The organism is Achromobacter sp., assembly GCF_032113835.1.
Classification (GTDB): Bacteria; Pseudomonadota; Gammaproteobacteria; order Burkholderiales; family Burkholderiaceae_B; genus Achromobacter.
Genome location: NZ_DAMCTG010000010.1, coordinates 25750 through 83420 on the forward strand (window position 1 = coordinate 25750; position 57671 = coordinate 83420).

The 57671-nt window shown below is 66.1% G+C and carries 50 protein-coding genes and 2 tRNA genes (1 of these 52 running past the window's edge); 11 read left to right on the forward strand and 41 right to left on the reverse strand.

Features of this window, described 5'->3' with window-relative positions:
* Positions 1–120: 120 nt before the first annotated feature.
* The 3 genes from prmC to hemA form a co-directional block, all read right to left on the reverse strand.
* Entirely contained in the window at positions 121–954 is an 834-nt protein-coding gene (prmC, locus tag RT697_RS06195; protein ID WP_313697475.1) for a peptide chain release factor N(5)-glutamine methyltransferase, read from the reverse strand.
* Between the two features lie 10 nt (positions 955–964).
* Positions 965–2047 (reverse strand): peptide chain release factor 1, encoded by a 1083-nt coding sequence (gene prfA, locus RT697_RS06200; RefSeq protein WP_312438229.1) that lies wholly within the window; start codon positions 2045–2047, stop codon positions 965–967.
* An 85-nt stretch (positions 2048–2132) separates the two neighbouring features.
* The gene (gene hemA / locus RT697_RS06205) at positions 2133–3407 is read right to left on the reverse strand and encodes a glutamyl-tRNA reductase (protein ID WP_056559840.1); all 1275 of its coding nucleotides are present in this window, start codon (positions 3405–3407) and stop codon (positions 2133–2135) included.
* A 334-nt stretch (positions 3408–3741) separates the two neighbouring features.
* Between hemA and RT697_RS06210 the strand changes: the two genes are divergently transcribed.
* The 3 genes from RT697_RS06210 (at position 3742) to RT697_RS06220 (ending at position 4629) form a co-directional block, all read left to right on the forward strand.
* Positions 3742–3817 (forward strand) — tRNA-Phe (locus tag RT697_RS06210).
* 213 nt (positions 3818–4030) lie between these two features.
* Positions 4031–4106 (forward strand) — tRNA-Phe (locus RT697_RS06215).
* Positions 4107–4266: 160 nt separating this feature from the next.
* Positions 4267–4629, forward strand: a complete 363-nt coding sequence (locus RT697_RS06220) for a 50S ribosome-binding protein YggL (protein ID WP_313697476.1) — start codon at positions 4267–4269, stop codon at positions 4627–4629.
* Positions 4630–4727: 98 nt separating this feature from the next.
* Here RT697_RS06220 and RT697_RS06225 read toward each other — a convergent pair whose 3' ends face one another.
* The gene (locus RT697_RS06225) at positions 4728–5411 is read right to left on the reverse strand and encodes a hypothetical protein (protein ID WP_313697478.1); all 684 of its coding nucleotides are present in this window, start codon (positions 5409–5411) and stop codon (positions 4728–4730) included.
* A complete protein-coding gene (locus tag RT697_RS06230; RefSeq protein WP_313697480.1) occupies positions 5398–5946 on the reverse strand; it encodes a hypothetical protein in 549 nt (182 codons plus the stop codon). The genes RT697_RS06225 and RT697_RS06230 overlap by 14 nt, the downstream gene beginning before the upstream one ends.
* Before the next feature lie 234 nt (positions 5947–6180).
* Between RT697_RS06230 and RT697_RS06235 the strand changes: the two genes are divergently transcribed.
* A complete protein-coding gene (locus RT697_RS06235; protein WP_313697482.1) occupies positions 6181–8682 on the forward strand; it encodes a mechanosensitive ion channel domain-containing protein in 2502 nt (833 codons plus the stop codon).
* Between the two features lie 54 nt (positions 8683–8736).
* On the opposite strand, the gene RT697_RS06240 is transcribed toward RT697_RS06235, so the two are convergent.
* A complete protein-coding gene (locus RT697_RS06240; protein WP_313697484.1) occupies positions 8737–9207 on the reverse strand; it encodes an Lrp/AsnC family transcriptional regulator in 471 nt (156 codons plus the stop codon).
* A gap of 216 nt (positions 9208–9423) precedes the next feature.
* Between RT697_RS06240 and RT697_RS06245 the strand changes: the two genes are divergently transcribed.
* Positions 9424–10068: a LysE family translocator gene (locus RT697_RS06245; RefSeq protein ID WP_082578768.1), complete on the forward strand. Its 645-nt coding sequence runs from the start codon at positions 9424–9426 to the stop codon at positions 10066–10068.
* 61 nt (positions 10069–10129) lie between these two features.
* Positions 10130–11035: an EamA family transporter gene (locus RT697_RS06250; RefSeq protein ID WP_313697487.1), complete on the forward strand. Its 906-nt coding sequence runs from the start codon at positions 10130–10132 to the stop codon at positions 11033–11035.
* Between the two features lie 148 nt (positions 11036–11183).
* On the opposite strand, the gene RT697_RS06255 is transcribed toward RT697_RS06250, so the two are convergent.
* The 13 genes from RT697_RS06255 to RT697_RS06315 all read right to left on the reverse strand — a co-directional run bounded on the left by RT697_RS06255 (position 11184) and on the right by RT697_RS06315 (position 26614).
* Complete coding sequence (locus tag RT697_RS06255; RefSeq protein WP_313697488.1) at positions 11184–11759, reverse strand: hypothetical protein; 576 nt, start codon at positions 11757–11759, stop codon at positions 11184–11186.
* 227 nt (positions 11760–11986) lie between these two features.
* Positions 11987–12958: a tripartite tricarboxylate transporter substrate binding protein gene (locus RT697_RS06260; protein ID WP_313697489.1), complete on the reverse strand. Its 972-nt coding sequence runs from the start codon at positions 12956–12958 to the stop codon at positions 11987–11989.
* A 43-nt stretch (positions 12959–13001) separates the two neighbouring features.
* Complete coding sequence (gene otnI, locus RT697_RS06265) at positions 13002–13787, reverse strand: 2-oxo-tetronate isomerase (protein ID WP_313697491.1); 786 nt, start codon at positions 13785–13787, stop codon at positions 13002–13004.
* Between the two features lie 81 nt (positions 13788–13868).
* Entirely contained in the window at positions 13869–15887 is a 2019-nt protein-coding gene (locus tag RT697_RS06270; RefSeq protein ID WP_313697558.1) for a TonB-dependent receptor domain-containing protein, read from the reverse strand.
* Between the two features lie 219 nt (positions 15888–16106).
* On the reverse strand, positions 16107–17156 hold the full coding sequence (locus RT697_RS06275; protein WP_313697493.1) for an ABC transporter substrate-binding protein: 1050 nt from the start codon (positions 17154–17156) through the stop codon (positions 16107–16109).
* A 90-nt stretch (positions 17157–17246) separates the two neighbouring features.
* The gene (locus RT697_RS06280) at positions 17247–18230 is read right to left on the reverse strand and encodes a GTP-binding protein (protein WP_313697495.1); all 984 of its coding nucleotides are present in this window, start codon (positions 18228–18230) and stop codon (positions 17247–17249) included.
* Positions 18230–19885: an amidohydrolase family protein gene (locus RT697_RS06285; RefSeq protein WP_313697497.1), complete on the reverse strand. Its 1656-nt coding sequence runs from the start codon at positions 19883–19885 to the stop codon at positions 18230–18232. Before RT697_RS06285 ends, RT697_RS06280 begins: the two co-directional genes overlap by 1 nt.
* 5 nt (positions 19886–19890) lie before the next feature.
* A complete protein-coding gene (locus RT697_RS06290) occupies positions 19891–21138 on the reverse strand; it encodes a metal-dependent hydrolase family protein (RefSeq protein ID WP_105241001.1) in 1248 nt (415 codons plus the stop codon).
* A gap of 24 nt (positions 21139–21162) precedes the next feature.
* Complete coding sequence (locus RT697_RS06295; RefSeq protein WP_312437411.1) at positions 21163–22044, reverse strand: ABC transporter permease; 882 nt, start codon at positions 22042–22044, stop codon at positions 21163–21165.
* 8 nt (positions 22045–22052) lie between these two features.
* A complete protein-coding gene (locus RT697_RS06300; RefSeq protein WP_313697499.1) occupies positions 22053–23099 on the reverse strand; it encodes an ABC transporter ATP-binding protein in 1047 nt (348 codons plus the stop codon).
* Between the two features lie 3 nt (positions 23100–23102).
* Positions 23103–23912 carry an ABC transporter permease gene (locus tag RT697_RS06305; protein WP_175122125.1) on the reverse strand — a complete coding sequence of 270 codons (810 nt, stop codon included), beginning with the start codon at positions 23910–23912 and terminating at the stop codon, positions 23103–23105.
* Between the two features lie 277 nt (positions 23913–24189).
* Positions 24190–25284, reverse strand: coding sequence for a M14 family metallopeptidase (locus tag RT697_RS06310; RefSeq protein ID WP_313697501.1), 1095 nt, complete (start codon positions 25282–25284; stop codon positions 24190–24192).
* A gap of 1 nt (position 25285) precedes the next feature.
* Positions 25286–26614: an MFS transporter gene (locus tag RT697_RS06315; protein ID WP_313697503.1), complete on the reverse strand. Its 1329-nt coding sequence runs from the start codon at positions 26612–26614 to the stop codon at positions 25286–25288.
* A gap of 169 nt (positions 26615–26783) precedes the next feature.
* Here RT697_RS06315 and RT697_RS06320 point away from each other — a divergent pair, with 169 nt between their 5' ends.
* Together RT697_RS06320 and RT697_RS06325 are read left to right on the forward strand one after the other, a co-directional pair.
* A complete protein-coding gene (locus RT697_RS06320) occupies positions 26784–27692 on the forward strand; it encodes a LysR substrate-binding domain-containing protein (RefSeq protein WP_313697504.1) in 909 nt (302 codons plus the stop codon).
* 92 nt (positions 27693–27784) lie between these two features.
* Positions 27785–28492, forward strand: a complete 708-nt coding sequence (locus tag RT697_RS06325; protein WP_313697505.1) for a FadR/GntR family transcriptional regulator — start codon at positions 27785–27787, stop codon at positions 28490–28492.
* Between the two features lie 33 nt (positions 28493–28525).
* Here RT697_RS06325 and otnK read toward each other — a convergent pair whose 3' ends face one another.
* From otnK to RT697_RS06370, 9 genes are all read right to left on the reverse strand, one after another.
* Positions 28526–29779 (reverse strand): 3-oxo-tetronate kinase, encoded by a 1254-nt coding sequence (otnK, locus tag RT697_RS06330; protein WP_313697507.1) that lies wholly within the window; start codon positions 29777–29779, stop codon positions 28526–28528.
* On the reverse strand, positions 29776–30684 hold the full coding sequence (ltnD, locus tag RT697_RS06335) for an L-threonate dehydrogenase (RefSeq protein ID WP_313697509.1): 909 nt from the start codon (positions 30682–30684) through the stop codon (positions 29776–29778). Before ltnD ends, otnK begins: the two co-directional genes overlap by 4 nt.
* A gap of 46 nt (positions 30685–30730) precedes the next feature.
* A complete protein-coding gene (denD, locus tag RT697_RS06340; RefSeq protein ID WP_313697511.1) occupies positions 30731–31705 on the reverse strand; it encodes a D-erythronate dehydrogenase in 975 nt (324 codons plus the stop codon).
* Positions 31706–31715: 10 nt separating this feature from the next.
* Positions 31716–32501 carry a 2-oxo-tetronate isomerase gene (gene otnI / locus RT697_RS06345; RefSeq protein WP_313697513.1) on the reverse strand — a complete coding sequence of 262 codons (786 nt, stop codon included), beginning with the start codon at positions 32499–32501 and terminating at the stop codon, positions 31716–31718.
* A gap of 39 nt (positions 32502–32540) precedes the next feature.
* The gene (locus RT697_RS06350; protein ID WP_409517406.1) at positions 32541–33863 is read right to left on the reverse strand and encodes an MFS transporter; all 1323 of its coding nucleotides are present in this window, start codon (positions 33861–33863) and stop codon (positions 32541–32543) included.
* 83 nt (positions 33864–33946) lie between these two features.
* Complete coding sequence (locus RT697_RS06355) at positions 33947–34585, reverse strand: aldolase (RefSeq protein ID WP_313697516.1); 639 nt, start codon at positions 34583–34585, stop codon at positions 33947–33949.
* Between the two features lie 162 nt (positions 34586–34747).
* The gene (locus tag RT697_RS06360) at positions 34748–35374 is read right to left on the reverse strand and encodes an HAD family hydrolase (protein WP_313697517.1); all 627 of its coding nucleotides are present in this window, start codon (positions 35372–35374) and stop codon (positions 34748–34750) included.
* A 297-nt stretch (positions 35375–35671) separates the two neighbouring features.
* The gene (locus RT697_RS06365; RefSeq protein ID WP_313697519.1) at positions 35672–36097 is read right to left on the reverse strand and encodes a carboxymuconolactone decarboxylase family protein; all 426 of its coding nucleotides are present in this window, start codon (positions 36095–36097) and stop codon (positions 35672–35674) included.
* A 119-nt stretch (positions 36098–36216) separates the two neighbouring features.
* Positions 36217–36663, reverse strand: coding sequence for a hypothetical protein (locus tag RT697_RS06370; protein WP_313697521.1), 447 nt, complete (start codon positions 36661–36663; stop codon positions 36217–36219).
* A gap of 168 nt (positions 36664–36831) precedes the next feature.
* On the opposite strand from RT697_RS06370, the gene RT697_RS06375 reads away from it, so the two are divergent.
* The gene (locus tag RT697_RS06375; protein WP_313697523.1) at positions 36832–38988 is read left to right on the forward strand and encodes a TonB-dependent siderophore receptor; all 2157 of its coding nucleotides are present in this window, start codon (positions 36832–36834) and stop codon (positions 38986–38988) included.
* A gap of 56 nt (positions 38989–39044) precedes the next feature.
* Here the strand turns inward: RT697_RS06375 and RT697_RS06380 are convergent, their stop codons facing one another.
* From RT697_RS06380 to RT697_RS06395, 4 genes are all read right to left on the reverse strand, one after another.
* Complete coding sequence (locus RT697_RS06380) at positions 39045–39566, reverse strand: sigma-70 family RNA polymerase sigma factor (RefSeq protein ID WP_313697524.1); 522 nt, start codon at positions 39564–39566, stop codon at positions 39045–39047.
* Positions 39567–39587: 21 nt separating this feature from the next.
* Entirely contained in the window at positions 39588–41990 is a 2403-nt protein-coding gene (locus RT697_RS06385) for a TonB-dependent siderophore receptor (protein WP_313697525.1), read from the reverse strand.
* 119 nt (positions 41991–42109) lie between these two features.
* Positions 42110–43108, reverse strand: a complete 999-nt coding sequence (locus tag RT697_RS06390) for a FecR domain-containing protein (protein ID WP_313697527.1) — start codon at positions 43106–43108, stop codon at positions 42110–42112.
* Entirely contained in the window at positions 43105–43620 is a 516-nt protein-coding gene (locus RT697_RS06395) for a sigma-70 family RNA polymerase sigma factor (protein ID WP_313697529.1), read from the reverse strand. The genes RT697_RS06390 and RT697_RS06395 overlap by 4 nt, the downstream gene beginning before the upstream one ends.
* Before the next feature lie 138 nt (positions 43621–43758).
* Between RT697_RS06395 and RT697_RS06400 the strand changes: the two genes are divergently transcribed.
* Positions 43759–44142 carry a SecDF P1 head subdomain-containing protein gene (locus RT697_RS06400; protein ID WP_313697531.1) on the forward strand — a complete coding sequence of 128 codons (384 nt, stop codon included), beginning with the start codon at positions 43759–43761 and terminating at the stop codon, positions 44140–44142.
* 174 nt (positions 44143–44316) lie between these two features.
* Positions 44317–46410, forward strand: coding sequence for a PhoX family phosphatase (locus tag RT697_RS06405; protein WP_313697532.1), 2094 nt, complete (start codon positions 44317–44319; stop codon positions 46408–46410).
* Positions 46411–46484: 74 nt separating this feature from the next.
* Here the strand turns inward: RT697_RS06405 and RT697_RS06410 are convergent, their stop codons facing one another.
* The 9 genes from RT697_RS06410 to RT697_RS06450 all read right to left on the reverse strand — a co-directional run.
* A complete protein-coding gene (locus tag RT697_RS06410) occupies positions 46485–47441 on the reverse strand; it encodes a glycosyltransferase family 9 protein (protein ID WP_313697534.1) in 957 nt (318 codons plus the stop codon).
* Positions 47442–47538: 97 nt separating this feature from the next.
* Positions 47539–48747: a polysaccharide lyase family 1 protein gene (locus RT697_RS06415; RefSeq protein WP_313697535.1), complete on the reverse strand. Its 1209-nt coding sequence runs from the start codon at positions 48745–48747 to the stop codon at positions 47539–47541.
* A 20-nt stretch (positions 48748–48767) separates the two neighbouring features.
* Positions 48768–50693, reverse strand: coding sequence for a tetratricopeptide repeat protein (locus RT697_RS06420; RefSeq protein ID WP_313697537.1), 1926 nt, complete (start codon positions 50691–50693; stop codon positions 48768–48770).
* A complete protein-coding gene (locus RT697_RS06425; protein ID WP_313697560.1) occupies positions 50686–51717 on the reverse strand; it encodes a sugar ABC transporter in 1032 nt (343 codons plus the stop codon). Before RT697_RS06425 ends, RT697_RS06420 begins: the two co-directional genes overlap by 8 nt.
* Positions 51718–51838: 121 nt before the next feature.
* Positions 51839–52555 carry an ATPase gene (locus tag RT697_RS06430; protein ID WP_313697538.1) on the reverse strand — a complete coding sequence of 239 codons (717 nt, stop codon included), beginning with the start codon at positions 52553–52555 and terminating at the stop codon, positions 51839–51841.
* A gap of 9 nt (positions 52556–52564) precedes the next feature.
* A complete protein-coding gene (locus tag RT697_RS06435) occupies positions 52565–53902 on the reverse strand; it encodes an ABC transporter permease (protein ID WP_313697539.1) in 1338 nt (445 codons plus the stop codon).
* 7 nt (positions 53903–53909) lie between these two features.
* On the reverse strand, positions 53910–55067 hold the full coding sequence (locus tag RT697_RS06440; protein ID WP_313697540.1) for a polysaccharide biosynthesis/export family protein: 1158 nt from the start codon (positions 55065–55067) through the stop codon (positions 53910–53912).
* A 43-nt stretch (positions 55068–55110) separates the two neighbouring features.
* Positions 55111–57168, reverse strand: coding sequence for a glycosyltransferase (locus tag RT697_RS06445; protein WP_313697542.1), 2058 nt, complete (start codon positions 57166–57168; stop codon positions 55111–55113).
* Positions 57165–57671: the final stretch of a hypothetical protein gene (locus RT697_RS06450; protein WP_313697543.1), read on the reverse strand. Its footprint extends 1971 nt past the window's final position; 507 of the gene's 2478 nt are visible here — the last part of the coding sequence; its start codon lies beyond the right edge, outside the window; its stop codon occupies positions 57165–57167. The genes RT697_RS06445 and RT697_RS06450 overlap by 4 nt, the downstream gene beginning before the upstream one ends.

Here is a 57671-nt window from a genome sequence, read left to right on the forward strand (position 1 = left end):
TGTCAGACACCCGGCACCGGCTGCCGGCAAAGATGTCAGACACCCGGCACCGGCTGACTGCCCAGGTGTCTGACACCCCGATGAGATGCCCGACGCCTGGAACCAACGCATCGCGGGGTGTCAGACACCTGCGACCAGCAAACGCCCGCCCGAAATCCGCTCGATCCCCGCCAAATCCTGGCGGCTGTGCACGTCTTCAAATCCGGCCTGGCGCAGCATGTCTCGTACCGACGCCGCCTGATCCCAGCCATGCTCCATCCAGAGCGAACCGCCGGATTTCAGATGACCGCCGGCGCCCTGCACAATGCGCGCCAGATCCTCCAGCCCGCCCGCACCATCCGTCAGCGCCCCCCGCGGTTCAAAACGCAGGTCGCCCTGATCCAGGTGCGGATCGTCGCTGGCCACATACGGCGGATTCGACACGATCAGATCAAACCCTTCGCCGGCCGGCACCGCCTCGTACCAGCTTCCTTCCACAAAGCGCACCGCAGCCGTCAGATCCCACGCGTTCCCGGCAGCCACGGCCAGCGCGGCCGGGCTGACGTCCGACGCCATCACCCGCGCGTCGCGTCGCGCCAGCGCGATCGACACCGCGATCGCGCCGCTGCCCGTGCCCAGGTCCAGCACCATCGGCCCTGTGACGTCTTTGATGCATTCCAGCGCGGTTTCCACCAGCACCTCGGTATCGGGACGCGGAATCAGCACGTCGGGCGTCACGCGAAACCGGTGTCCCATGAATTCGCGATGACCCAGCAGATAGGCCATGGGCTCCCCCGCCTGCCGGCGCTGCGCCAACGCCTCGTACGCCGCCGCCACCTCCGGCGCCAACGCATCGGTATCGTGCGCCAGCAGCCACGCGCGCGGCTTGTTCAGCACGTGCTCCAGCAGCATGCGCACTTCCAGGCGCGGCAGCCGCGCGTCGAGCAGCAGACTCTTGATCTGAGGCGCGGTCATCGCGTCGGCCTTAAATATCGTCGCCCAGCGCGGCAAGCTGCTCGGCCTGATGCTCGGCGATCAGCGCGCCGGTCAGCTCCTCGAGATCGCCTTCCATGATCTGCTGCAGCTTGTACAGCGTCAGGTTGATGCGGTGATCGGTCACGCGGCCCTGCGGGTAGTTATAGGTGCGGATGCGCTCGGACCGGTCGCCCGTGCCGATCAGGCTCTTGCGCTCGGCCGCTTCCTTGCTCTGGCGCTCCCGCTCTTCCTTGTCCTTCAGGCGCGCGGCCAGCACCTGCATGGCCTTGTCCTTGTTGCGGTGCTGCGAGCGGTCGTCCTGGCATTCCACCACCAGCCCCGTCGGCAAGTGGGTGATGCGCACCGCCGAATCGGTCTTGTTGATGTGCTGGCCGCCCGCGCCGCTGGCGCGGAAGGTGTCGATGCGCAGGTCGCTGGGATTGATGACGATCTCGGACATGGCGTCGGCTTCGGCCATGATGGCCACCGTGCACGCCGACGTGTGGATGCGGCCCTGCGCCTCGGTGGCCGGCACGCGCTGCACGCGGTGCGCCCCCGACTCGAACTTCAGCCGGCCATACGCGCCGTCGCCGTCGATGCGCGCGATCACTTCCTTGTAGCCGCCCAATTCGGACGGGCTTTCCGACATCAGTTCGACGCGCCAGCCGCGCTGTTCCGCGTAGCGCGTGTACATGCGCAGCAGGTCGCCGGAGAACAGCGCGCTCTCGTCGCCGCCCGTGCCAGCGCGGATTTCCAGGAACACGCTGCGCCCGTCGTTGGGGTCGCGCGGCAGCAGCAGAAGCTGCAACGCCGCTTCCAGCGATTCCAGCTTGACGCGCCCGGACTTGATCTCTTCCTCGGCCATCGCCTTCATGTCGGGCTCGGACAGCATCTCCTGCGCGGTCGCAATGTCTTCCTCGGTGCGGGCAAAGGCGGTGAAGGCTTCGACCACCGGCTCCAGTTCGGCGCGCTCGCGGGAAAGCTTGCGGAAGCGGTCCATGTCGGACGCGGTTTCCGGTTCGGCGAGCAGGGCATCGACCTCAATCAGGCGATGGCACAAATGCTCCAGCCGGCTGCGCATGGAAGATTTCATGAGGGGAGGACCAAGAGAGAAAACAGAGAAAGCGGGCGCCCACAAAGCGAACGCCCGCCATGAGGCGGGACGTGGGGCAACGCCGCTAACGGCGGGAGTCGCGGCCGGGGAAGAGGCGCGGCATCCAGGCAAGCAGTTGCTTGCGGTCGTCGCCTTCGCTGCGGTTCAGCGCCGCGAGCGGGCCGTGCAGGTATTTCTGGGTCAGGCCGTGCGCCAGTTGCTCGAGCACGGCTTCGGGCGATTCGCCCCGCGCCAGCAGGCGGCGGGCGCGTTCCAGTTCGGCGGCGCGGACGTCTTCGGCGGCCTGATGCAGGTCGCGGATGACGGGCACCACTTCGCGGGATTGCATCCAGTGCATGAAGCCCTGGACGCGGGTTTCGATGATGGCCTCGGCCTGCACCACCGCGGCGCGGCGGGCATCGGTGCCAGTCTGCACCAGCCGGCCCAGGTCGTCCACCGAATACAGGTAAACGTCGTCCAGGCGGCCGACTTCGGGCTCGATGTCGCGCGGCACGGCCAGATCGATCATGACCATCGGGCGGTGACGGCGCAGGCGCGTAGCCCGTTCAACCATCCCCAGGCCGAGGATGGGCAGGGAGCTTGCCGTACAGGAAACAATGACGTCGAATTCGGACAGCCGCTCGGTCAGGTCGGACAGCTTCATCGTGCTGGCCGAGAAGCGGTTGGCCAGCAGTTCGGCGCGTTCGGCCGTGCGGTTGGCCACCACCATGCTGCGCGGACGTTGCGCGGCAAAGTGCGTGGCGCACAATTCGATCATTTCGCCCGCGCCGATGAACAGCGTGCGGGCCTGGTCCAGATTGCCGAACACGCGCTCGGCCAGACGCACTGCGGCGGCGGCCATGGACACGGATTCGGCGCCGATGGCGGTTTGCGACCGGACCTCCTTGGCGACCGAGAAGGTGCGCTGGAACATCTGGTGCAGCAAGGTGCCAAGCGAACCGGCTTCGCCAGCGGCGCGCACCGCGTCCTTCATCTGGCCCACGATCTGGGTTTCGCCCAGCACCATGGAATCGAGGCCGCTTGCCACGCGGAAGGCGTGACGCACGGCGTCGTCTTGATGATGGCGATAGAGGTGCGGGCGCAGCGTGCCGGCGTCCAGGCGGTTGTGTTCAGCCAGCCAGGCGGGCAACTGATCCGCCACGTGGCCGTCGGCCGCGCAGTAGATCTCGGTGCGATTACAGGTGGACAGGATGGCGGCTTCGCGGACGGAGCCGCCGAATGCCGAACGCAAGCCTTCGAGGGCGGGCTTGACCAGATCGACGGGCATGGACACGCGTTCGCGGACCGACACCGGCGCGGACGTGTGATTCAGACCGAAGGCAAGGACAGCTACCGACATGTGTGAGGGATGGCGGAAAGCCACCCGCGGCTAAGCGTTAAGTACTGCCACTATAAGAACAATGCGTCGCAGCCCGCTTGTCGCGCGTCAAAGGCGGGAAAGCATCCGGCTGTAACAGCAAAACCGCTGACGATTATACTCCTGCGGGTTATCCCCAGGCCATTCCCGTCCCCGATCACCGACAGATGACGCCCGATCGTGCCTTGTAGGCAACAGTTGGGCGCTTTGCTGCCCAGGCACGGCGACATTGCGCGCCGGGTCACGAAAAAAAGCGACGCTTCACTCGCCCAACTGGCACAACGCCAAAAAATTGTGTATAGTTGCGGACTTCGTTGGCCTGGTAGCTCAGTCGGTAGAGCAGAGGATTGAAAATCCTTGTGTCGGTGGTTCGATTCCGCCCCAGGCCACCAAAAGAATTTCCGGGAGCTTCTGTTCCCACAAAAAGCCCAGCCTTGCGCTGGGTTTTTTGTTGGTGGCGGCACTGCGTCGCCGGTGTTTTGCTGGTGGTGGCACTGCGCCGCCGGTGTTTTGCTGGTGGCGGCACTGCGCCGCCGGTGTTTTGCTGGTGGCGGCGCTACGCCGCCACGTGTCCCGACATTTTGTGTATAGTGGCGGGCTTCGTTGGCCTGGTAGCTCAGTCGGTAGAGCAGAGGATTGAAAATCCTTGTGTCGGTGGTTCGATTCCGCCCCAGGCCACCAAAAAATTCAGATCTTCGCCATGCCGAGGATCGTTTCCCCCAGATCGGGAAGTTGCTTGCCCGACAGCTAGCGAGTGGGCTGCCGCCGCGACATGCGGTCGTGCGCCGCCGCGCACAGACCTCCATCACATCTCTCCGATTTCATCGCCCGCGAGGTCTCCGTGCGTAAATATCGATCAATTGCTCCTGTGAATGGCCGCTTGCGTCGGCTGAACCGTCGCCAGCGCAAGAAGTTGCACGTCGGCGAATACCAAGAACTCCTTTTCGAAGTTCGTGGGTCGCTCGCCAGCGACATCGATGACGGCGACGCGCTGCTTGATGCGTTCATCGCGTGGATCGAGAGCTGCGACCTCTACTTTGCCGGCTACGTCGGTCGAGGCAAGATCGATGGCATGGTGCTCACCGATGTAGGATCTCCAACTGAGGAGCAGCGGCAATCCGTGGTCCGCTGGTTCAGGGAGCGCCCGGAAGTGGCCGAAGTCGAGGCGGGCGAATTCCGAGATGCCTTTTACGGCTACGACTAGGCATTGCCCAAATGTGACGCTCGCGACCTACGCCGGCGCGAACCTGCGCAAGTCCAACGCGTTCACGCGGCGAACCGTTCGCAGGCTCAGCCCCGAACTTAGCCCCTTAACGTTTTCAGACGTTCCATGATGAGATCGGCACGCTCCGGCTCGGCAAGAAGGCCTGGAAGCACATTCGCGAAGTCGGGGTTTTCGACGAGGTTGGAGATCGCGGCGCCCGTGGCCTGGCGCAACGGTGCGGGCGAGGCGGCCAGTTCCGCAGCCAATTCCTCACGCCCATCCACGATGTTCAATATATCTTCCAGGTCGTGACTGTTCATGAAGTCACCGCCTCCCCGGCCAGCAAATGCCTCCAGCTTCGTCGCGACAAAGGCGACGGCGCTGATCAGCTTGATCGTCAACCCCGGTTCCAGCTCCATATCGCCAGCCGTCTCGACCGCGTAGGAATACCAGCGATTGGAGAAACCTAGGATCTCCGAATGAACGGGCATGAGATCAAAAAGGACGCCGGATTCCTTGTGCACCCAGCGGCAAATGACATCGCCGCTGACATCGCGAGCAAATCCACGCGCCGCAACCGCTTCTTCGAACCGATGAAACGTCGCACGATTGGCCTCCAGCACCGCATCCACGTCGCGCGTGGCGCGGACGGGGTCTGCAAAAGGGTCCGTAATCAGCAGGCCCGCAACCGCGCCCCCGACAAATACAACTTGTTCCCGCAATTCGCCAAGGGCCTTGGCGACGCTGCGTAAATAGGGCAAGTTGGGGTCATCCGTTCGCATTGGCGGCTCCTGCATCAGTTCGCATCAGTTCGGTCTCCAAGAGCTTGGTGGCGAGGGCGCGCTCGCGGGTTCTTCCCGTGCGCAGGGCATCCACCAACGCCAGCATGCGGTGCAGGGCCGGGTCCGCAAGCGCGGCCTGCGGCGCCGTGGGATACAGAGGCGAAAGTGCCGGTCCCTTGGCGGCTCCTGTGGGGTGAGCCCATACGGGGGCCTCCCCTGGCGCGGCGTTCAAGTGACTGGCCAGAGGCTCGACGCCGAAGGCCGTAGGAACGCCCCGCTTGACCGGTCCCGGGGTGGCGGGCCAGACATATCGCACGCCATGCACGACAAACTCCAGAAGATTCCCTCGTACCGGCCGCCATTGGCCGCGTGCCGGCGCCACCGCCAGGCCTGCCGCGACGGCGCGTTTGACGCTTGCGTGGGTCTCCGAGGCGCTCATGTGCAGCGCCGAGCCCAGCGCGGCATAAGTCCAGCGCTGCGGCGGGTGGGCAGCAGCTTTAAGAAGTACCAACAGGTCTTGAGGTTTCAGATCCATAAGCCCGATATTCGCTATTCGCGAATTGCGAATATCACCGATGAGACGACCTTTTGCAACTACTGTATTTCCTGCTCGGCGTCAGATGTAGCTTCCGTTTTCAGGACATCCAGCACAAATTCCCCCTTTTCGCACCACCCCTTCTTACCCGCCGCATTTCGCGATATCGTGACATGCCGTCCCGCAGCAGAATCCCCGTAACCGCACGTCCGTCCCCCACCACGGAGTCGCGATATGCGCGCCCGCGCACGAATCCTTTTCTGCCTCTTTGGCCTGGCCCTGGGATGGGCGGGTGCGGCGCTTGGGGCGGAAACGCCTGCGCCGGCCTCGCAACCGCCCGCCGCCATCCAGATGGCCGAAATCCCGCTTCGGGCGGACACGGACTTGCGCTACGCCGAAGGCGTCCTGCAGCGCGCCGCCACGGCGGATCCCGTATCCGCACTCATGCCGCCGCTGGACGCCATCGCCAAATCCGCCGACGAAAAGCTCTACGAATTCCAGCCGGCGCAGCTTCGCAACTTTCCGATCATGCGGCTCGAAAGCCTGGAGCGGCATTGGATCTTTGACGTGCGGCGGCTGGCGCGGTGGCAGGCGGACATGCGGCAGGCGACGGCGTGGTACGCCAGCGATGCGGCCGAGCTGCTGCGGCGGCGCACGGCGTGGCAGGCGATCAAGGATGCGCCGGGGGCATCCGGGCTGCCGGCCGCGCTGGCCGACCGTATCGATGCGGTGATCGCGCAATTGTTGGCGGCCAGCCAGGCGCTGTCCGGGCCGCTATCGCGCCAGGTCGAGCTGGAGCAACGGGCCAACGCGATCGAGGAGCAGATCAAGGCCGGCCAACGTCAGGTGATGGAGGCGATCGATTATGTCGACGCACGGCTCTTGCGCGTGGATTCGCCGCCGCTCTGGGCGCTGGACTGGGCCGGAAAGACCGACCAGGACACGCTGACCCTGCTGCGCAAGGGCCTGGACATCGAGGTGCGATTCGCGCGCGATTACGGCGCGGCGGGCGCCAGCAACCAGCGCGCCTTGCACACGCTGCAACTGCTGCTGCTACCGCTTCTGCTCTGGCTGGCGCGCAAGAGCCGCAACGCCATCCGCACCGGCGTAATGAGCGAAACCGCCGCCGGCGTACTGGGGCGGCCGTTGTCCACGTGGGTGCTGCTGTCCATGATGGGCGTGCTGGCCCTGGAGCCGGACGCGCCCTTGATGGTCCAGCAGATCGCGCTGGTGCTGGCGGCGCTGCCCGTGCTGCGCCTGCTTCCGCCGGCCAGCCGACGGCATCTGGACCATTGGCCGCGTGTCATCACCGCGCTATTCCTGGCCGAGCGGCTGGGGTTCCTGTTCCTGGCCAACACGCTGTTCTACCGCCTGTCGACGGTGGCGATGGCCGTGTTGGCGCTGACGGCGATCCTGTGGCTGCTGGCGCGCGGGCGGCGCCAGACGTACCCGCCCGGCTCCGAGCGGCTGGTGCGCGCCCTACGCGCCGTGGCCTGGGGCGCCGCCGCGCTGATGTGCGTGTCGCTGGCCGCGAATCTGGTCGGCAATGTGTCGCTGTCCGAAATGCTGACGAGCGGCATCATCGGCAGCGGTTATTTCGGACTTGTGCTGTACGCGGGCGTCACCGTCATCATCACCTTGCTGCAGCTGTTGCTGGCGCGTCAGGGCATTTCGCGTTTCCGGCTGGCGCGCGATCATGCGCCGCCCCTGGTGCAGTTGCTGATCCGCCTGGTGACCGCCGCGGCCATCGTGGGCTGGGCGGTCTACACGATGGACCGCTTCCGCGTCCTGCGCGTCACGTACGCGGCCGTGACGCAGGTGCTCTCCTACACGCTGGAATTCGGCCAGATCTCCATCAGCCTGGGCAACATCCTGGTCTTCGCAATCTCGGTGCTGATCGCCTTCTGGGCCGCGCGCACCATCCGCATCATCCTGCACGACGAGGTGTTGACGCGCATGTCGCTGCCGCGCGGCGTCGGCAACAGCATCGCCTCGCTGTCGTACTACCTGGTGCTGTTGCTGGGACTGGGCATCGCACTGTCGGCCGCGGGATTTCAGACCAGCCAGCTCACCATCGTGTTCGGCGCCCTGGGCGTGGGCATCGGCTTCGGCCTGCAGGGCGTGGTGAACAACTTCGTGTCCGGGCTGATCCTGATGTTCGAGCGGCCGATCCAGCCGGGCGACGTGGTTGAGATCAGCGGCACGTCCGGTCAGGTGCGCGACATCGGCATGCGCGCCACGCGGATTAAGACCTTTGACGGCGCCGACGTGATCGTGCCGAACGGCACGCTGCTGTCCGAGAAGCTGACCAATTGGACGATGCTGGATCGCAGCCGACGTATCGAGGTCAGCATCGGACTGGCCTACGGCACCGATCCGAGGCGGGTGCTGGAACTGCTGGATGGCGTGGCGCGCCAGACGCCGGGCGTGGTGACGGAACCGCCGCCCATGGTGCTTTTCATGGGATTTGGCGCAAGCACGCTGGATTTCAGCCTGCGGGCGTGGACCTACGATTTCGATCGCTGGATCGAGATCCGCAGCGACATGATGGCGCGGATGTATGACGCGCTGCGGGAGGCGGGCATTGAGATTCCCTTTCCGCAGCGGGATTTGCATGTGCGCAGTGTGTCGGAGGAGGCCGGCCGCGCGATCTTCGCGGCCCGGCCGCTGGAAGAGGACGCCCCTCAACCCGGGCGAACCGGCAGCCAGGACGCCGAACGGCCATCAGGAGCATGACCGGCGGGAGCTCGCGAACGAGGGCGGCGCGGCCAAGCCAACCGTCGCGCCGGCTCACGCGCCAGCCATCACCGGCACCGTCAGCCCATTCTTCACCCGGCTCATCACCACCAGCGTCGAAAACCGCTTCACGTTGGGGTTGCCCCAGAAATGGCGCTGCGCAAACACCTCATATTCGGCCATGTCGCGCATGGTGAGCGTCAGCACGAAGTCGACCTCGCCCGTCACCGACAGGCACTGCATGATCTCGGGCGCGGTCTGCATGGCGCGCTTGAACTGGTCGAGCTTGTCGGCACGCTCGCTTTCCAGCGACACCAGCACCACCATCGTGATCCCGCGGCCCACGGCGGCGGGGTCCACGACGGACACGTCCGCCGTCACCACCTTGGATTCGCGCAACCGCTTCATGCGGCGCAGGCAGGACACCGGCGACAGGTTCACGCGTTGCGCGACGTCCTGGCTGGTGCGCTGGTTGTCTTCCTGCAGGCTTTGCAGGATCTGCAGGTCGAAATCGTCTAGTTCCATGGGGCGCTCGGAACGCTTGGAGATGAAAACATCGGGTGGATCGTAGGGCGAAATGCGGGTATCGGCTGATTCTAATCGTGGCCGCGATGCAAACCGTCGCGAATTCGACGGGAAACTTCATTTCGAGCGTGCGGGACGCAGGAATTATTCAAGCCGCTTGCTTACACTGGGAGCCCTCCGCCCGCACCGCCGGGAATTTCCACGCTGCACCCTGCAATGCCCTCACTCCAGCTTTTCCTGCTTTTCCTGGCCGCCGATGCGGCCTTGAAGCTCACGCCCGGCCCCGACATGGCCCTCACGCTGTCGCGCGGCATGACGCAAGGGTTTCGTCCCGCCTTCCATAGCGTGCTGGGCAACGTGGCCGCCGGATTCATCCAGGTTCCGGCCGTCGTATTGGGCCTGGCATCCGTGCTGCGGACCTTTCCCACGCTTTTCGTGGGCATCAAGGCGGCGGGCGGCCTGTATCTGGGGTATCTGGGCGTCAAGGCGATGATCCGGTGCGCGAACGCCGCCGAGGTGTCGCTGGCGGCCCGGCCGGGCGATGCGCGCGACGCCTTCTGGCAGGGCTTCATCACCAACCTGCTCAATCCGAAGGTGCTGCTCTTCATGATCGCCTTCCTGCCGCAATTCACCTCGCCGGACAACGGGCCGGTCTGGATCCAGATGCTGGTGCTCGGCGTCACGATGAAGGCGCTCAGCCTGCCCTACGGCAGTTGCTTTGCGTACGGCGCGTCGCGCATCCGCGGCTGGGTCGCGCGCAATCCGTGGTTCCTGCGCGCGCAGCAGGGCATTCTGGGCGCGATCATGCTGGGGCTGGCCATTTACGTGCTGGTTTCCACGGCGATGAATCCGCAGCCCTGACCATCCGCCCTCGCGCCGAATCATCCCAGTACGAGCGTCTTACCCTAAGCCCCAGCCTTCCATGACCGCCGCCACCTTGAATAACGGACACAACAGCTCAGCGTCCACCCTGCTTCCCACCCTGTCGCTGATCGGCGCCATGGCCTCATTGTGCGTGGGCACGTCGTTCGCGAAATCGCTGTTTCCGGAAGTGGGCGCGCAAGGCACCACCGCATATCGCATCGTCATCGGCGCCATCATCCTGCTGGCCTTCTGGCGGCCGTGGCGCTTTCCGTTGACGCGCGGCAACGCCGCGAAGATCGCCTTGTACGGCGTGACGCTGGCGTGCATGAACCTGCTGTTCTACATGGCGCTGAAGACCCTGCCGCTGGGCATTGCCATCGCCATCGAATTCACGGGACCGCTGACGCTGGCCGTGGTGCTGTCGCGGCGCGCCATCGACTTTGTGTGGATCGCCTGCGCGCTGGCCGGCCTGATTCTGCTCATTCCCACCGGCCAATCCGTCCACGACCTCGATCCACAGGGCATCGCGTACGCGCTGGGCGCTGCCGTGTGCTGGGCGCTGTACATCATCTTCGGCAAGATGGCCGGCAACGTGCACGGCGGTCAGGCCACGTCGCTCGGTCTGCTGGCGGCCGCGATGGTCGCGCTGCCGGTCGGCGCGGCGCACGCGGGCATGGCGCTACTCGATCCCAAACTGATCCTGGCGGGCGTGGCCGTCGGCATCCTGTCCAGCGCACTGCCCTATTCGCTGGAAATGGTGGCGCTGCGGCGGCTGCCCCAAAAGACATTCGGCGTGCTGCTGAGCATGGAGCCCGCGATGGGCGCGCTGGCCGGGGTTGTGGTCTTGAACGAACATCTGTCCCAGACGCAATGGCTGGCGATTCTCGGCATCATCGTCGCGTCCGCCGGCTGCGCCGCAACGGCGCAGCGCAGCCGCAAGGCGCCGATCCCCGCGCCGGATTGAACAGACTTCTTCGCGAGCGGACGATGTCTCATCAGGTGTCTGACACCCTGGGGAGAACATCGTCAGCTTGCAGCGGCATCTCATAGGGTGTCAGACACCTTTGCAGCATCAGACACCTTTGCAGCAAATCGCCCTCCACTCCCCGCCATCAACCAAAGCCCGGCTCGCGCTGCGGCAGCGACAGCGGGTCGAAGTCTTCCCAATGGTTGTTGCGCCAGTGGCCGTTGGCGTGCTCCACGTCGGCGCCGCCGGCATCGCGCAGGATGCGGCACGCCAGGATTTCGCGCTGCGGCCGGACCCGCACGGCGACCATGACGCCGGCCTGACGGATCTCGGCATGGGAGTCGGGGTTGAAGTGGCCGTGCTGCGTGGCGCCGTGACCCGTTACCCAAAGCGCTCCGAACAGCGACCCGAGATACGCGCCGACACCCGCCGCGGCCAGAATTGCCGCCGTGGAGTCGCTGAGTTCCGCCGCAACGAATCCGCCGAACACCGCAAACACCGCCCCCACGCCGCCCGCGCCCAGATAGGCGCCCATGTCGGCGCGCCCCGCGTCGGGATCGGAACGCCGGTCGCCCCCATACGGAAAGCGGCCGTGCTCGCCGGCGGGATTGACGTAGAAGGTATGGATATCCCAGTCGGGAAAGCCGCTGGTGGCCAGGCGGCTGGCGGCGGCCTTGGCGGCTTCGAAGCCCTCGAAGCGGGCAGCTACGATCAAAGACATGGCAGTCTCCTCGCCCGCGGTCCGGGCCGGATGCGCATCGTTTCATCGTACGCCCGCGCCGCTTCCGTGCACGCACGCGTTACACATTGCGGCGGCTGTTACCCGGCCCGTTGTTGCCCAGCCGTTTGTTGCCCAGCCCGTTGTTGCCCAACCCCTTGTTGCCCAGCCCCTCATTGCCCGTCACCTCTGCTTGGCAACTCGTGACCCGGCGCCTCGCACCCGGCCCCTTATTCCGCCGAAAGCCCCTTTCCCTGGATGACCGCGCCCCAGCGCTCGTGCTCCTGCCGCGCATAGGCTTGGAAGGCATCGGGCGTGCTGCCGGCCGGCTCCATGCCCTGCAGCGTCAACTGCTTGACGACATCCGGCGATTCCAGCGCCAGCCGGATCGCATGGCTGAGCTTTTCCACGATGGGCGCGGGCGTGCCGGCCGGCGCGACCACGCCCTGCCAGGCGGCCGCCTCAAAGATCGGCCCGCCCGCCTCGGCAAACGTCGGAACGCCCGGCAATTGCGCGGACTGTTTGGCGGACGGCACGGCAATCGCGCGCAGCCTGCCCGCCTGGATCAGCGGCCGGGCGGCAGCCAGGTCCGCCATCATCAGCGGCACCACGCCCGCGGCGACGTCCTGCAGCGCGGGCGGCGACCCCTTGTACGGCACCGCCGTCGCGCGGCCGCCGACGGTTTCCATGAACAGTTCCATCGCCAGATGATGCGGACTGCCCACGCCCAGCGACGCATAACTGCCGGGCGGCTGGCGTTTCAGATACGCCTTCACGTCGTCCAGCGTATGCAGGTCCGAATCCGGCGCCGCGACCAGCACGATGGGCAACGCGACCAGCGTGGACACAGGCGTCAGCTGCTGCTGCGGATCGTAGGGCAGATCGCTGTACAGCCACGGGTTGAGCGCCAGCGTGCTCATGCCTGCGGTCAGCACCGTGTAGCCGTCCGGCCGGGCGCGCGCGGCTTCCTGCGCGGCAACGATGGTGGCCGCGCCCGGGCGGTTCTCGACCACCACCGGCTGCCCCAGCGTCTCGCCGACATGGCGGGCCACGATGCGGGTCGCCAGATCGCTGCCGCCCCCCGCGCTGAACGGCACCAGCCACCGGATGGGCCGATCAGGATAGTCGGCTGCCCACGACGCGGCCGGCATGGCCGCGGCCAGCGCCGCCGAAAACAGCATGCGCAGCACGCCTTGGAACATGACGTTCACTCCTTTTGAACTTCAAATGCGGGATTGTTGCCGATCAGGCGCGCGCGGCGCTCAGCCAGCGCAGGCCGGCCGACGTGGAACCCGCAGGACGGTACTCGCAGCCGATCCAGCCGGTGTATTGCAACTCGCGCAGCACCCCGAATATCCAGCCGTAGTCGAGTTCGCCCCGGTCCGGCTCCTGGCGCAGCGGCACGCCGGCAATCTGCAGGTGCCCCACGCGTCCGGTGGGCAGGTACTCGCGCAGTTTGGCGGTGACGTCGCCCTCGACGATCTGGCAGTGGTACAGGTCCATCTGCACTTTCAGGTTGGGGGCATTGACCGCCTGCACGACGGCATGTGCGTCTTCTTGGCGGTTCAGGAAATAGCCGGGGATGTCGCGCGTGTTGATCGGCTCGATCAGCAGCGTGACGCCGGCCGAGCGGGCCTCGCGCGCGGCCCAGTCGAGATTGGCGTGATAGTAGTCCAGCATCGCCTCGCGCGACGCATCGGGCGGCGCCACGCCCGCCATCACATGGACATTCGAACAAGACAGCGCGGTGGCATAGCAGAGGGCCTGCTCGATGCCGGCCTGGAACTCGGCCTGCCGGCCCGGCAGCGCCGCCAGCCCGCGATCGCCCTGCGCGGCGATGCCAGGCGGCGCATTGAACAGCACCTGCGCCACGCCGGCGGCATCCATGCGCTCGCGCACGAAGGCGGCGGGCGCTTCATAGGGAAACATGCACTCCACGCCCGCGAAACCGTCGGCCGCGGCCGCCGCATAGCGGTCCAGGAACGCATGTTCCGTGTACATCATCGACAGATTGGCGGCGAACTTCAGCATGGCGGGCTCCTGGCTCGAGGCGCCGCCGCGGACGGCGGCACCCGCCGAAAGTAGCACAGCCGGCCGCCGCTCCCAACCCGATCAGTACGTCATGCGCACGCCCAGCAGCACGCTGCGGCCGGGCAGCGGCGCGACGGTCGAGATGAACGAGGCGTGGTTGTAAGCCAGCTTGTTCAGCAGGTTGGTGCCGCGCAGGAAGACCTCGTAGCCCGTGGCGCCGTACTGGCCGCGATAGGCGACCACCGCGTTGACCATGTTGTAGCCCGGGGTGGTGTCTTCATAGGCCGCAATGTCCTTCTGCGCGAACACGCGTGCGTATTCGACGCCGCCGGACCACTGCTGCCACTTGAAGTTGCCGCGCACGCCCGCGCGTCCGGCCGGGATGCGCGGAAGATTGCCGTCGCCGCCCGTCAGCTTGCCGCGCACGTAGTCGCCGAACACCGCCGCCGAGAAGACCGGCGTGAACTGGTGACGCAGTTCGCCTTCCACGCCCGTGAATTCCGCGTCCTGCTGCGTGTACTCGATCAGGCGGAAATCTTCGTAGCGATCCAGCGTATTGGCATAGATGTAGTTCTTCACGCGGTTGTGGAACACACTGGCCGAGAACGTCGTGTCGCCGGAATGCTTGCGCAGCGTCAGGTCGATGTTGCGCGACGTTTCGCGCGTCAGGTCCGCGTTGCCCAGTTCATACGTATTGGTGGCGATGTGGATGCCGTCCGCATACAGCTCCTGCGCGTTGGGCAGGCGCTGCGAACGCGACAGCGACAGCGCCACGGAATACTGCGGCGCGAAGTCCCAGATCGCGGCAGCCGACAACGACGTGCCTGACAGGCTGCTGCGCGGCGCGCCGCCCGACGGCGACACGCGCTGCCAATCCTGCCGCGCGCCCAGCTCGAAGCGCCAGTCGTTCAGCTGGTATTCCTCCAGCAGGAACACGCCGGTCGAACGCGTCTTGCTCGGCGGCAGGAACGCCTCTTCGCCCTCGGCGCTGAAATCGCTGTACGCGTTCTGCAGGCCGATCACGCCGCGCCAGCCGGCAATGGGCTTGTGCTGCATTTCCACGCGCATGTCGTAGCCCTTGTTCTTGAAACGCGTGCCGACCTCGCCGCCTTCGATCTCGTCGTGCTGGTAGTCCGTCAGGCCGCCGCGAAAGCGAATCTTCTCGAAGCCGGCAAACGGGTCCTGGTATTCGGCGCGCAGGTCCACGCGGTTGCTGCGCAGCTTCACGTAGGGCACGCCGCCATGTTCGTGGTCGTGATCGTGGTCGTGACCTTCCTCGCCCTCGTCCCCATGATCGTGGTCATGGCCGCCGCAGTGCAGATGCGTGCCGTGCGGGTGGCAGCCTTCGTATTCGTGGTTGTGGCCGGGCAGGCCGTATTCGCTTTGCAGATGCGTGAAGGCCACGCCCACGTAGCCGCGCGGCGTGATCCACGACATGCCGACCGAGCCCTGCGTCGACTCGCTGTACGAGCCTTCCAGCTTGCCGCCGGGCCAATCCGGCACGTCGTAGTCGCTGGTGCGGCGCTTCATGCCTTCGACGCGCACCGCGAACTGGCCTTCGCCCGCCGTGATGCCCACCGCGCCGGCGCGCTCCTTGGTGCCCGTGGCGCCGCGCAGTTCCGCCTCGGCCGCGACGCCCTTTTCCGGCACTTCGGTCGGGATCTTCTTGTCCACCACGTTCACCACGCCGCCGATCGCGCCGCCGCCGTACAGCAGCGTGGCCGGGCCGCGCAGCACTTCGATACGGTCGGCCAGCAGGGGCTCGACGGTCACGGCATGGTCAGGGGAAATGGCCGAGGCATCCATCACTTCGGACCCATCGGACAGCACCTTCACGCGCGGCGCGGTCTGTCCGCGGATCACCGGACGGCTGGCGCCGCCGCCGAACGTGTCGCTATTGACGCCCGGCAGGTTCTTGAGCGTTTCGCCCAGCGTGCCATTGCGCTGCTCGATCAACGCATCGCCTTCCAGCACCGAAGCCGGCAACGTGGTGCTGTTCAGGTCCAGACCCAGCGGATTCGCGGAGACCGTGATCGGCGCCACGGTCTGCGTGCGGGCCTCGCCTTCGGTCTGCGCCTGGGCGACAGGCGCCATCAGCATCAACGAGCACACTAGCGGCGCTTTCCCCATCCCCAGCTTCTTACCGTTCATCTTTACTCTCTTGGATGTTATATCATTACAAACTAGCTGCCGGATGATATAACATTTCAACCCCTTTGCAGAGTCATCCAGAAACGACAAAGCGCGATTCCCCTGCAGGAATCGCGCTTCGATGATGCGGTCAGCGGCGCAGCGCGGGGTACAGCGCCCCGCCCTCGATCATCCCGCCTTGAACTCCTTGTTCCAGAACTCCAGCATGTCCGCCTTCTTCTCGGTCAATCCCTTCAGGTCGTACGCGTGCAGCAGCTTGACCTCGGCGTCCGAAAAGCCCACGCGCTTCAACGCTTCCGGCAGCGACGCGTTGGTGACGGTGGGCGCGTAGCCCATCTTTTCGGCAAAGCCGATCTGGCCCTGAGGATCCAGCATGGCGTTCAGGTACGCCCACGCCGCGTCCTTGTTGCGGCTGTTCTTGGCGACGGCGGCCTCGAACGACACCGGCACCGACCCTTCCTTCGGGATAACGAAGCCCAGCGGCAATCCGCTGTCCTTCCATTGCAGCGCGCGCGCCTTCCACATGACGGCGATCGCGATTTCGCCGGACTTGAAGGCGGCCGCAACGGCTTCATTGGACGGGTAGATGCGCGGCGCATTGGGCTTGAGCTTGGCCAGGAACCGCTTGCCGCCCTCGAAGTCCTTGGTGGTGCCGTCTGCGCCCAGCCCGACGAAGACCGAGTTGTAGAGGTAAAGAATGTCGGAGAAGCCGACCTGGCCCTTCCACTTGGGATCCAGCAGCACCTGCAACGAATCCGGCGGCGTCGGGAATTTTTCGGTGTTGTAGACCAGCGTCATCGCGCTGAAGATGTGCGGAATCGAGTACGGCGTCTTCAGCGTGTCGATCGCGTTGGCCAGGTTGGGCAGCTTCTTGACGTCAATGGGCTCCAGCGTGCCGGAGCGCTCGGCGTCGTACATGTCGACTTCACCCAGCAGCGCCACGTCCATGCTGCCGCGGCGCGAGTTCTTTTCGGCGCGCAGCTTGGTGACCCGGCCCACGGCGTTGCCCGTGTCGTAGACCACCTTCACGTCCTGCTTGGCGACGATGGGGTTGATGATCTGCTGCAGCAGGTTCTGGTAGTCGCCGCCCCAGGTACCCACCACGATTTCCTTTTCGGCGGCGTGGGCCATGCCGGGCAGCCAGCCCAGGGCGGGCGCCAAAGCCAGGCCGGAGGCTGTCTTGATGAAGCCACGGCGATTCAGGTTTTTCTCTTGCATAACAACCTCGTATCGAAGGGAACTGACGACTTGCTACGATGCGCCGCGCGGCAGGCCAGCCTGGCCGCGCGGCGTTGGGTTCAACGGTGTTCAGACCAGCATTTCAACCGGCGCGTGCGGCGCGGAGGCACGGATTTCTTCGGCCTCGATGTCGCGCGCAATCACGATGATCGCGTCGCGCGCATCCGGCTGCCGCGTCAGCCGCTGCGGCAGGCTGAAGGTCGAGCCGACCGACTGGATCAAGATGGGCTCCTCGCAATCGCTGACGCGCACCACGGCCTTCACGCGCAGCAGGCGGTCGCCGCACAGCCCGGCCAGGTTGTCCAGCCATTCGGAAAAATCGGTCCAGCTGATGCCGGCTTGCGCGCGCGCCGCCATCACGCGGATGCGTGGATGCGCCGCGCCCTGCCCGCCCGCCGATAGCATCCGCGCCGCCAGCCCCGCCAGGTCGGCGGTGCCTTGCGACGGCGCGAAGGCGGCCTGCACGGCGCGGCGGCGATCCGGTTCCGCGACAACGGCCGCCAGCGGATTCAAGGCCTCGGCCCGCGCCGCACGCGCGCCCAGCGCACCGGGCACGGCCGGCAGCAGATCAGTCTTGGTCAACACGATGCGATGCGCCGCGCCGAACTGCGCCATGGCCTCGTCCATCTCGGCCAGCGCATCGGGATCGCGCGCGCAATCGTCGGTGCAGACCACCGTCAACCGCAGGCCACGACTGGCCAGCTCGGGGTCCGCCAGCGACGCGATGATGGGGCCGGGCCGCGACAGCCCGCTGCATTCCAGGATCACGCGCTGCAACGGGCCTTCGCCTTCCGGCCGGGGCGCGTCGAGCAGCGCGCTCAGCGTGTAAACCAGATCGCTGCGCAGCGAGCAGCACACGCAGCCATTGGCCATCAAGGTCATCGGCACGTTGTCGCTGTCGTTGGCCACGATGGCCCCGTCCACGCCGACCTCGCCGGCCTCGTTGACGATCACGCCGGTGTCACGCGATTCCGGATCGCGCAGGTAGTCCACCAGCAGCGTGGTCTTGCCGCTGCCCAGAAACCCGCACAACAGGAACAGGTCGATGGCCATCAGGCGTCCTCACCCGTGTCGCACGGCGATCCCGAAGGCGCGCCGCCGGTCGGCGGACGCTCGCCGTCCGGGTCGTCGGCCCAGCTGTCCCGGACCATCGCGCGCACATCCGCCAGCAGTTCCGCAGTGTCGTACACCACGCCCGACTTGATGGTGGTCTGCAGGCAGCGCTGCCATTCGACCTTGGCGGTGTCGTCGTTCAGGCGCATGGCGCCGGTGCCGAACAGCAGCTTGAAGTCGGTCAGCGGATTCTGGTCGTGGATCAGCAGGTCGGCGCGCTTTTGCACGTCGATGGAGCCGGTGTCGTCATCGATGCCCAGCAGCGCCGCGCTGTGCGACGTGGCCGCGCGCAGGACCTCGATGGGATGAAAGCCCGCTTCCTGCAGCAGCTCCAGTTCGCGGACGAAGCCAAAGCCGTAGATCTGGTAGATGAAGCCCGAATCGCTGCCCGCGCAGACGCGCCCGCCCAGGTTCTTGTATTCGTTGATGAACTGCATCCACAACCGGTAGTTCTGCTTCCACTCGATCTCGTTCGTGGTGCTCCAGCGATACCAGTACGCGCCGTGGCCGCCACGCTGCGGCTGGAAGTAGCGCCACACGGCCTTCCACGTGTATTCGTCGTGCCAGTCCGCGCGGCGCGCGCGCATCAGGTCGCGGTTGGCGTCGTAGATGTTGAAGGTGGGCACGAAGGTGTGGCCCAGTTCCAGGAACTCGTCCATGACCTGGCGCCACTTGGCCGAGCCGGGCTGCGCGGCCTGCATGAAGGTCTGACCGGCCACCGCAAAGCGGTAATACTCGTCGCTGTAGTTGTAGTCCGTGGGAAACGACTGCACGACGCGGTCTTCGAACAACGCCTCGGGCAGGCCGTAATAGTGTTCGGAACTGGTCAGCCCCCAGCGCGCGGACTTCATCGCGTTAACGCGCGTCACGGCCATCTGCGCGTGATGGCAACCCGAGCGCAGGCCCACCTTGGCCGCCTCGTCCAGCGCCGCTTCCATGATGGCGGGCGGGGCGCCGAAGAACTTGATGCCGTCCGCGCCGCGCGCGGCCAGCTTGCGCACCCATTCGCGGCCCTGTTCGGGCGTGTGGATGGTCTTGACGCGATCGTTCACCGCCGGGAACACCGAATGCACGATCATGCGCGGCGCGGCGATCTTGTTCGCGGCGGAGAGCTCGCGCTGCTCCATCGTCCAGCCCAGGCCGCCCATCGCGCCCATCTCGCGCACGGTGGTGACGCCATGCGCCAGCCACAGCTTGTAGATGTAATCGGCCGGCGGCACGATGCCGCTCATGGCGTGATACGGCGTGCCGATGTGCGCATGTGCGTCCACAAAGCCCGGCGTGACGAACTTGCCGTGGCAGTCGATCTCGTGGTCGCCCGGACCGGGCCGGCGCTTCGGATCGATGGCCTTGTGCGGCGTGCCCACGTTGACCAGCGCGGTGATGCGATCGTTCTCGATCACGATATCCACCGGCCCCCACGGCGGCGCACCCGTGCCGTCGATGATCGTGGCGCCGCGCAGGATCAGCCGCGGGAACGGCCCGAGGCCCCGATCGCGCGGCGCGGGCGCCGAGGGCGGATGCCAGCCCTTGGCCGCATTGACGTCGCGTGATTCTTCGCCGACTTCCGATTGCGAAAACGTGGGATCGCTCATGGCTCCTAGACTCCCAGTTCGTTGTGTTCGATGACGCCGCCCTTCATGATCAGGCCGATGTGCTCGCCCTGGCCCAGCAGGCACGACAGGTCGCGGTACGGATTGCCGTCCACCAGCAGCACGTCCGCCAGCGCGCCTTCCTGGATGCGGCCCAGCTGGCCGACCTGATTCAGCACCTCGGCCGCGGTCGTGGTGGCGCACTGGATGACCTCCTGCGCGGACAGCACCTCGCGGCGGATGCGGAACTCGTCGCTTTGCAGACGCTGCGACGGCCCCAGCAGGTCGGATCCGTAGCCGATCTTCACGCCCGCCTTCTTGTAGATCTCCAACGAATGCAGGCCGGCGGTGCGCACCGTCGCGATCTTGGCGACGGAGTCCGCGGGCAGGCCGTAATCCGCGCCTTCATTGGCAAGCGCCTCGTAGGTCACCAGCGTCGGCACCACGAACGCGCCCTTCTCGGCCATGAAGCGCGCGACGCGCTCGTCGACCAGATTGCCGTGCTCGATAGTGCGCACCCCGTTGCGGATGGCGCGCTCGATCGCGTCGGCGGTGTAGGAATGCGCCATCACGTAGGTCTGGCGGCTGGCCGCCTCGTCGACGATGACTCGGATCTCTTCTTCCGAATAGCCGAAGGACGCGATGGGATCGGTGGGCGACGCCACGCCGCCCGAGGCCATCATCTTGATCTGGTCCGCGCCCATCTGCAGCTCCTGGCGCACGGCCTTGCGCACGTCGTCGATGCCGTCCGCCACACGGCCGATGTCGCCGGCGCGGAAGCAGCAGCCGCAGAAGCTCATGGGGCGCAGGTGGTCCGAGCGCGGACGCGGATCGCCGTGGCCGCCCGTCTGGCTGATGGCGCGGCCCGAAATGAACAGGCGCGGTCCCTTGACCGTGCCTTCGTTGACCGCGCATTTCAGCCCCCAGCCCGCGCCGCCGGCGTCGCGCACGGTGGTGAAGCCCCGCCGCAGCATCGCCGCCATGATCGGCACCGCGCGCATCATCACCAGCGCGTCGGGCAGGACGCCCTGCGTGCTCAGGTTCAACTGCGTGGCCAGCACGTGCACGTGCAGGTCGATCAGGCCGGGCATCAGCGTGCGGCCCGCGGCGTCGATCACGCGCGCCGAGGACGCGCTGATCGGCTTGTCCGACACTTCCTTGATGACGCCATCCTCCACCAGCACATGGTGCCCCTCCAGCAGCTCGGACTGCAGGGGATCGAGCAGGTTCGCATTCTTGAACAGCACAGCGGACATGAGTATTTCCTTAGGATGTCTGGATCAGGAGGCCATCGTCTTGATGTAGCGCCGATGGATCAGCCAATTGGAAAACAGCGCGATGATGAGCGTGCCGCACACCAGAATGACCGCCAGCGCGGCGCCGAACGGCCAGTTCGAGGCCTTGGTGATCTGGTCGTACAGCGCGGGCGCCATCATGGTCAGGCCGGAACCGCCCAGCAGCACCGGCGTGGCGTACGCATTCATGCACAGGATGAACACCAGCATCGTGCCCGCCGCCACGCCGGGCGCGGCGATCGGCAGCACGATGCGGCGGAAGGTGGTGAAGAAGCTGGCGCCCACGTTGCGCGCGGCCTCTTCCACCGACAGGTCCATGCCTTCCAGCACGCTTTGCAGCGTCAGGATCAGGTACGGCATGACCACCGCAGTGGTGCCGATCACGACGGCCGTCGGCGTGTACATCAGCGTCAGCGGCTTGTCGATGATGCCCAGCCCCTGCAGCACGGCGTTGACTACGCCCGCATTGCCCAGCGCCACCATCCAGCCGGCCGCGCGCACCACGTTGCCCACCATCAGCGGAAACACCAGCAGGATCACGAACAGGCTCTTGTAGCGGCTTTGCGTGCGCGCCAGAAAGTACGCGACAGGAAAGCCCAGCACCAGCGCCAGCACCGTGCACAGCGCCGCGATGCCCAGCGTGGTGAAGAAGATGTCGCGGTAGTACGGGTCGCCAAAGAACTTGGCGTAGTTCTCGAACGTGAAGGCGGTCTGCATCATCTCGACCGGGTCGAAATGATTGAAGCTGTAGCGCGCCAGCTGAAGAATGGGGATCATGATGATCACCAGCACCACCAGCGAGGCCGGAAAGGCCAGTCCCGGGCCCAGCCAGCGGCTGGGGCGTCCGTCCTGCGTTGCGGTCGTCATCGCGCCTCCTATTGCGTGAAGGCGACGCAGTCGTCGGGTTCGAAACACGCATACACGCGCTCGCCGGCGGCGGGCGGCGCGGCGCGCGTGCCGGCATTGACGATCTGGCTGATCATGCGGTCGCCGCCATCGAGCTGCACCCGCACCTCCAGCACCGATCCCAGATACAAAGACGATTCGATGACGCCGGGCAAGGCATTGCCGCCTGTCGGCTGTGCCTGCAGACGCACGCGCTCAGGCCGCACGCCCACATGCGTGGCGTTGCCGCCGCCCGGGGCGGCGATGCGCTGGCCGGCCTTGGTTTCGAATTGGTCGTCGGCCTGGCCGCGTCCCGTGAAGACATTCATCTTGCCCAGGAAGTCCGCCACGAACAGATTGGCGGGCCGCTCGTACAGCGTGTCGGGCGCGCCCACCTGCTGCACGATGCCGTCGTGCATGATGGCCATGCGGTCCGCGATCGCCAGCGCCTCTTCCTGATCGTGCGTGACGAACACGGTGGTCAGCCCCAGGCGCCGCTGCAACGCGCGGATTTCCTCGCGCACTTCCAGCCGCAGCTTGGCGTCCAGATTGGACAGCGGTTCATCCAGCAAAAAAACCTTGGGCTCGATCGCCAACGCCCGCGCAATCGCCACACGCTGCTGCTGGCCGCCGGACAGCTGGCGCGGATAGCGGTCACGCAATTCCGTCATGCGCACCATGTCCAGCACGCGCCGGATCTTTGCGTCGCGATCGGCCTTGGGAACCTTGTGCATTTCCAGGCCGAACGCCACGTTCTCGGCCACCGTCATGTGGGGGAACAGCGCGTAGCGCTGGAACACCATGCCGGTGTCGCGCTTGTGCACCGGCAGCCGCGTGACATCGGTTTCGCCGATGCGGATGCGCCCTGCCGTGGGCGTAATGAAGCCGGCAATCATGCGCAGCGTCGTCGTCTTGCCGCAGCCGCTGGGACCCAGAAAGGTCACCAGCTCGCCTTCGGCAATCTCCAGGGAAAAGTCCGACACCGCGACCGCCGCGCCGAACTGCTTGCGGATGTTTTCGATTGAGACCTTCGCCATTTCTTACACCACCTGACTGAGTTTCACATAGCGGTCGGTCACAAGCATGATGATGCCCAACAGCAGGATTTGCACCGAGGCCACTGACGCGATGGTCGGGTCCAGGTTGAATTCGAGGTACTGCATGATCGCGATCGGCAGCGTGGTGCGCCCCGGCCCGACCAGCGACAGCGATAGCTCCAGGTTCTCGAACGACACGACGAAACTGAACAGCGCCGCGGCGACGATGGACGGCCGCAGCATCGGCAGCGTCACGCGCATGAAAGCCTTGGGAGCACTGGCGCCCAGGTTGCGCGCGGCTTCCTCGATGGAGCCGTCCAGCCCGGCCATGCCCGCCGTGACAAGCCGCACGGTCCACGGGATGGTGAGGCACACGTGCGCAATGACCAGGCCGCCAAACGTGCCGACGAGATCCTGATCGAGCACGTTTTCAGCGCGCAGGTAGAAGAGATAGACAGCCACGCCCGCGACGATGCCGGGGATCAGCAGCGGCGACAGCAGCAGCGTGTTGACGCCCTTGCTGCCACTGAAGCGGTAACGCGCAATGGCGACCGCCGCCAGCACGCCCATCGTCACGCCGATGAACGCGGCCACCAGCGACACCTGCAGGCTGAAGATGAAGCCGTTGGCGAACGCGGGGTTTTCCCACGCCTTCACGTACCAGGAGAGCGTGTAGCCCGAGGGCGGGAAATAGAGGATGGCGTCCTTGAAGAAGCTAAGCCAGACCACCAGCACGATGGGGCTGAGCATGAACGCATACATGAGAACCACGAAAACGCGGTGCAGCCACGTGGCCCACGGGATCACGCGCAATGGCTTTTCCCGCGAGGCTGCGACGGCTGAGTCCAAAGGAGGCGCATTATGCAAATCCGGTTCCTTTCAGCAACTGCCGGCTTGGTTTGAAACTCCTCCGAAGACTCTGCGGTCTCTACGGTTAACCAAAGCATATCGGCCGGTTGCTGCCCGGCTCAACTAGGGATAACCCACGACGCGCCAAAACTCGCGGGTTATCCCTGCGGTAGCCCTGTCGGCGGTGCAACCCACCGTGGCGCAACGCTGCCGCAGGTGCAACCCGCCGCGCCGCGCGCTGCTACCCGGCGGCTTGCAAGCCACACACCGCTTGCAGCACGGCGACACGGCTCTGGCCCAGCACCATGCCTTGCCAATCGGCTTGGCCGCAATAGAACGCGTCGCGCGTGGCCTGCAGGATGTCCTGCTGCACGGCATCGCTGGCGTCGGGATGCGCGCGCAGCCAATTGCGGCCCCGCAGCGCGTGCACCACCTCCTCCCACGGTTTGGTGCCGAACTCCAGCGCCATCAATGTGGGTTCGGACTGGGGGCAGGCGTCATAGATAAGGCCGGCCAGATGACCGGTGATGTCGACCGAAGCCGAGCTGCCCTGATACGGCACGGCGATATCGCTGCCCCACCACTGCCGCGCACGCGCGACTTCCGCGTCGTCGCGCCGGCCGGCGTAGATCTTTTCGCCGTGGCCGCGCGGCCCCAGACCCGTGTGCACGTCGATCCAGCCGATGTGCGCGTGGCGGCTGGCGTGCTTCTGCAGGATGTCGCGCAATGTCAGCAGCGACGGCGAGTGGCGCGCACCGCCATAAAACAGGCCATCGGGATGCGTGTACTGCCCGCGCGACACCGCCTGCGTCGTGGCAGCCAGGCCGTGCGTATCGATATGGCGGGCGATGGCCTGGCGGTTCTGTTCGGTGGGCGGCCATTCCTGCGGCAGCAGCAGATCATGGATCTCGCCATAACCGGGATTCGGCGGCACAGGCCGGCCGTCGAAGGGCTGCGCATTGCGGTTCAGGTCGACGTTGCCCTCGTCGGTGCGCGCGATCCACGAAAAGCCGTACGGATTCACTGCGTGCACCAGCAGCAGCGCCACGCCCGCCTGCCGCGCGCGTTCCAGCATGGGCGCATCATCCAGCAGCGCAAGCTGGCAACCCGAACCGCAGAAGCCTTCCACGCCGTGCGTGGCCGACGTGACGATCAGCAGCCGCTGCGCGCCAGCGTCGCCGATCAGCGCCACGTCGGTGGCCAGCGGCTCGCCCTGGCTGCCCACGGCCTCGATGCCGTACGACTCAACCTGCGTGGCCAGCGGCGCGGCGGCCGCCAGGAAGCGTTCGCGCGCCTGGGCGTAGCTGCTGGAAAAGTAGCGTTCAACGGATTGCATGTCAGGACTCCTGGCTGTCGATGTCATGGCCGGTGCGGTCCCGAATCCAGAACAGCACCACGGTGGAAAGCGTCACGGTGACCATCAGGTACCACGCGGGCGCCATCGGATTGCCGGTCACATGCAGCAGCCACGTCACGAAAAATTGCGCGAAGCCGCCGAAGACCGAGATGCCCAGACCGTACACCACGGACATGCCAGTTGTACGCACGGCCTTCGGAAACAGCTCGGGCAGCATCGTTATAACGGGCGCGGTCTGCAGCGCCAGCAGCACGGCCAGCAGGGCGATGACCGTCATCAGCCGCGCGGTGCTGGGCGCCGAGACCAGCCATTGGAAGCACGGCAGCAACGCGCAGACCGTGACGGCGCGCGACCAGAAGATCACCCGCTTGCGCCCCACCCGGTCCGCCAGCATGCCGACGAACGGCGCCAGCACGAACCCGATCGCGCCCAGCACGACGCTGGCAAACAGCGTGGACGTGGCGGTCAGGCCGAGTTCCTTGGTGGCATAGGCCGGCATGTAGAAGCCGATGATCTGCGCGCACACCATGCCGCCGATCACGAGCAGGATGCCCTTGACGATCGTGAGCTTGTACTCGGCAAAGACGCGGCGCAGCGGCTGGTGGCCGGCGGCGGCCGTTCTGGCGCCGGAGGCAGGCGCGGGTTCCAGCGTTTCTTCCAGATTGCGGCGGATGTAGGCGCCCACCGGCACCGTCAGGATGCCGATGATGAACGGCACCCGCCAACCCCAGGCCTGCATCTCCTCCTTGGTCAAGGCCGCAGTCAGGATCGCCACGGTCAGCGCCCCCAGCATCACGCCGAGCGACTGGCTGCCGAACTGCCAGCTTGAATAGAAGCCGCGCTTGCCGGGCGGCGCGTGTTCCACCAGCAGGGTGGTCGAGGCGCCGACCTCGCCGCCCGCCGCAAAGCCCTGGATCAGCCGCGCCAGCACCATCAGCACGGGTCCAACCACGCCCATCTGCGCATGGGTCGGCGCTACGGCGATGAGCGCACAGCCCAGGCCCATCAGCCACAGCGTCAGCGTCATGGCCGCGCGGCGGCCGTGCCGGTCCGCGTACGACCCGATCAGCATGCCGCCGACCGGCCGCATCAAAAAGCCCACGCCGAAGGTGGCGGTAGTCAGCAGCAACTGGCCGTAGCCGGACGCCGCGGGAAAGAAAAGCGGCCCGATGACCAGCATCAGGAAGGTGAAGACGGTGAAGTCGAAGAACTCGAGCGCGTTGCCGATGGTGGTGCCGGCAATGACGCGGCGGCGCATCGACGGCGTGTACAACCCTGGCCCGCCGGCGGCGGCGATGGCAATAGACATGTTTTCCCCTTGATGTCCGGTGCGGGGCAGCCGGTCCGTGCATCCGGATCGCTGTGCATGCCCCATCGCCGTGAATATACGGATGGCGCACGATAAGCAAAAGACAGTATTTTTGTTGCCCTGAGCACTTTTGCTTATAGCCCTGCCCGCCCACCGGAACGACTTGCCCATGAACCTGCGCCAACTCCGCGCCTTTGTGCTGATCGCCGAACATCGCAGCATTCGCGCCGCGGCGCGCGCCCTCTTCGTCACCCAGCCCGCCGCCACCCGCAGCCTGCGCGAGCTGGAACAAAGCGTGGGCGCTGAGCTGGTGCGTCGCAGCGTCAAGGGGGTGGAACTCACCACGTACGGCGAAGCGCTGTACAAGCGCGCCGTGCTGATCCTGCAGGAAGCCCGCAAGGCCCAGGAAGAAATCGGCCAGATGCGCGATGGCGAAGGCGGCACGCTGAACCTGGCCATCAGTTCGGCGGCGCTGACCGTGCTGCCGGCCGCGCTGGCCGCGTTTCGCGCGCGCATGCCGCGCGTCTCGGTGGCCTTCAATGAAGTCGCGCCACCTTACAGCCACGAGCAGCTGGAATCCGGCCGCTACGACTTCCTGGTGCAGACCGAATACGATGGCGACATCGACGACGGTTTTGCGCGGACCACGCTGTTCACGCTGCCGCTGGCGGTGGGCGCGCGCGCGGGCCATCCGCTGCGCGGCGCGCGCACGCTGGCCGAACTGCACGATGCGCTATGGCTGCTGCCGGGCAACATCCAGGCGCCCGCGAACCTGCTGCGGCTGGCGTTCGACGCGCATGGGTTGCCGGCCCCGCGCGACGTGATTCCCTGCCAGTCCATCGCGGTGGCGCTGGCGATCATTGCGGAGAGCGACGCGCTGGGCATCTTCGTGCGCAATCTGTTCGATCATCAGTTGCTGCCGCGCGCGCTGCGCATGGTCCGTCTGGATCATCCGCTGCCCGCGGCGCGCGTGTCGGTCCTGACGCGTGCCGACTCGCCGCCGACGCCGGCCGCGCAATGCTTCATGAATTGCCTGCTGGACGCGCAGGCGGCGTCTTCCCATGCCGGCGACACCTAGGCGAACCCGCCGATAGACCGGGTTACTATTGCCCACGGCCCCGCCGATGACGTCGAGACGGGCCTTTTTTGCTTCTCCCCCACTCCCCGTCCATGGCGTTTCCCCGACTTCCCGCTGTTCCCACCTTGACCGACACGGTCGCCAAGCGTCTGCTCGCCGAAATCGACGAAGGACGGGTGCTGCCTGGCGAAAAGCTGCCCACGGAATCCGCCCTGGCCGAACAGTTCGGCGTCAGCCGCACGGTGATCCGCGAAGCCGTATCGCGGCTACGTCAGGATGGCGTGGTCGAAGCGCGGCAAGGCAGCGGCGTCTACGTCACCGGGCACACCGGTAATCGGGCGCTGCGGATCGACGCCGCCGAACTTTCCTCGCTGGATGCCGTGCTGCACATCGTGGATCTGCGCCGGGCCCTGGAAACCGAAGTGGCGGCGCAAGCCGCCGCCAGCCGCAAGAAGCAGGACATGGTGGAGATCGACGCGGCGCTGGCCGCGATCTCGCAGGCCGTGGACAACGGCGGAGATGGCGTGAAGGAAGATGTGGCCTTTCACCGCAGCATCGCGCGCGCCACGGGCAACCCGTACTTTCTGACCACCCTTGCGTTCGTCAGCCAGTTCCTGGAAGCCGCCACGCGCGTCACACGCGGCAACGAGGCGCGCCACGCGAACCTGATGCGCGACGTCATGCAGGAACACATCGCCATCGTCGAAGCCATCCGGCGCAAGGATGTGGACGGCGCCCGCGAAGCCGCCCGCATTCACATGGTCAATGCCGCCAAGCGGTTGAGCCAGGCGCACCGCTAAGCCCGACAGAACCGCCGCGGCCTGCACAGGCCGCTAGCGAAACGCCTTCGTGAAAAAATCCCGGCTGCCGAAGTTGCCGGACTTCAGCGCGATGCTGATGTCGGCCTGCGCCACGGGCGCGTAACCGGCGCACCACGGCACGCCCGGATCGATCTGGTCGCCGATCGTGATCTGCTCCAGGCCCAGCGCCTGCACCACCGCGCCCGATGTCTCGCCGCCCGCCACGATCAATTGCCGCACACCGCGCTCCACCAATCCGGCCGCGATGCGCGCGATGGCTGCTTCGATCATGGCGCCGGCCTCGCCCGCGCCCAGCGCGCCCTGCGTTTGTCTTACGGCGTCAGGCTGCGCGGTTGAATAGATGAGCACCGGGCCGTCCTGCATGCGCGGCTCGGCCCAGGCCAGCGCCTGCCCGGCCACATCCTCGCCGGCGGCGAGCTTCATGGGATCCAGCGCCAGCGCCGGCCGGCCGGTTTCAATGAAGGCCGCCACCTGTGCGTTCGTCGCGGCGGAGCAACTGCCCGCCACGACCGCCTGCAAGCCTTGCGCGCGCACCACGCCAGCGGAACCCGCGGCCGCCAGTCCCCAGTTGCCGGGCAGGCCGATGGCCACGCCGGAGCCGGCCGTCACCAGCGGCATGCCGTGCAGCGCCGGGCCCAGCGCCAGCAGATCGTCGTTGGACACGGCGTCGACGATGGCGATCTCGATGCCCTGCGACATCAGTTCCTGGATGCGTTCACGAATGGCGGCGGAGCCGCGAGCGACCACGCTGTAATCGATCAGGCCCACCCGGCGCGACGTTTGCGCCGCCAGCACACGCACCAGGTTGGGGTCGGTCATCGGCGTCAGCGGATGGTGCTGCATGCCGGATTCGTTGAGCAGCACGTCGCCCGCGAACAGGTAGCCTTTGAACACGGTGCGCTTGTTGTCGGGAAACGCCGGCGTCGCAATGGTGAAGGACGTGCCCAGGCTCGTCATCAGCGCATCCGTGACCGGCCCGATATTGCCCTGCGGCGTGCTGTCGAAGGTGGAGCAGTATTTGAAGTAGATCTGCTGCGCCCCCTGCGCGCGCAGCCACTGCAACGCGGCCAGCGACTGCGCCACGGCCTCGTCGGCCGGCAGGGTGCGCGTCTTCAAGGCAACCACCACGGCGTCCGCGTCGTCGCGTAGCGGTTCGCCCGGCGTTCCGATGGCCTGCACCGTGCGCATGCCGGCGCGGACCAGATTGTTCGCCAGATCGGTGGCGCCCGTGAAATCGTCGGCGATGCAGCCCAGCTTGATCGTCATTTGGCCTCCGGCAGAGAAATGCCCGGGAAAATCTTGATCACCGCGCTGTCGTCTTCGCGGCCATGACCGGCCGACGACGCCTGCATGAACATCTGGTGCGCGGTGGAGGCGAGCGGCAGCGGGAATCGGGTGTGCCTTGCGGTGTCCAGCACCAGCCCCAGATCCTTCACGAAGATGTCCACCGCGGACAACGGCGTGTAGTCGCCCGCCAGCACGTGCGGCATGCGGTTCTCGAACATCCAGCTGTTGCCCGCGCTATTCGTGATGACCTCATACAAGGCATCGGCGTTTACGCCTTCGCGCAGGCCCAGCGCCATGGCCTCGGCGGCGGCCGCGATGTGCACGCCGGCCAGCAGCTGGTTGATGATCTTGACCTTGCTGCCCGCGCCCGCGCGGTCGCCCAGGCGATAGACCTTGCCCGCCATCGATTCCAGCACGGATCCGCAGGCCTCATAGGCGGCCGCGCTGCCGGCGGTCATCATGGTCATCTGGCCGGCCGCCGCCTTGGCCGCGCCGCCGGAGATGGGCGCATCCAGATACAGGAGGCCCTGCTCGGCCAGGCGTCCCTCCAGTGCCACGGACCAGTTGGGATCCACGGTGGAGCACATGACAAATACCGATCCCGGCCGCAACGCGGCGGCAATGCCGCCGTCGCCAAACAGCACCGACTCGGTCTGCTGCGCATTGACGACCACGCTGACCACGATCTCGCAGGCCTGCGCCATGTCCGCCAGGCTGGCGCAGGCCACGCCGCCCTGCGCCGCGAAGGCCGCCGCGGCTTCGGCGCGAATGTCGTATACGTGGACCGCATGCCCGGCGCGGCGCAGGCTTTGGGCAATGCCCGCGCCCATCGCGCCCAGGCCAATGACGCCGACGCGGCGCGGTGTTTCTGTGGGATTGCTCATGTCTTTGTCGTCCGGGGGCAGGATGAAAGGGTGTGGAGACGGCGAATCAACGCTTCAGGTCGTCGGCCATGTAGGTGCGGACGATGTCGGCGAAGCTGCCATCGCCCGTCAGGCCCAGACGGGTGGCGCGCGACGTGTCCCAACGCCCCGGCCAACTGCCCACGATGCGCTCGACGCGCGCGTCCGCCTGCCAGTTGATGCGGTCGGCAACCTCGTCGCCCGCGACCTCGCGCAGAGCCTGCACCATCTCGGCGGCCGTGACCGACACGCCCGGCAGGTTGATGGGTGCCCGGTCCGCCATCGCGTCGGCATCCAGCTCGCAACCCGCGATCAAGGACTGGATCGCGCCGCGCGGCGACAACAGCCACAGCCGCGTATCCGCGCCAACCGGGCACACCGCCGGTTCGCCATTCAGGGGTTCGCGGATGATGCCGCTGGCGAACGACGATGCCGCCGCATTCGGCCGGCCGGGACGCACGCTGATGGTCGGCAGGCGCAGCACACGGCCATCGACGAAGCCGCGCCGCGTGTAATCGGCCAGCAGCAGTTCGGCGATGGCCTTTTGCGTGCCGTAGGACGATTGCGGATTGAGCGCGGTGTCGTCACGCACGGTGTCAGGAAGATTGCCGCCGTATACCGCCACGGAGCTGGTGAAAATCACGCGCGGCTTGTGGCCCAACGCGCGGCAGGTTTCCAGCAACGCGCGCGAGGCGTCCAGATTGATGCGCATGCCCAGGTCGAAGTCTGCCTCCGCCTGTCCGCTGACGATGGCCGCCAGATGAAAAATGGCGCGCGTGTCGGTATCGATGGCTTGCCGCAGCACCGCCGGGTCGGCGATGTCGCCCTCCAGCGAGCGCACGCGCGGGTCCTGCAGGGCGTCCGCCTTCACGACGTCCAGAAGATCGATTTGCGTGATGGCCTGGGGCTTGCCGCCTTCCAGCGACAGCGTGCCGCGCTCTAGCAGTTTGCGCGCCAGACGCTGGCCCAGGAATCCGGCGCCGCCGGTGATCAGTATCTTCATGATGGGATGCTCAACGATGGGTTAGATAGGGTTGGGCCCAGCCCAGGCCCTCGGACGTGCCGGCGCGCGGGCGGTATTCGCAGCCGATCCAGCCTTGATAGCCCAGTGCATCGATGCGCTGGAACAGGTAGGGGTAGTTCAGCTCGCCCAGATCGGGCTCGTGCCGGTCCGGCACGCCCGCCACCTGGATGTGGCCGATGCCGGGCAGGTCGCGCTCGAGCTTGACGGCGATGTCGCCTTCGACGATCTGGCAGTGGTAGATGTCGAACTGCACCTTCAGGTTGTCCGCGCCCACCTCGTTGCGTATGGCCTGCGCGTCGTCCTGCCGATTCAGGAAGAATCCCGGGATGTCGCGCGTGTTGATGGGTTCGATCACCACGGACACGCCAGCGCTGGCGGCCATGCGCGCAGCAAGCGCCAGGTTCTTGATGTAGACATCCCGGTGCGCGGCGCGATCCTGGCCGGGTTGGATCAGACCTGCCATCACGTGCAGATGGCGGTTGCCCAGCACCGCGGCGTACTCCAGCGCCTGGTCCATTCCGCGCAGGAACTCGCCTTCGCGTCCCGGCAGCGACGCGATGCCGCGCTCACCCGCGGCCCAGTCGCCCGGCGGCGCATTGAACAGGGCTTGCGTCAGGCCGTGCGCGTCCAGACGCGACCGGATCTCGGCCGCCGTGAACTCGTAGGGAAACAGGAACTCCACCCCTTGGAACCCGTCTGCCGCCGCGGCGGCGAAACGCTCCAGGAAAGCGTGTTCCGTGTACATCATGCTTAGGTTTGCAGCCAGGCGCGGCATGTCGGTTCCTTTGGTGCGGAGGTGATTGCGGACGGCGCGCTAGCGGTTGACCAGCTTGGCCGGCGTGAACCAGACCGCGATGGCGCCAATGACCAACACGCCCGCCAGCACGTACATGCCGGACGCGGTGGAACTGGTCAGGTCCTTCAGGTAGCCGATCATGTAGGGGCTGGCGAAACCTGCCAGGTTGCCCACGGAGTTGACGATGGCAATGCCGGCGGCGGCGGCCGTGCCGGACAGGAACGCGGTCGGCAGCGACCAGAACAGCGGTGCGCAGGTCAGCACGCCCGCGGCCGCCATGGACAGGAACACCAGCGACACCACGGTGTTGTCGGCAAACGAAGCCGCCGCCGAGAAGCCCACCGCGCCCGCCAGCGCCGGCACGATCAGGTGCCAGCGGCGCTCACGCCGCCGGTCCGCGGAATGGCCCAGCAGGTTCATCACGACGATCGCGCACAGGAAAGGAATGGCGCTGAGCAGGCCGATGTTGAAAGCGCCCGTCACGCCGGTCGACTTGATCAGCGTGGGCATCCAGAACGTCAAGCCATACTGGCCGGCGACAAAGGCAAAGTAGATCAGGCACATCCACCACACGCGCTTGTCCGCGAACACCGCGCGCAGCGAGTGTTTCTGCGTGCCGGTCTGCTTCTGGTCCTGTTCGATCTCGCGCGTCAGCAGCTTCTTTTCGTCGTCGCTCAGCCATTTGGCGCTGGCGATGCCATTGTCCAGGTACATGACGGTGACGACGCCGATCACCAGCGCGGGCACGGCCTCGATCAGGAACATCCACTGCCAGCCCTGCAGGCCGTGCGTGCCGTGAAAGGCCTCCATGATCCAGCCTGACAGCGGATTGCCGAAGATGCCCGCCACCGGAATGGCGGACATGAACAGGGCGATGATCTTTGCGCGGCGGTGGGCCGGATACCAGTAGGTCAGGTACAGAATCACGCCGGGGTAGAACCCGGCTTCAGCCAGCCCCAACAGGAAGCGCAGGATGTAGAAGCCCGTCGGGGTTTCGACGAACATGAACATGCCCGACAGGATGCCCCAGGTGATCATGATGCGCGCGATCCAGATGCGCGCGCCCAACCGGTGCATCAGCAGGTTGCTGGGCACTTCGAACAGGAAGTAGCCAATAAAGAAGACGCCGGCGCCCAGGCCGAAGACGGTTTCACTGAAGCCCAGATCCTGCGACATCTGCAGCTTGGCGAAGCCGACGTTGACGCGGTCCAGGTAGGCAATGACATAACAAAGCATCAAAAACGGCACCAGCCGCCAGAACACTTTGGCATACGCGCGAGCGGTTTCGCGGGATTCGGGCGGCGACGACGCCGCGGCCGCGGCGTTGGACGCCAGTTCCATCGGGGGCATTGCAAGTCTCCATCAAGAATGCGCCGCCTTGATCCGCGATGACGCGGCCGGCCGGCTTTGTGCGAAAAAGCGGATCAGTAGCGCGCGCCGAAGGTGGCGCGCAGGTCCTCGATGGCCTGGTCCGTCAGCGGCTCGGGGCGCGGCTGGGTCATCAGCCACAGGCGGGCGGTTTCTTCCAGTTCCTCAAGCGCGTAGGACGCGTGGGACACGGACCGTTCCCAGACCACCGGGCCCAGCCGCTCGAACAGCGCGCCGCGCACCTCTGCCGCCACGGCGGCGACCTCGGCTGCAGCCTGCGGGTCGCCCGGACGGCGATAGCCAATCAGCGGGATGCGTCCCACCTTCATGACTTGATAGGGCGTGATCGGCGGCAACACCTCGTCCGGCCGCCACACGCCCGCGAGCGTCAGCGCAACCAGATGGGTGGAATGGGTATGCACGATGCCGCGCGATTGCGGGCTGGCGCGGTAGATGCCCTGATGCAGCAGCAAGGTCTTGGACGGCTTGCCGCCGGCGACCCAATTGCCGCCCTGATCTACCTTGGAAAGCTCGGCGGGATCCAGCCGGCCCAGGCAGGCGTCGGTGGGGGTGATGAGCCATCCATCGTCCAGGCGCGCGCTGATGTTGCCGGCCGCGCCGACGGTGTAGCCGCGCGCATAGAGGCTTGCGCCGATGGTGCAGATTTCTTCGCGGATGCGGGCTTCTTCAGTCATGGAATGTCCCCGGGCGGCAGGGACGGGCAACGAACTGCAGACGTGGCGAAGCATGCATAACGACGATGTCTCTTGAGTAGAAGTTATCGGGTCATCATACAAATTTTGATGGCGAGCGGGTATGGGGTAAACCCGCGCACCGCCGATTACGCTTGATCGCGCTTAAGGTTTGACCGCATGCCCGCGATACCAGGCATGCTGGGCCGCATCGATGAGCCACTGGTCGCCGCGGCTGTCGCCGTAGGCGTGCAGTTCGTATTGGTCAGGACCGCCGTAACGCTCGGTCAGGCGCCGCAGCTTTTCCGGGCCCCAGCAGTTGTGTCCGTCAAAATCGCCGGTCAGACGGCCCTGCGCGTCGACCGCCATGCGCGTGCAGATGAGGTCGTCGAACCCGAGGTAGCGGGCCGCGTCTTCCAGATAGATATCGGGCGAGGCGCTGACCAGCACGCAGCGATCGCCGCGCTGCTGGTGCCAGCGCAGCCGCTCGATGAGCGCCGGCCGCAGCGGAATGGTGTGCACCCACGCGCGGGCGATGTGGGTCAGCTCGGTGCGCGAGCGCCCGCGCAGCGCGGCGCGGCAGAGCGATTGCTTTGCGTCTTCGTTGCTGCGCTGGCGCAGCACGAATGCCGTCAGCGCCGGCGCGGTCCGCACGAACGCCGCCAGCAGCCCGACCCACGACGATAGATGCACCAGGAAAGGAATGAATGTGTCGCGCTGAGTGAGAGTGCCGTCGAAGTCGAAGGCGGCGAGCACGCGCGTGGGAGCGGGAAACTGCGTTTGTGTAGCCATACTGCTATCGCGACGGAACCCAGCGGGCATGCCGTCACAAACTATGCCGGAAAATGCGTCAGCGCCCGAGGCGCGAACGCGTAAAGTCAGACGCAGTCTCGCCGTGACGCAAGCCTGCGGTGAAACACGCGCTTTTTATTTCAAAAGTTTTGTGTTTGTAACACATTAGATGACTTGTCATCATAGCCCGCACGCGATGCGGGCAAGCCGGCAAGAACCGCGAAAATCCGCCGTTCTTCCCGCCGCCTTCAGTCTTTCCCGGGTTCCAATCTCACGCCGGCCAAGTGTCGGGGCCAATCATGCCTGCTGCGCCTTGAACGCGCCTTCTTCTTCCAGCACCTGGTTGGCCACCTTGAAGGCGTCCAGGCCCGCGGGAATGCCGCAATAGACCGTCGCCTGCAGCAGGATCTCTTTGATCTCCTCGACCGTCACGCCGTTGTTCAGCGCGCCCTTGACGTGCAGCTTGATCTCTGCGGGACGGTTCAGCGCCGTCAGCATGGCCAGGTTGAGCATGCTGCGCGTCTTCTTCTCAAGTCCGGGGCGGCCCCAGGTGTAGCCCCAGCACCATTCGGTGGTGATGTGCTGGAACGCCATCATGAAATCATTGGCGCGCGCGATCGAGCCATCGACGTAGTCGGCGCCAAGCACTTCGCGGCGCAGTTCCAGGCCTTGGTCGAACAGCGCCTGGGTTTCGGTTTGGGTTTTGGGGTGAGCGTCTGCCATGGGATGTTCCTCCGGGTTGTCGTCCGGCCGATTGTGGGCGTGCGGCATCCCGCGCGTCAAATGTCGGCGCGCGTCTCGCAAGACGGGGCAGGCGCGATGAATCCGGCGCGCGGGGACTACTACAGCGAATACCGGTAGTCGCAGTTCAACGTGGCCTGCAGCGGCGCCGGATAGCCGCTGGCCGCCTTGCCGCCCGGACGCGGGCCCAGCAGCCTGGCCTGGAACGTGCCGGCCATGTCGCCTTCAGCCGTCTTCTTGACGGCCACGGTGGACGGTAGCGCATACAGCGTCAGCGCCTGTCCGCCGGCCGGCGCGACCAACGTGAACACCGACTGCGAAAAATTGGCGACCACATAACCGGGCGCCTCATCCGACGAGAACGACAGCGTGGCCGTTGCATAGGTCAGCGTCAGCGCCAGTTCTTCGGAGGACGGCGAGGGAATGTCGCCCTTCAACGCCACCTTGCCGCTTTCAGACACGCAGGACAGCGACGCGGGCGCGGAGCCGGCCTGCGCAGTGCCGGCCAGAATCAGGAAGGACAGCGCACATGCGGCGCGAACGATCATGGGAGTTCCTTGAGGATATGCCGGACGAGATCGGCAGTGTAGGCGCAAAGCCGGCAACGGACGGCCACTAAACCGATTCGCCCCAGGTTCGTCAAGTAATAGGAACGGGTCTCAACGCAGGCGTTGGCGATCCGCCATGCCGCAAGGCCCCTCCTACTCGACAGAACCATGCACACTTTGGACGAAATGCCGCGCGCGCTCGCGCGCCGCGCCTTGCGCTATCCCTTGCTCTTCGGTCTTGCGCTGACCGCCCCGGCGTACGCGCAGCAAGCCGCGCCCGATGCCGCCCCCGCCTCGACGCTGCCCGCCATCAACGTCGTGGGCGACGCGTGGGACAACGCCGGCACCGGCCCAGTCCAAGGCTATGTCGCACGGGAAACGACCACCGGCAGCAAGACCGCGACCCCGCTCCTCGAAATCCCGCAATCGGTCTCCGTTGTCGGCGCGCAGGAAATGCGGGATCGCGGCGTACAGACCGTCTCGCAAGCCATTCAGTATGTTCCCGGCGTGCAGGTCACCAACTTCGGCGGCGCGGAGATCCGCAACGACTGGATCGTGCTGCGCGGATTCGATGCCAAGCTGACGGGTGACTTCCGCGATGGACTCAGCCAGCTTCCGTACGACCAGATCCGGGCGCGCACCGACCCGTACGCGCTGGAACGCGTGGAGGTCATTCGCGGCCCGTCCTCCGTGCTGTACGGGCAGGTCGCGCCGGGGGGCCTGGTGAACCGCATCACCAAGCGCCCCACGGCTGACGCATTCGGCGAAATCGTGCTGCAGGCCGGCAGCTTCGACCGGCTTCAAGGCGCCTTCGATGTCGGCGGACCGATGGACGAGGAAGGCAAGTATCTGTACCGCATGACCGGCATCCTGCGGGACGCCGGCACCCAGGTCGAATACGACTCCAGCCATCGTTATCCCGACAACCTGGCATACATCGCCCCCGCCTTCACCTGGCGCCCGAACGCCGATACGTCCTTGACCCTGCTCACGCACTTCCAGCGGGATCGCACCGACGGCGAATCGCGGCCGGTCTATCCCACCCACGTGCCGGTGGGCGACTATGACTTCAACCGCTACGACCGCCGGCAGTACGCCATCGGCTATCTGCTGGAACATCGCTACAACGCGGCGCTGACGTTGCGTCAGAACGCCCGCTACCAATACGGCACGCTGGACCAGCGCGACCTCTACAACCTGCGCCTGCGTCCCGATGGCCACACCATCCAGCGCTATGCGCTGGTTTCCAAGGAAAGCGCCGATGGCGTCGTGGTCGACAACCAGGCCGAATACCGATTCAACCTGGGCCGCGTGTCGCACACGCTGCTGTTCGGACTGGACTACAAGTTCCAGGACGGCCAGCAGTGGTATCGCCAGGGCATGGCGCCCGACCTGGATCTGAACGACCCCGTCTACGGCCAGAACATTCCCTATCCTTCCGCCGCCAATACCATCATCGACCAGAAGGACATCAACCGGCAGTTGGGCGTGTACGTGCAGGATCAGATACGTGTCGACAAAGTGGTCGTGACGCTGGGTGGACGGCAGGACTGGGCGCGCGGCACCAGCCGCAACCGTCTGACCGATGCCACCGTCGAACAGCGCGACACCGCGTTCACCGGACGCCTGGGACTGGCCTACCTTTTTGATTCTGGCATCACCCCCTACGTCAGCTACTCCACGTCGTTCCTGCCGCAAAGCGGCGTCAGCATGGACAGCACGCCCTTCAAGCCGACCCGCGGGGAACAGTACGAATTCGGCATCAAGTACCAGCCGCCCGGCTCCAACAGCCTGGTCGCGTTGTCGGTCTTCGACCTGACGCAACGCAACGCGCTGACGCCGGATCCGCGCAATACGAACTTCAGCGTGCAGACGGGTGAAATCGGATCGCGCGGCATCGAGCTGGAAGGCAAGGCCAGCCTCGCGCGCGGGCTGGACCTGACCGCCTCCTACACCCTGAACGACGTCAAGGTGAACAAGAGCAACAATCCGGCGGAAGTGGGCAATTCGCCCATCGTCACGCCGCGCCACATGGCGTCGGCGTGGATGAACTACACGCTGCCGGACACGGTGTTCAAGGGCCTGGGTATGGGCATGGGCGTGCGCTATATCGGCAAGACGTATGTCAACGTGGACAACACCATCGAGAACGGCTCGTCGTTCATGGTCGACGCCGGCGTGCATTACCAGGTGAATGGATGGCGCTTCGCCGTCGACGCGACGAATCTCCTCAACAAGGAGACGATCGTCTGCCGCAACAACACGGTGAACTGCCGCTACGGCCTTGAGCGCACCGTCATCGCGTCGGTGGCCTATCGCTGGTAGGCGCCGCGCGCCACCCTCGGCCCCCGCGAAGGCGGCCGCGGGTGGCGCGTTCGGGCCTAGCCCGGCAGCAGATATTCCCGGCAGGAGTTCAGTGCGGCATCCGCGTCGCGGATCATGAAGTTGACCAGCGTGGCCGACACGCCCAGTTCGCGCGCGACGTCCCGTTGCGTGCAGCCTTCAAGGCGATGCAGTTCGAAGGCGCGGCGCGTGCGCGCGGACATCCTGGCCAGCGCTTCGGCCGCCAGCGCCAGCGCCTGATGGCTGACCGCCGCATCCTCCGCCACCGCATCGGACACCGCATGCTCTCCGTCCTCCTGGCTGGCAAACAGATGCGCCTCGAATGCGCGCCGCCGGTGATAGTCGATGGAAAGATGGCGCACCGTCTGGAACAGATAGGCCATGGGCTCCCGCAGATCTTCGGGCGCCGGCCGTTCCAGCAGCTTCAGATACGTGTCCTGCACCACGTCGTCGGCCAGGTCGCGAGAACCCAGTATCCGCGCAGCCGTATGCAGCAACTGGCGGCGGTGCGTCTGATAGAGAGCGGCCAGGGTATCCCTGGTGGTTGCCGGCTGCGGCATGATGCAACTCCTTGCGGGCGGTCAATAGCGGTACGCCACGGCCGCCAGCACCGTTCGTTCGACACCATAGCGGCAGTTGAGGCGGTCATTGCGGCAGACCACGGCCTCTTGGTTGAACAGGTTCATGGCGTCCACCGAAAAGCGCCAGTCGCCCGCGTCGTAGGCCACCGAGGCATCGAACACCGTGGCGGCGCGGTTCTTCATCGTGTTTGCCACATCGACATACGTCGTGCCGATGTACCGCGCGCCCAGCCCCGTCTCCCAGCCCGACAGCGCGCCGTGCGAGAAGCGATGGCCGACCCACAGCGCGGCCATGTGGCGCGGCGTGACGATGGGCGTCTTGCCCTGTCCGCCATCATTGCTGGATTGATGGGTGACGGCGTTGTAGGTGTAGGCGGCCACCAGATCCCAGCCGTCGGCGCCGCTGAACTTGGCCTCAAGCTCGACCCCGCGGGAACGCAGCCGGCCCGATTGCACGCTGAAGCCCGCATGCGCCGGATCGGGATCCGCAGTCAGGGCATTGCGCTGTTTCAATTCAAAGGCCGCGAGCGTGTACAGCGCTTGCGTATTCGCAGGCTGGTACTTGATGCCCGCCTCGATCTGATCCGACATCGCGGGCGAAAACGAGGCGCCGTCGAAGTCCGTGCCCGGCTGCGGCGTGAACGCCGTCGCATAACTGGCGTATGGCGCGATGCCGGAGGCAAACGCGTATGACAGCCCGGCCCGCCAGGTGACCGCGCTATCGCGGGTGTTGGCGCTGTCCGCCGCAAGACGGTCATCCGTCTCATCGTTCACGCGGTCATGCCGCATTCCCAACGTCAACGTCCAGTCACCGGCCTGGATCTGGTCCTGCACATACAGGCCCCATTGCGTGCTGACCTGCCGCACGTCCAGCACCCGCTGGTCGCTGCCGAGCCGCGCGATGGGTTGGTCGTAAACAGGGTTGAGGATGTCCAGCGGCGGCGCCATCGCCTGCCGGTAGTCTTGTGTGCCGGACAGCCTGCGAAAATCCAGTCCGGCCAGCACCGTGTGCCGCATGCCCGCCGCCTCGACCACGCCCTCCAGCTGCGTGTCGACCGCCACGCCCGTGGCGCGTTCCTGCGCGGCAAGCTGCACGCGGGACAACGTGCGCCCATCGGCGGCCAACGCCAGCGGATACAGGTTGCGCAACGTCATGTCGCCCGTCTGGTAGCGCGCGTTCTGCCGCAGCGACCAGGCGCTGTTCAGGCGATGCTCGAACAGATAACCCACACTGGCGAAATCGCGTTCATTCAGGTCATAGGCTGGGTCGCCGACCAGCGTGCGCGTCGGATAGAACGCGCGTGACTCCCCGTCGGTGCGGTCATGCTGGTAATGCGCCAGGATCGTGATGGCGGTATCGGCATCAGCCCAGCGCAGGGCCGGGGCGACATACGCCAGATCGTCGCGGTAGCGTTGGCCGTCGTCATATTTGTCCTGTGTTCCCGCGTCGCGCGCGGTGGCGGTCAGCCGGTAGCTGGTGCTGCCTCCCGCATCGGCGGTTCCTCCCAGATCCAGAAAGGCCTGCCGCGTATCGAACGAGCCGGCCTGCACGGCGGCCTCGCGCAAGAGCACACCGGTGGGACGCTTGGTGACGCGGTTGACGATGCCCCCCGGCGCCACCTGCCCATACAGCGACGCGGACGGTCCGCGCACCACTTCGACGCGTTCCAGCGCATAGGCCGGCATACGCGCGCGGATCTGGTCATAGGGCATCTGGCTCAAGCCATCGCGGTAGTCGCCCGTCAGCTTTGCGTCGAAGCCCCGCAGCACCAGCCAATCGTTGCGCACCTCGTTGCTGCCGAAGTTGTTGACTTGCACGCCGGGCGTGTACTGCAGGGCCTGCGGCACCGTGCGCGCCCCCCGCGCACGCATTTCCTCTTGCGACACCACGGACACCGATTGCGCAACGCGGATGAGGGGCGTGGCGGTCTTGGTGGCCGCCATGGAAACGCGCGGCACGAAGCCGTCGCCGCCAACGGCGACCCCTTCAACCCGTGTCAGCGGCAGCATGCTGGCCACGGGCGTCCATGCCGGCACGATCTGATAGCTGCCCGGCGTGTCCTGCCGCGCCTCCAGGCCATGGCGCGCCAGCACCTGTCCGAACGCGTGTTCCACGGTGTAGCGGCCAGCCAGGCCCTCGCTGGCAAGATCCCGCGTCAGCGCCGGATCGAAATAGACCAATACGCCCGCTTCGCTGGCAATCCGTTGCAGCACGGTCACCAGCGGTCCGGCCGGGACATCGAATTGCAGGCCGGCGCTGGCCTGCGTCGCGGCATCGTCCATCGAGGCGGCAGCGGGGGCCGCCTGCGCCGCCAGCGCCAGCAGCATCGCGGCAGCGCATGCGCTTACACCCGTCCCCCTGGGGGGCCGGGCGCCGCGCATGCCGCCTGTCTTCCTGGCCATGATGTCTGGTGTCGTAACGTTGGAATTCGGTCCTGTTCAACAAGGAGGACACGCGAAACGCCAAAACCGGAAAGCCTTGCGCGAATTTTTTTCGCTGGCCCGAGCCGGACCCGGGGCGCTCAGGCCTGCGCCGAGACGACCACCCAGTACGGCGTGAAGCGGGAGATCTTGACCTTCAAGAGGCGGCCTATGGCCTCCAGCACCCTGTCGGTATCCGCCAGCGGAAACAATCCGGACACCCGCAACCGGCCGGTCTGTTCGTCGCACGAAATGACGCCGGGCCGGTACCTGCTCAGTTCCTCCAGGAACTGCGATAGCGGCATGTCGTCCGCAGCCAGTTCGCCGCGCAGCCACGCCGTGTTGCCCGCGCCGACGACGCCTGCGAGTTCGGCCCGCAGGCGCGTACAGCGCGCGGTCTGCCCGGCGCTCAGCACGAGGCCCGCCCCCTGCCGCTGCGCCGGCTGGATTTCCACTGCCCCTTCAAACAGCGCCACTTGCGCGGCATCGTCTTGCTGGCGAACGGAAAAGCGCGTGCCCAGCGCCGTGATCGAACCGTGATACGTGTCGACGCGCAAGGGCATGGTTGACGCATCGCCACCGCGGTGGCCCGTCGCGACCAGGATCTGCCCCTGACGCAATCGCAGGATGCGCTCGCTGGCCGAGAACCGGACATCGATACGCGTATCGGTGTCCAGCGTGACGTGTGTGCCGTCGGCCAGATGGACTTCGCGCCGTTCGCCAACATCCGTGGCATGGTCCGGCGAAATGTGCAGCCAGCGGCTCCTGTCGGCCGCCCAGAGCGCCGGCCCGATACAGGTCGCCAGGAATGCGGCGGCGCGCAGCACCTTGCGCCGGCCCCGTTGCCGGCTTGCCGCCGACAGCGCGTCGTAGGCGGCCTTGGCCGGCAGGTCGCGCATGCGGGCATCGGCGCGCGTCAGATGGGACCACGCGCGCTCGTGGTCCGGGTCCGCGGCACGCCAGTCGCGCCATGCGCGCTCATCGTCTTCGGTCTGCGCGCCGGACAGAAACAGCACGTACCAGCGCGAGGCCTGCTCGGCCACATGAGGCGCCAGCGGCTGACCGCCTGCGTACATCATGGGACCGGCCCGGAGGCTCACGCCGTGGACTCCTGTGAAAAAAAGCATGCCTGGACCGCGCGCACCATGTAGTTGCTCACGGTGCGGGGCGTCACGCCCAGCCGGATGGCAATGTCCTCGTATTTCATGCCTTCCAGCTGCGCCAACAGAAACGCTTCACGCGCCTTGGCGGGCAACGCGTCCAGCGCGCGGTCGATCGCGCACAACGCTTCAAGGACGATACGGCGGTCTTCGGGCCCGGGAGCCAGTTCCTCGGGCAGGCACGCGAGCGTGTCCAGATAGGCCCGCTCGATGGCTTCACGGCGGTAATGGTTGGCCAGCAACCGCCGCGCGATGGTGGCCAGGAACGCCTTGGGTTCCAGAAGCACGGGAACTTCCCGGGCCGTCAGCACGCGCAGGAACGTGTCCTGCGCCAGATCGGCGGCCCCGTCCGCCGTCCCCATGCGCCGGCGCAGCCATCCCGCCAGCCACGAATGATGTTCGGCATAGAGCGTCTCCGCCTGCTGGTGCAGGCTCGCGTCGCTACTGGACATGGCATCGATCCCCAAGTGTCTACGGCCTGGCGCAAGGCCAGAAAAATGGCAATGATAACCATTATCTATTGGATGCAACACCCGGGCCGCGGCGTCACATCGGCTAGGATGTCGAGGTCCACCAAGAAGGAGATATCCATGCCCTCATTGAGACAAGCCGCCTGCGCGGCCGTGATCGCGGCCGCCCTGCCCTTCGCCGCCCACGCCGAATCGGTCACCCTGCAGGTCGAGCAGGTCACGCCCGGCGCCGACGCACACACCAACGCGCGCGTCGTCGACATCAAGCTCAAGCCCGACAGCGTCAAGACGCTGGCGAACTTCACGCGCGAGCGCGTGGGCCAGCGCGTGCAGTTCCGCGCGAACGGCATTCTTCTGTCCTCGGCCACGCTGATGAGCCCGCTCGATGGCGACAGCCTGCGCATCACCGCCGGCGAGCACGGCTTTGCCGGCAAGTCAGCCGAAGAGATCGCGCAAGGCATCATGAAGGAAGGCTCGCTGACGATGGACGACGAAAACCGGTAAGCACACCCGCCCTTTCATCCAAAGGCTGACGCCCGCGCACGCGGCGTCAGCCTTTTGTTTTTGACAGAATGGCGCAGACGCCACGGGTTTCAGTCATCTGTCATTAACCTTTCATTTCGGACTTCTAGTATTGCTCGTCCCCATCGGGCATCAGACCCAACGCCAGGAGTTCCAATGAGCAAGTCCATCTCCGACAAGACCGTCCGCAATCCCAGCCAGAGCACGCCGTTCAGCGAGATCCTCGAAAAGAACATGTCCCGCCGCATGGTGATGCGCGGCGGTATCGCCGCTGCGTTTGCGACGATGACCAGTCTCGGTCTTGCCGGCTGTAATGGCAGCGACGACGATGACGACGACGCCGGTAACGGCGGCCAGAACCCCGCACCGGAACAGCCCGGCACGGAGACGCCCGCGCCGGCCCCGATCAAACTGGGCTTCGAGTCCCTGCCCACCTCCATGACCGACGCCTGTGTCGTGCCGGCCGGCTACGTCGCCCATGTGTTTGCGCCGTGGGGCACGCCGTTCAACGACAACGCGAATCCGTGGGACCGCAACGGCAACAACAGTTCGACGGACTTGCTGAACTCCACCGGCATGCACCACGACGGCATGCACTTCTTCCCGATCAACGGCAGCTCCACCGAGGGCCTGCTGGCGGTCAACCACGAATACATCGACCAGAAGGCGCTGCACCCGCTCGGCGCGACCACGGTGGCCGGCAAGCGCCCCATCGAGGAAATCCGCAAGGAAATCAACGCGCATGGCGTGGCGATCCTGCACGTGCGTCTTGAGAACGGCCGCTGGAACATCGTGCACAACTCCCGCTACAACCGCCGCTTCACGTCGGCCACGCCGATGAAGCTGGCCGGTCCCGTCGGCGGCACGGACTGGGTCAAGACCCCGTACTCGCCCAACGGCACGATGGTGCGCGGCACCAACAACAACTGCGGCAACGGCTACACCCCGTGGGGCACGTACATCACGGCTGAAGAAAACTGGGCTGCCTGCTTCGTGAACACCGACACGCAGCCTCCGCACCAGCTTCGCGTGGGCGTTCCCGATGACGTGGGCCGCTACCAATGGGAAACCGGCGCCCTTGATCCGCTGGAAGTCCAGGGCGAATTCGCGCGCTTCAACATCACCCCGACCGGCGCCGACTTCACGCAGGACTACCGCAACGAAGTCAACGGCTTCGGCTACCTGGTCGAAATCGATCCCTTCAACGAAAACAGCATCGCCACCAAGCGCACCGCGATGGGCCGCTTCGCGCACGAAGGCTGCGCCTACGGTCTGCCCGAGGCCGGCAAGCCGCTCGCCTTCTACAGCGGCGACGACTCGCGCTTCGAATACATCTATCGCTTCGTGTCGGAAGCGGTGTGGGATCCGAAGGACGCCGAGCGCACCGACCGTCTCGCGGTGGGCGCGAAGTACCTGGACAAGGGCACGCTGTACGTTGCCCGCTTTGACGCCGATGGCACGGGCGAATGGCTCCCGCTCGTCGGCACGACCGTGGGCGCGGGCGGCCGCACGCTGGCCGATGAGTTCGGCAGCCTCGAGAACATCATCATCAACACCCGCGGCGCCGCTGACTTCGTCGGCGCCACGCCGATGGACCGCCCGGAATGGACGGCCACGCACCCGACCAACGGCGACATCTACCTGACGCTGACCAACAACACCAGCCGTGACGCCAGCAAGGGCACCAACGCGGCCAACCCGCGCTTGAACAACGTCAACGGACATATCGTGCGCTGGCACGACGAGCCGGGCTCGACCAAGTTCAAGTGGGATATTTTCGTGTTCGGCTCCGATGCCGGCGCCGACGCCGACACCAACCGTTCCGGCCTGACCGCGCTGAACCAGCTGGCCAGCCCGGACGGCATCGGCATCGATCCGCGTGGCATCCTGTGGATCCAGACGGACAACGGCATCGACGGCGGCCGCAAGAACAACGTGGCCAAGGCGACCAACGACCAGATGCTGGCCGTGATCCCCGGCGCGCTGGCCGACAACACCGGCACGGGCCCGGCGATCAACGCGTCCAACCAGGCCGACCTGCGCCGCTTCTTTGTCGGCCCGAACGAAGCCGAAGTCACGGGCTTTGCCTTCACGCCGGACTACACCAGCATCTTCCTGAACATCCAGCACCCGGTGAACTGGCCGGCGTACGACACGGAAGATGCGACCACCGCCACCACGGGCGTCGTCCGTCCGCGTTCGTCGACGGTGGTGATCCGCCGCGCCGACGGCGGTCCGATCGGGGTGTGATTATGCGTTGTTCAGGGTGACCTGGTCACGCTGATCGCAGGATGAGAACAGCCACCCTGATCGGGTGGCTGTTCTCATTTGCAACGCGCGAGAGGCCGGGGATTGGCAAGCAACGTCAAGCAAGCCTCCAGCACGCGCCCCGGATGGATCGAATTGATCTCTTTCGACCCCGCCTCGGGCACGACGTCCCGGGTGTACTCGCGGGCCCAGAACCATTCCGGATTCGATTCGTTGAACACGCCCACGTAAGGCACGCACAACCCCTGGGCGATGTGGGATGGACCGCAGTCGTTGGAGACGATCAGGCGCGCGTGCTGCATCAGCGCGACCAGCTCGGCCACGGAGCGGGAGCATTCCAGGCGGAAGTCCGGCCGATTCATGTGTTTCAGGCGCTGGCGCTCGGCCGCTTCGTCGGGACCCAGGACAAACGTGAAATTGGCGTTCCCGCCCAGCCGCGCCTGCAGCAGGTCCGCCAGCGCAACATAATGATCCAGCGAGTACCGCTTGAACTGTCCGGACCCGCCACCCGGAATCAGCACGATGTCGGCCGGCTGCACCTTGCCCGTGCACGACCGGCCGATTTCGACAAAGCATTGGCGCGCAATTGCTTCGGGATCGTGTTCCTGCAGCGTGGCCAGCAGCCGCAGGTTTGCCAGGCCGATGTATTCGCGGATGTCCTTGACGTGGGAGTGCGTCCAGACGCAGTCGCCGAGCCGGCGGTTTCTGAAGCCCAGGCGCAACTTGGGCCGACGCAGCAGGTTGATGAGCGCAAAGCGCTCGCTGGAATGATGCAGCGACAATGACGCGCTGGCGCGTGGGGGCAGCGCCTTGACCTGATCGCCGAACGCTTCCGCGCGGACAAACTGATCCACCCACGGCAGCTGCGTATAGAAGTCGTCCACGCCAAACCGGGAGACGACGCGGACCCGCTTGTCCGGCCACAGCTTCTTGACCTGATACAGCGCGGGAAACGCCACGATCTGGTCGCCAAAGCGTGCCTTGCTGCGAACGAATACAACGATATCGGACATGGCTTCTCACCTGATGAAATCACGCACGAAATCCTGATTTCTCGCAGATTTGCGCACAATCAGAAAACTCTTAAATCGACATGCAGGCCGGCGGTCCTCAGCCCGGGCAACCCGCCCCGGTGCGCGTAGACGGCAGGGGCGTATCCCCCGACGTATTGCCGGCAAACCTGCGGATCTTCTCGGCCAGCTCGGGCGTCGCCTTCTCGTAGCCGTAGCAGTAAGGCGGCGTCGGCGCCGACTCGGGGCGATAGTCCTTCAGCACCGGCTTCGCGTCGCCCAGGTACAGGTTGTCCTTCAACCGCAGAAAGGCCTTGTAGTCGCGGGTATAGCCGTGATCCGCCTTGCGCTTTTCATAGGCCCCGCGATCCGAATCGCCGTTGTCCAGCGCGCTGCGCGCGGGCGCGATCGGGATGTAGCGGCAGTAGTTGACGTTGATGCCTTCCACCGTGGGGTAGAACTCGGGCTCGACGCACTTGCGCTGCGCGTCGTTGTTGAAGATGTTGCCTTCGACCAGCGCCTTGGCTTCCAGGCTGAAACTCATGCCGTAGAAGTCCCAATTTTCGAGCAGGTTGTTGAAGAGGTGGAAGGTGCCGAACTGCGCGCGGGGATTGCGCTGCACCGTGTTGAAGAAGTAGTTGTGATGCAGCGTCACGCGCGCAATCGAATCGCGCTCGTAGTTCTGGAAGAGATTCTTGGACGTGATGTTGTTCAGCAGCATGACCTTGTTCGAGTTGTGGAACTTGGTCCACGAAATCGTCACGTCGGTCGAGCCGTTCTTTACATTCAGCAGGCGGTCCGACATCCGCGACAGGTCCATGTGGTCGACCCACACGTCGCGGCTGTCGTTGGCCACGTTCACGGCCTGCGTGATCCGCGTGAGCCGTCCGTCGATCGTCAGATGCGTCAGGATGACGTTCTTCGCGCCATACACGCCCAGGCCGTCGTCGATCAGGGCGACGTGCTTGCCGCGGCCGTCGATGGTCGTGTTGGACGGGACGCGCAACTGCGACTTCAGCACGATCGTCATGTCGGTTGCGAAGCGTATCCACGTCGGTCCCTTGCGCGCTTGCGCCAGCGCGGCGCGCAGCGTGCCGGGTCCGGCGTCCTGGTCCGAGGTCACCTCGATGAACTTGCCGCCCAGGCCGCCCGTGGCCTTGGCGCCGTACCCTTCGCGCTGCGCCAGCAAACTGGCGACGGACGGGCAGTGTTCATCGGGCGTCGCGCATTGCCCGCTGGCTGCCGCCGCGCCGCCATACAGACCGGCCAACGTCAGCAGCCACACCATCACCGTCTTTCGTAGTCGCATCGCAACCGCTCCCTAAAACTTTACGCGGACGAATCCGCCGACGGATCCGCCGCCGTCACATGGCGCCAGATGCCGCCGCTCAAACGCAGGTTTTCCGGCGGGCCGGCAAGATGCTCGCGCAGCCGTTCGAAGTACGCCTTCTGCCAGCGCTGCGCGTACGCGTCCGCGTCCTCGCCCGGATTGGCGGCGGGCAGCATTTCCAGCGTGTAGGCCACCTGCCCGTTTTCCCAGCGCGGCGCGTAGAACACCGACGGCACGCCCATGCGATGCGCCAGATGCGCCGCGAAGCCGGAATAGGTGACGTCCTGGCCTTCAAACGTGGTGCGCGGCGCGGCGGGGTTTGCCGCGCCGTCGATGGCCAGGCACAGTACGAATCCGGCGTTGATCGCGCGCATGCAGGCCTTGGCGACCTGCGCCTCGGTCTGGTCGGCCGTGGAGATCAGCGCCTCGGCGTAACTGCTGCGGGCGATGCTGGGCGCCGACGCCAGCCAGCGCGACGGGATGCCGACCAGTTCCAGCGCCATCAATCCCGCATACATCGGGCCGACGTGCGCGGTGGCGACCACGACGCCACGGCCGGCGGCGAGCAGCGGCGCAAAGAAGCGCTCGCCGGTATCCAGCTCGCCCAGCATGGCCATCGCCTCTTCGACGCGTTCCTCGCGGCATTCGAGCCAATCGAACAGCAGATGGTCGATCATGTGGCCCCAGCGCGCGCGGCGTTCCCACGTCGCGCGATCGATGCTTGTGTCGCCGCGCATCGACCAGGCCCAGTCCAGCCGCGCCTGCGGGATCGGCGCGGTGTCGAGCTGCTCTTCCATGCGCGCCAGCGCTTCCTGAAAGGTCTCCGGCAGCCGCGCGCCGCGCTTGGCCACGTACTGCTCGAACAGCGCCTCGGCCTCGTCCTTACGACCGGCCTGCGACAGCGCGCCAATGGCCGACCGCTGCCACAGCTGGTTGTCCGGCGACTTCTTCAGCAGGAACATCATCTGCTCGGCCGCGGCGTCGTACTGCAAGGTATAGCGCAGCGCGCGGGCATACAGGCCCCGCGTCTGCTCAAGATCGGGCGCCAGTTCGATGGCGCGCGCCAAAGGCGCCACGGAATCCTTGTAGCGCCCGGCGCGCAGCAGGGTTTCGCCGTGCAGCGTCAGCAGCCGCACGTCGTCGGGCGCGGCCTGCAAGCCGGCTTCAAAGTGGGCCAGCGCGTGCGTCTTGCGATCGTCTTCGGTGCCGCGCCGCAGATGCGCCAGGCCCAGCGACGAACGCAGCGCCGCGCAATCCTGGCCCGCGCGCAGCGCGCCGTCGCCAAGACGGATTGCCGCGGCAGTGCGGCCGTCGGCCAGCAGCGCGCGCACGGCCATCGTCGCCACCCGTTCATTGGGCAGCTTGTCCGGATCCAGCGATGCCGCAATGCCCGACGCGTCGGCCACATCGCCGTTGCGCACGAAGGCCATCATCCACGCGTAAGCGTCTTCGGGCGCGCTCTGCGCCAGCGGCAGGGTCGTGCGGGCGACTTCCGCCGCCTCGGGTACGCGTCCGGCCTGCACGCGCAACTGGATGCGCGCGGCGTGCAGCGACGCATTGCCGGGCTCGATGCCGGCGGCGGCGTCGGCCTCGGCGATTGCCCTGTCCCACTGCTCCAGGCGGCCGAGCAGACTGGCCAGCAGGCGTCTGTCGTCAACCCGCGTGGGATACACAACGACAAGCGTCTCCAGCGCCGCGATGGCGGAGGCCAGCTTGCCCTCTTTCACGTCGGGCGACACCAGCAGCCGCCGGACCTCGCGCCAGCCGTCCTTGGCCTGGCGCAGCGCCGGTTCCAGCGCCGTCATGCCGCGCGCCGGTTCCGCCGAGGCGCGAATCTGTCCGATGACCTCGCGCAGTCGCGCCGTGGCGTCCTGCGGTTCGGCGCCGGCTTGCGGCCGGCGGCTTTCAATGACCGTATCAACCATGACGCAGCCCCCTCAACAAAGCCATCGCGACACGTGCGATGAACATGAGCACAAATCCCAGTGCCAGCGCCTGCAACAGCAGGATGCCGGTGCGCGGGCTGCTGGGCCGGTCCGTCGGCACCGGCTGCGCGATGATCGACAGATACCGCTGCAGGCGCAGCGCATCCGTCATCGCCTGCTGGTACGACTGCTGCGCCAGCGTCAGGTTGGAATCCGCAAACACCTGGGCATTGCGCAGCGCCTCGTATTCCTTCAACTGCTTGGCTTCCGTATTGCCGTCGCCGCTCAGGCGCTGACGCACGGATGCCAGCCGCTTTTTCAGCGCCGCCACCTGCATCTGCGCAGGCTTGAGCATGAAATGGTCCTTGTTATCCAGCGCCCGGATCTTGTCCAGATTGATCTGCGCGGTGCTCAGCTCGCCTTCAAGCTGGCTGGACAGGTTCAGCAGCATCGACACCGTCGCGCTGGGGTCGATGTTGCCGTGCTTGGTGCGCCACGTCGTCAACGCATCGCGTGCCGCCAGCGCCTTTTCCTCGGCAAACTTGACCGACTCTTCGCTCACCTTCAGCTTGTCGGCCACGCCCTTCTCGTTCATCGAGCTGACGAACTGCTCGGCCAGGCCGATCAATTCCCTGGACAACGTGGCCGCGTCTTCCGACGAGAACGCGCTGACACGCAGCACGTCGATCTGCTCCAGCGCGTTGAACGACACGTGCACCGACGCTTGATAGGCGCGATACAGATCGTCTTCGCTGGAATCTTCGGCCAGGCGATTGAACGGGTCCAATCCGTCGTTCATCAGATAGCGGCGCAGGCCGACCTTCTTGTCCAGCTGCTGCATGCTGTCGCGCGACTTCAGGAAGTCGGCCACGGCCCACCCGTCCACGAAACCGCCCAGCATGCCGCCGGAGTTGCCCGTGGTGAGCAGGCTGGCTGCCGCGCCGGCGCCGCCGCCCTGGTTGGACGCCGATTGGACAAAGAACCGCGACTCGGCTTCGTAGCGCGGCGTGGCGACGATCAACAGGTAGACCACCGCCAGCACCACCGGCACCAGCACGATCAACGCGTTGATCCAGCGATGGCGGCGGCGCTCGCGCAGCGCCGACTGCCGCTCGCGGCGGCGGCGTTCGATCTCGGATCCGCCGTCAGAACCCGAGTTGGCCTTCGTCGAAGCCGCCTCCGAGGACGTCGTCGCCTGTGCCGGAGTCGCTCCGTGATCGTCGCGGGGGATACCTGCGGAGGCACTGGTCGAGGTCGTCGTCGATGCTGAGCGCGCTTCGTTCATAGATCAAGCCTTTGAAGCAATAATCCGCCAACTGATTCTGGCGATAACTGGAAAAAATGAGTGTCCGGCCGACCAGGCGCTCTTCGAAAAGCGCCAGCCAGAGCCGGGTGAAACGGCAGGGCTCGAAGGGGATGCTCCCTTCGATCACGTAGACATCGAACGCGGGCGCCAGCGCCAGCGCGAACGAAAACTCCTGCCGCACATAGAGCGGCCAATGCTCCATGGGCTTGGCCAGCATCTTGGGATCGCTGATTAGGTCCGCGACCAGTTCGTACGTGGCCTCGGGGTCGATCTCGTACATTTCGCTCACGAAATCGATCATGGAGAGACCGCTGGCCTTGCCACGGATGAACCCCTGCCGGCCGATCGCCCAGGAGACATTGCCGTCGTGCTTGACGAAGCCCTGACGCGGCGGACGCAGACAGCACAGCACATCCACCAGCTGGCGGTGCATCTCCGGCGCGGGCGACAGCAGCGCATAGCGCCCGGCCGGGATGTCGAGCGTGGCGTTGGCCAGCAGCGGCTGCCTGCTGCCGAAGGCATAGGGTTCGTCGGTTACGCCATTGAGATGGATCATCTTTCACCCTCACATTGGCTGGACATTGGGACGGGCCAGGCGCTCTGCCACCAGCGCGATCACCATCATGAACACCAGCGAGGTCAGGAAATAACCCAGGCTGGCATCGTGCGACTCGTACGCATGGAAGTACGCCGAGCGCAGCAACTGCATGCCGTGTGCCAGCGGCGACCACAGCATCCACGGGCGCAACTGCTCGGGAAACTGCTCCGACACGAAGAACACCGCCGCGAAAATCTGCAGAAAGCGCTCGATGATCGGCGCCAGCCGCAGGAAGAAGTGCCAGTAGGTCGCAATCGACCCGAACAGCACCCCCATCGCCGCACCCGCCACGCCCATCAGCACCACAAAAAGAATGAAGCCGGCCCAACTCTTGGGCAGCGTGATGAGCCCGATGGCATGGCCCGCGGTGATCAGCACCGCAAACACCACCACATACACCGATACGTAGATCATGGCCTGCACCAGCGCGCACATCAGCGGCGTGACGCCCTGGAAATTCAGCAGGCCGCGCGCCGACACGTACGCCGTACTGCTGCGGAACGCGATCTGGCGGAACATGATCCAGGTCGTCGCGCCCAACAGCGAGAACGTCTGCACGTCCATCCCCAGGATGTAGTGCGTACCCATCAGGATGTACAGCGACGAGATCAGCGTCAGCAGCACCACCGGACCGACCAGCGCCCACACCAGCGCGATGCGGCTCTCGCCGTGCATCACGCGCAGCTGATAGATGAACATCGCCATCAGCGTGCGGCCGATCGGGCGATGCCCGGCCGTGTCCTGCGAATGCCCTTCGTGCAGGTAGCGCAGCCGGTCGCGCAGGATCGCGAGGTCGCCCCCTTCGCTCTGCGCAACCTCGATCTCCAGCGCGATGTCGTTGCGCGATGCATGGCGGCGCGCCTCGCGCGCCTCGTCCTGCTTGCGCCGCTCCACTCGCCGCGCATGCGCAGCGGCCAGCCGCTCGTCCTCGGCCACCAGCTTGGCCGGCATGTAGCCCGGCGCAAACACTTCCACGCCTGCGCGGATGTCCTGCTCCAGCAGGCGCACGATGATGCGCAGGCGCCGCCGGGAGAAATCCGCCAGGGTCTCGTCGACCTCGCTGCGCGCGATCTCGGCATCCAGCTCCGCCTGCACGGCCTCGTACACCGCCCGCCGCGCCGCCACGGAATCGTGCGGCTCGCCCTGCAGGCGGGCCAGCAGCGGCTTGAACAGCACGGCCGGGGGAGCCTTGGCCTCGAACAGCGCGGCCGGGTCCAGCCGCCAGTTGGCGACGCCAGACCCTACCGCGTAGCTGTTTTCCTTGCGGCGCGAGCGCCAGCCCTTTATCCGATCCTCGTTACTCATGGACGCGTTATTGGGCAACGCCGGTCGAACCGCCGCCCGAATCGCTGTCGATGGCTCGCGTGGCGCTGAAGCCGGCGCTCATCGTGACGCGGAAGGCCGACAGCACCTTCTGCACCTGCGTGAACGGCGCGTCCGAGATATAGATGGCCTGTCCCTCATGCACCGTGAACTCGCGGGCCAGCGCCACCTGCTCCGGCCGCGTGAGGTCGAACTGGTACACGACGGGCAGCAAGTCCGGCTTGCCTTCGGCCCCGGCTTGGGCGGGCGTGAACAGGAACACCGACCGCGGATCGGCCAGCTTGTCGTCCAGACCGCGCGAATCCGCCAGCGCGTCCAGCACGCTGTAATTGCGCTTGCTGATTTCCACCCGGCCCTGCTGGCCGGCCGCGCCCAGCACGGTCAGGAATTCCTTGGCGTCGTAGGCGGTGATGACGTCGCCCGAGCGCAGCAGGATGTCGTTGTTCTGGTTGCGGTAGATATCCGACAGCCGCACCGAGGCCACCTGGTTCTCGCGGCGCAGGCTGATGATGAGCTGTTCGGGATTGGTCTGCACCGGCGCAGCCTGCGCCAGCGCGCTGCTCAGGCGCTGGGCGGTCTGCGTGATCGGATACATGCCGGGCTTGGTCAGGTTGCCCTGCACCGTCACCATCTGCCCGCGCGCGTCGGCCGCACGCGTGACGCTGACGTCGGCGCCGACCACGAGCTTGCTCAGGCGCGCGACGATGGCGTCATGCAGCTTGCCCAGCGTCAGGCCTTCGGCGCGGAACTTTCCAATGATCGGAAACGTGACATTGCCGGCACTGTCGATGTCCTGGTTGCCCAGATCACTGACGCCGGACGGGTCCGCGGCGAACACGCCGAGACCGCCGCGTTCCCACACTTTCACGTTGATGCCGTCGCCCGGCACCAGCTTGTCGAATCCCGCCTGCGTCAGATCGCGGTAGCGCCCGGGAAAGTCGGCCACGTCGGCCACCCTGCTTTTTCGCGCGAGTTCGCGCGACACGGGCATCACGATGACATCCTTGTCATCGTGAGCCCCGGTCATTTCGCTGAGCATCGGGCCGGACCGTGGGAGCTGGCAACCCGTGAGTGTCAGCGCTGCAACAAGCAGCATGGCAAGCGTCGCATGGCGCCGCGCGCCCAAGGCCGGGACGTTCATTTGCATAGGATCCTTCAGCTTCAGCACTTTAAAAAAGAGCAACTACCCGTCACGCCTGCATCAGGCGCTTGGGCGCAACATCAATACGCTCGTCGTTCTCGGATTCGGTCATGGCGGGCATGCAGATGCTCATGAACTTCGTGAGCATCGCGTCCAGCGAGAACAGCTTCTGCGCCCGCTGGCGGCTATTTGCCCGCATGTCCGCATTGCTGCGCACCTGGTCCACCATGTTCAGGACCTTCTCGCATGCCTCGTGCATGTCGGGATGATCGACGCAGTTGAGCAAGTGGCCTGTCTCGTCCTCGACAAAGCACTCTTCCGCGCCGCCGGCCGGCGTCGAAATCACCGGTACGCCCAGCAACTGCGCCTCGATCAAGACGTTCGGCAGGCCTTCATAACGCGACAGCAACACGCTGGCATCCATCTGCGAATACCAGAAACCGACGTGATTCGACAGCCCCACCAGCAGCAGGCGGTCCAGCACGTCGTGCTCCAGCGCCAGCGCCTCGATGTTCTCGCGCAGGCGTCCGTCGCCCACGAGGAAAAAACGCGCCTGCGGGCGCTCCTTCAGGTAAAGCGCTGCCAACTTGATGAAGAGCTGCGGACGCTTGTCCGGCTCCAGGCGGAACACGCCGCCGATCGTTTCCGTGGCGTCCTTGGTGCGCTCGTGGAAGGCTTCCCACTTTGCCTTGTCGGCGTCCGAGGCATCGGTCGCCAGATCCGGCACGCCGTTGTAAAGAATGTGGAAACGTTCCAGCGGCAGGTCCAGCCACTCGGCATAGGCTTCCGCAGCCTTGCGGCTGTTGCTCACGAACACCACGCCCGGCACCAGGGCCAGCGCCTGGAACAGCTCGGGATACTCTTCGCGGAAACGGTCCTTGCGGATGTTCGGCGGCAGGCCGCGGAACACCAGATGAATCGTCGGCGTGCCGGCCAACAGCGCCGCCAGGGCGCCAAAGAGGCACGTGCCGTCCTGCCACAGGCTCACCACGTCGAAGCGGTTGGCGCGCAACACCGGCGCCAGCCGCGTCACGCCGTAGTGCACGGGCGGAGGCAGTTGTTCCAGCAGGCGGCCCAGGTTGCCTTCGGGCACGGACTGGTGCGCCACGGAGATGGCCGGCAGGCGGTTGATCTCCGTGACCGGAATACGCGCCTTCACGAGCACCGGCAGGAAGAAATCGTCCTGCTTCTTGGGCGACCCGGACGGCTCGGTGTGCTGCTTGACCAGCACCTCGACCTTCTTGGGCCGCATCAGGATGTCGGGCGGCTGCTGCTCCGGCGACGCGGCCAGGCGCGTCAGTTCGCCCGCCAGGCGGGTCAACTGGCGCTCGGCGCCGCCGGGTCCCAGGCTGCCGGTGACCAGGGCCACCGACACGGGCTTGTCCGGCGTGTTCTCCGCGATCTTGCGATTGCGAAAGTGCAGGATCGCGTGCTTCATCGACACGATGCGCACGTCCTTGCCCGCCAGCGACTCTTCGGGTTCGAAGCGCTGATAGAACGCGTAATCGCTGGCCAGCCCTTCGGCCAGTTCGGCCGCCTTGCTTCCGGGCGTCAGGTGCTTGGCCACGGGCGCGATCGCGTCCCACGCATCGGCCAGCAGCCCGCGCTTGCGCAGGCGCTTGGCGAACTCCACGCGCATGTTGCGATCCGTGTGCTGCGAGATCAGACGCCGGAACAGCGCGTCCGACTGCTCGTGCGCGCGGATGTCGCTCAGCAGCTTCGCCCGCGAGAACAGGCGGTCCGGATTCGTCGTCTCGGCCGGCAGATGACGGTCGACCAGCGCCATGGCTTCGTCCAGGTGCCGTTCCTTCACCAGCCGCGTCGCGCAATAGCGCACGATCTGCAGGTCATCCGGGCATTCCTGGAGCAGGGTCGCCCACTGCTCGGCCATGCCCTCATTCAGGCCCGCCGACTCCTGCAGGCGGAGCAGGAGGAAGCGAACCTTCGAGTCCTCCATGTAATCGCGGGCAAGCTCCTTGGCCCGCGCCAGGTTGTCCTGAGCGACTTGAACCCGCCCCGATGCCGCAACGATTTCCTCCAACTGCGCTTGAACTTGCTGAAGATCGGACTTGGCGTCCACTCGCTCGGTTATCAGAGGTGGATTCATGCTGCCTTTCTCCGGTTGATCTTCTCGATCCAGACAAGGCAGCGCTCGATGTAGTGGTCGTACTGCGCCGGGTTCTCGGAACGTTCCTGCAGTTGCTTCCAGTACGGCAGGGCCTGTTCGAAGCGGTGCAGACGCATGGCGCCGACCGCGGCCAGGCGCAGGCCGATGGGATCGTCAGGCACCAGCGACACGATGCGCTCGCCCAGCGCCAGGCGCTCGGTGGTGCTGGACGGTTCCAGGGCGCGCGCTTCGGCGTACAGATAGGCCAGGATGCGGCGCTTCTCGTGGTCCACTTCCGGCATGCCGGGCCACGACTGCGCGACGCGATCCAGCAGCTTCCATGCGGCCTGATGGTCGCCGTTCGACAGGATCTCGCGGGCGCCGCGGATGGCGCGCGGGCCGAGCCTGCCGAGCTGGCGTTCGGCTTCGTCCTTGGCGCTTTGATCGGCGCCCGAGTGGCCAAGCACGTCCTTGTACGCGTCGATCGCTTCACCGAACCAGCC

Bases quoted from the DNA above. Each gene is read 5' to 3' on its own strand.
- prmC (WP_313697475.1), bottom strand. From the start codon at position 954: ATGACCGCGCCTCAGATCAAGAGTCTGCTGCTCGACGCGCGGCTGCCG.
- prfA (WP_312438229.1), bottom strand. From the start codon at position 2,047: ATGAAATCTTCCATGCGCAGCCGGCTGGAGCATTTGTGCCATCGCCTG.
- hemA (WP_056559840.1), bottom strand. From the start codon at position 3,407: ATGTCGGTAGCTGTCCTTGCCTTCGGTCTGAATCACACGTCCGCGCCG.
- RT697_RS06225 (WP_313697478.1), bottom strand. From the start codon at position 5,411: ATGCGAACGGATGACCCCAACTTGCCCTATTTACGCAGCGTCGCCAAG.
- RT697_RS06230 (WP_313697480.1), bottom strand. From the start codon at position 5,946: ATGGATCTGAAACCTCAAGACCTGTTGGTACTTCTTAAAGCTGCTGCC.
- RT697_RS06235 (WP_313697482.1), top strand. From the start codon at position 6,181: ATGCGCGCCCGCGCACGAATCCTTTTCTGCCTCTTTGGCCTGGCCCTG.
- RT697_RS06240 (WP_313697484.1), bottom strand. From the start codon at position 9,207: ATGGAACTAGACGATTTCGACCTGCAGATCCTGCAAAGCCTGCAGGAA.
- RT697_RS06245 (WP_082578768.1), top strand. From the start codon at position 9,424: ATGCCCTCACTCCAGCTTTTCCTGCTTTTCCTGGCCGCCGATGCGGCC.
- RT697_RS06250 (WP_313697487.1), top strand. From the start codon at position 10,130: ATGACCGCCGCCACCTTGAATAACGGACACAACAGCTCAGCGTCCACC.
- RT697_RS06255 (WP_313697488.1), bottom strand. From the start codon at position 11,759: ATGTCTTTGATCGTAGCTGCCCGCTTCGAGGGCTTCGAAGCCGCCAAG.
- RT697_RS06260 (WP_313697489.1), bottom strand. From the start codon at position 12,958: ATGTTCCAAGGCGTGCTGCGCATGCTGTTTTCGGCGGCGCTGGCCGCG.
- otnI (WP_313697491.1), bottom strand. From the start codon at position 13,787: ATGCTGAAGTTCGCCGCCAATCTGTCGATGATGTACACGGAACATGCG.
- RT697_RS06270 (WP_313697558.1), bottom strand. From the start codon at position 15,887: ATGCTGATGGCGCCTGTCGCCCAGGCGCAGACCGAAGGCGAGGCCCGC.
- RT697_RS06275 (WP_313697493.1), bottom strand. From the start codon at position 17,156: ATGCAAGAGAAAAACCTGAATCGCCGTGGCTTCATCAAGACAGCCTCC.
- RT697_RS06280 (WP_313697495.1), bottom strand. From the start codon at position 18,230: ATGGCCATCGACCTGTTCCTGTTGTGCGGGTTTCTGGGCAGCGGCAAG.
- RT697_RS06285 (WP_313697497.1), bottom strand. From the start codon at position 19,885: ATGAGCGATCCCACGTTTTCGCAATCGGAAGTCGGCGAAGAATCACGC.
- RT697_RS06290 (WP_105241001.1), bottom strand. From the start codon at position 21,138: ATGTCCGCTGTGCTGTTCAAGAATGCGAACCTGCTCGATCCCCTGCAG.
- RT697_RS06295 (WP_312437411.1), bottom strand. From the start codon at position 22,044: ATGACGACCGCAACGCAGGACGGACGCCCCAGCCGCTGGCTGGGCCCG.
- RT697_RS06300 (WP_313697499.1), bottom strand. From the start codon at position 23,099: ATGGCGAAGGTCTCAATCGAAAACATCCGCAAGCAGTTCGGCGCGGCG.
- RT697_RS06310 (WP_313697501.1), bottom strand. From the start codon at position 25,284: ATGCAATCCGTTGAACGCTACTTTTCCAGCAGCTACGCCCAGGCGCGC.
- RT697_RS06315 (WP_313697503.1), bottom strand. From the start codon at position 26,614: ATGTCTATTGCCATCGCCGCCGCCGGCGGGCCAGGGTTGTACACGCCG.
- RT697_RS06320 (WP_313697504.1), top strand. From the start codon at position 26,784: ATGAACCTGCGCCAACTCCGCGCCTTTGTGCTGATCGCCGAACATCGC.
- RT697_RS06325 (WP_313697505.1), top strand. From the start codon at position 27,785: ATGGCGTTTCCCCGACTTCCCGCTGTTCCCACCTTGACCGACACGGTC.
- otnK (WP_313697507.1), bottom strand. From the start codon at position 29,779: ATGACGATCAAGCTGGGCTGCATCGCCGACGATTTCACGGGCGCCACC.
- ltnD (WP_313697509.1), bottom strand. From the start codon at position 30,684: ATGAGCAATCCCACAGAAACACCGCGCCGCGTCGGCGTCATTGGCCTG.
- denD (WP_313697511.1), bottom strand. From the start codon at position 31,705: ATGAAGATACTGATCACCGGCGGCGCCGGATTCCTGGGCCAGCGTCTG.
- otnI (WP_313697513.1), bottom strand. From the start codon at position 32,501: ATGCCGCGCCTGGCTGCAAACCTAAGCATGATGTACACGGAACACGCT.
- RT697_RS06350 (WP_409517406.1), bottom strand. From the start codon at position 33,863: ATGGAACTGGCGTCCAACGCCGCGGCCGCGGCGTCGTCGCCGCCCGAA.
- RT697_RS06355 (WP_313697516.1), bottom strand. From the start codon at position 34,585: ATGACTGAAGAAGCCCGCATCCGCGAAGAAATCTGCACCATCGGCGCA.
- RT697_RS06360 (WP_313697517.1), bottom strand. From the start codon at position 35,374: ATGGCTACACAAACGCAGTTTCCCGCTCCCACGCGCGTGCTCGCCGCC.
- RT697_RS06365 (WP_313697519.1), bottom strand. From the start codon at position 36,097: ATGGCAGACGCTCACCCCAAAACCCAAACCGAAACCCAGGCGCTGTTC.
- RT697_RS06370 (WP_313697521.1), bottom strand. From the start codon at position 36,663: ATGATCGTTCGCGCCGCATGTGCGCTGTCCTTCCTGATTCTGGCCGGC.
- RT697_RS06375 (WP_313697523.1), top strand. From the start codon at position 36,832: ATGCACACTTTGGACGAAATGCCGCGCGCGCTCGCGCGCCGCGCCTTG.
- RT697_RS06380 (WP_313697524.1), bottom strand. From the start codon at position 39,566: ATGCCGCAGCCGGCAACCACCAGGGATACCCTGGCCGCTCTCTATCAG.
- RT697_RS06385 (WP_313697525.1), bottom strand. From the start codon at position 41,990: ATGGCCAGGAAGACAGGCGGCATGCGCGGCGCCCGGCCCCCCAGGGGG.
- RT697_RS06395 (WP_313697529.1), bottom strand. From the start codon at position 43,620: ATGTCCAGTAGCGACGCGAGCCTGCACCAGCAGGCGGAGACGCTCTAT.
- RT697_RS06400 (WP_313697531.1), top strand. From the start codon at position 43,759: ATGCCCTCATTGAGACAAGCCGCCTGCGCGGCCGTGATCGCGGCCGCC.
- RT697_RS06405 (WP_313697532.1), top strand. From the start codon at position 44,317: ATGAGCAAGTCCATCTCCGACAAGACCGTCCGCAATCCCAGCCAGAGC.
- RT697_RS06410 (WP_313697534.1), bottom strand. From the start codon at position 47,441: ATGTCCGATATCGTTGTATTCGTTCGCAGCAAGGCACGCTTTGGCGAC.
- RT697_RS06415 (WP_313697535.1), bottom strand. From the start codon at position 48,747: ATGCGACTACGAAAGACGGTGATGGTGTGGCTGCTGACGTTGGCCGGT.
- RT697_RS06420 (WP_313697537.1), bottom strand. From the start codon at position 50,693: ATGGTTGATACGGTCATTGAAAGCCGCCGGCCGCAAGCCGGCGCCGAA.
- RT697_RS06430 (WP_313697538.1), bottom strand. From the start codon at position 52,555: ATGATCCATCTCAATGGCGTAACCGACGAACCCTATGCCTTCGGCAGC.
- RT697_RS06435 (WP_313697539.1), bottom strand. From the start codon at position 53,902: ATGAGTAACGAGGATCGGATAAAGGGCTGGCGCTCGCGCCGCAAGGAA.
- RT697_RS06440 (WP_313697540.1), bottom strand. From the start codon at position 55,067: ATGCAAATGAACGTCCCGGCCTTGGGCGCGCGGCGCCATGCGACGCTT.
- RT697_RS06445 (WP_313697542.1), bottom strand. From the start codon at position 57,168: ATGAATCCACCTCTGATAACCGAGCGAGTGGACGCCAAGTCCGATCTT.